At 62.5% G+C, this 54816-nt stretch carries 60 protein-coding genes and 1 tRNA gene (2 of these 61 cut by a window edge); 24 read left to right on the forward strand and 37 right to left on the reverse strand.

The features are described 5' to 3' along the window. Positions 1–113: the end of a hypothetical protein gene (locus NKH33_RS07900; RefSeq protein WP_352918817.1), read on the forward strand. 478 nt of this gene lie to the left of the window's left edge; the window shows 113 of its 591 coding nt (coding positions 479–591); its start codon lies off the left edge, out of view; it ends in the stop codon at positions 111–113. A gap of 3 nt (positions 114–116) precedes the next feature. Here the strand turns inward: NKH33_RS07900 and NKH33_RS07905 are convergent, their stop codons facing one another. Further along, positions 117–1220 carry an NAD(P)/FAD-dependent oxidoreductase gene (locus tag NKH33_RS07905; RefSeq protein WP_352820079.1) on the reverse strand — a complete coding sequence of 368 codons (1104 nt, stop codon included), beginning with the start codon at positions 1218–1220 and terminating at the stop codon, positions 117–119. A gap of 97 nt (positions 1221–1317) precedes the next feature. Between NKH33_RS07905 and NKH33_RS07910 the strand changes: the two genes are divergently transcribed. Then, positions 1318–2565, forward strand: coding sequence for a cytochrome P450 (locus NKH33_RS07910; protein ID WP_352918819.1), 1248 nt, complete (start codon positions 1318–1320; stop codon positions 2563–2565). Positions 2566–2725: 160 nt separating this feature from the next. On the opposite strand, the gene NKH33_RS07915 is transcribed toward NKH33_RS07910, so the two are convergent. After that, positions 2726–3640 (reverse strand): LysR family transcriptional regulator, encoded by a 915-nt coding sequence (locus tag NKH33_RS07915; RefSeq protein WP_352682001.1) that lies wholly within the window; start codon positions 3638–3640, stop codon positions 2726–2728. A gap of 109 nt (positions 3641–3749) precedes the next feature. Here NKH33_RS07915 and NKH33_RS07920 point away from each other — a divergent pair, with 109 nt between their 5' ends. Both NKH33_RS07920 and NKH33_RS07925 read left to right on the forward strand, forming a co-directional pair. Beyond that, positions 3750–4490, forward strand: coding sequence for an LVIVD repeat-containing protein (locus tag NKH33_RS07920; RefSeq protein ID WP_352918821.1), 741 nt, complete (start codon positions 3750–3752; stop codon positions 4488–4490). Between the two features lie 11 nt (positions 4491–4501). Beyond that, positions 4502–5206, forward strand: a complete 705-nt coding sequence (locus NKH33_RS07925) for an LVIVD repeat-containing protein (RefSeq protein WP_352918823.1) — start codon at positions 4502–4504, stop codon at positions 5204–5206. A 156-nt stretch (positions 5207–5362) separates the two neighbouring features. Here the strand turns inward: NKH33_RS07925 and NKH33_RS07930 are convergent, their stop codons facing one another. From NKH33_RS07930 to NKH33_RS07950, 5 genes are all read right to left on the reverse strand, one after another. Continuing rightward, complete coding sequence (locus tag NKH33_RS07930; RefSeq protein WP_352769997.1) at positions 5363–5713, reverse strand: cupin domain-containing protein; 351 nt, start codon at positions 5711–5713, stop codon at positions 5363–5365. Between the two features lie 5 nt (positions 5714–5718). Further along, the gene (locus NKH33_RS07935; RefSeq protein WP_023674650.1) at positions 5719–6999 is read right to left on the reverse strand and encodes an O-acetylhomoserine aminocarboxypropyltransferase; all 1281 of its coding nucleotides are present in this window, start codon (positions 6997–6999) and stop codon (positions 5719–5721) included. 152 nt (positions 7000–7151) lie between these two features. After that, positions 7152–7673 (reverse strand): CoA-binding protein, encoded by a 522-nt coding sequence (locus NKH33_RS07940; protein ID WP_352918825.1) that lies wholly within the window; start codon positions 7671–7673, stop codon positions 7152–7154. 76 nt (positions 7674–7749) lie between these two features. Continuing rightward, complete coding sequence (locus NKH33_RS07945; protein ID WP_352471976.1) at positions 7750–8172, reverse strand: VOC family protein; 423 nt, start codon at positions 8170–8172, stop codon at positions 7750–7752. A gap of 9 nt (positions 8173–8181) precedes the next feature. Continuing rightward, entirely contained in the window at positions 8182–9003 is an 822-nt protein-coding gene (locus NKH33_RS07950) for an enoyl-CoA hydratase (protein WP_352501540.1), read from the reverse strand. Positions 9004–9159: 156 nt separating this feature from the next. On the opposite strand from NKH33_RS07950, the gene NKH33_RS07955 reads away from it, so the two are divergent. From NKH33_RS07955 to NKH33_RS07970, 4 genes are all read left to right on the forward strand, one after another. Further along, positions 9160–9624: a PaaI family thioesterase gene (locus NKH33_RS07955; RefSeq protein ID WP_352918826.1), complete on the forward strand. Its 465-nt coding sequence runs from the start codon at positions 9160–9162 to the stop codon at positions 9622–9624. Between the two features lie 214 nt (positions 9625–9838). Then, the gene (gene rplM, locus NKH33_RS07960; RefSeq protein WP_023674645.1) at positions 9839–10303 is read left to right on the forward strand and encodes a 50S ribosomal protein L13; all 465 of its coding nucleotides are present in this window, start codon (positions 9839–9841) and stop codon (positions 10301–10303) included. Position 10304: 1 nt separating this feature from the next. Further along, positions 10305–10787 carry a 30S ribosomal protein S9 gene (gene rpsI, locus NKH33_RS07965; RefSeq protein ID WP_023674644.1) on the forward strand — a complete coding sequence of 161 codons (483 nt, stop codon included), beginning with the start codon at positions 10305–10307 and terminating at the stop codon, positions 10785–10787. Between the two features lie 224 nt (positions 10788–11011). Beyond that, positions 11012–11542, forward strand: coding sequence for a hypothetical protein (locus NKH33_RS07970; RefSeq protein ID WP_352918828.1), 531 nt, complete (start codon positions 11012–11014; stop codon positions 11540–11542). Between the two features lie 87 nt (positions 11543–11629). On the opposite strand, the gene NKH33_RS07975 is transcribed toward NKH33_RS07970, so the two are convergent. After that, positions 11630–12538 carry a LysR family transcriptional regulator gene (locus NKH33_RS07975; RefSeq protein ID WP_352614137.1) on the reverse strand — a complete coding sequence of 303 codons (909 nt, stop codon included), beginning with the start codon at positions 12536–12538 and terminating at the stop codon, positions 11630–11632. A 94-nt stretch (positions 12539–12632) separates the two neighbouring features. Between NKH33_RS07975 and NKH33_RS07980 the strand changes: the two genes are divergently transcribed. Then, a complete protein-coding gene (locus NKH33_RS07980) occupies positions 12633–13511 on the forward strand; it encodes an aldo/keto reductase family oxidoreductase (RefSeq protein ID WP_352918830.1) in 879 nt (292 codons plus the stop codon). 353 nt (positions 13512–13864) lie between these two features. On the opposite strand, the gene NKH33_RS07985 is transcribed toward NKH33_RS07980, so the two are convergent. Continuing rightward, positions 13865–14923: a glycerophosphodiester phosphodiesterase family protein gene (locus NKH33_RS07985; RefSeq protein WP_352745892.1), complete on the reverse strand. Its 1059-nt coding sequence runs from the start codon at positions 14921–14923 to the stop codon at positions 13865–13867. Positions 14924–15227: 304 nt separating this feature from the next. On the opposite strand from NKH33_RS07985, the gene speB reads away from it, so the two are divergent. The 3 genes from speB to NKH33_RS08000 are packed head-to-tail and all read left to right on the forward strand — an operon-like array spanning position 15228 to position 18031. After that, positions 15228–16235, forward strand: coding sequence for an agmatinase (speB, locus tag NKH33_RS07990; protein ID WP_352471982.1), 1008 nt, complete (start codon positions 15228–15230; stop codon positions 16233–16235). A gap of 29 nt (positions 16236–16264) precedes the next feature. Continuing rightward, on the forward strand, positions 16265–17191 hold the full coding sequence (gene argC / locus NKH33_RS07995; RefSeq protein ID WP_352501535.1) for an N-acetyl-gamma-glutamyl-phosphate reductase: 927 nt from the start codon (positions 16265–16267) through the stop codon (positions 17189–17191). Further along, entirely contained in the window at positions 17192–18031 is an 840-nt protein-coding gene (locus NKH33_RS08000; RefSeq protein ID WP_352918832.1) for an aminoglycoside phosphotransferase family protein, read from the forward strand. It abuts the gene before it with no gap. Here NKH33_RS08000 and NKH33_RS08005 read toward each other — a convergent pair. Then, positions 18021–19115 (reverse strand): COX15/CtaA family protein, encoded by a 1095-nt coding sequence (locus NKH33_RS08005; protein WP_352918834.1) that lies wholly within the window; start codon positions 19113–19115, stop codon positions 18021–18023. The two genes, NKH33_RS08000 and NKH33_RS08005, sit on opposite strands and share 11 nt — an antisense overlap. Positions 19116–19266: 151 nt before the next feature. On the opposite strand from NKH33_RS08005, the gene NKH33_RS08010 reads away from it, so the two are divergent. Further along, on the forward strand, positions 19267–19494 hold the full coding sequence (locus NKH33_RS08010) for a DUF2842 domain-containing protein (RefSeq protein WP_023674629.1): 228 nt from the start codon (positions 19267–19269) through the stop codon (positions 19492–19494). Here NKH33_RS08010 and NKH33_RS08015 read toward each other — a convergent pair. Beyond that, on the reverse strand, positions 19491–20549 hold the full coding sequence (locus NKH33_RS08015; protein ID WP_352501533.1) for a polysaccharide deacetylase family protein: 1059 nt from the start codon (positions 20547–20549) through the stop codon (positions 19491–19493). The two genes, NKH33_RS08010 and NKH33_RS08015, sit on opposite strands and share 4 nt — an antisense overlap. A 90-nt stretch (positions 20550–20639) precedes the next feature. Here NKH33_RS08015 and NKH33_RS08020 point away from each other — a divergent pair, with 90 nt between their 5' ends. Beyond that, complete coding sequence (locus tag NKH33_RS08020; protein WP_352918836.1) at positions 20640–21869, forward strand: GNAT family N-acetyltransferase; 1230 nt, start codon at positions 20640–20642, stop codon at positions 21867–21869. 23 nt (positions 21870–21892) lie between these two features. On the opposite strand, the gene NKH33_RS08025 is transcribed toward NKH33_RS08020, so the two are convergent. Next, positions 21893–24142: a GumC family protein gene (locus NKH33_RS08025; RefSeq protein WP_352918838.1), complete on the reverse strand. Its 2250-nt coding sequence runs from the start codon at positions 24140–24142 to the stop codon at positions 21893–21895. Positions 24143–24397: 255 nt separating this feature from the next. On the opposite strand from NKH33_RS08025, the gene NKH33_RS08030 reads away from it, so the two are divergent. The 7 genes from NKH33_RS08030 to NKH33_RS08060 all read left to right on the forward strand — a co-directional run bounded on the left by NKH33_RS08030 (position 24398) and on the right by NKH33_RS08060 (position 30493). Next, positions 24398–24961, forward strand: coding sequence for a polysaccharide biosynthesis/export family protein (locus NKH33_RS08030; protein WP_023674625.1), 564 nt, complete (start codon positions 24398–24400; stop codon positions 24959–24961). 12 nt (positions 24962–24973) lie between these two features. After that, positions 24974–26098 (forward strand): glycosyltransferase family 4 protein, encoded by a 1125-nt coding sequence (locus tag NKH33_RS08035; RefSeq protein ID WP_352501530.1) that lies wholly within the window; start codon positions 24974–24976, stop codon positions 26096–26098. Positions 26099–26214: 116 nt separating this feature from the next. Then, a complete protein-coding gene (locus tag NKH33_RS08040) occupies positions 26215–27750 on the forward strand; it encodes an undecaprenyl-phosphate glucose phosphotransferase (RefSeq protein WP_352449322.1) in 1536 nt (511 codons plus the stop codon). Beyond that, positions 27747–29036: an O-antigen ligase family protein gene (locus tag NKH33_RS08045; protein ID WP_352918840.1), complete on the forward strand. Its 1290-nt coding sequence runs from the start codon at positions 27747–27749 to the stop codon at positions 29034–29036. The genes NKH33_RS08040 and NKH33_RS08045 overlap by 4 nt, the downstream gene beginning before the upstream one ends. Positions 29037–29072: 36 nt before the next feature. Continuing rightward, positions 29073–29149: transfer RNA gene (locus NKH33_RS08050), tRNA-Pro, on the forward strand. 768 nt (positions 29150–29917) lie between these two features. Continuing rightward, entirely contained in the window at positions 29918–30151 is a 234-nt protein-coding gene (locus NKH33_RS08055) for a hypothetical protein (protein ID WP_352471996.1), read from the forward strand. A 147-nt stretch (positions 30152–30298) separates the two neighbouring features. Then, positions 30299–30493, forward strand: coding sequence for a hypothetical protein (locus tag NKH33_RS08060; protein WP_023674517.1), 195 nt, complete (start codon positions 30299–30301; stop codon positions 30491–30493). A gap of 36 nt (positions 30494–30529) precedes the next feature. On the opposite strand, the gene NKH33_RS08065 is transcribed toward NKH33_RS08060, so the two are convergent. Beyond that, complete coding sequence (locus tag NKH33_RS08065; protein WP_352471997.1) at positions 30530–30988, reverse strand: YbaK/EbsC family protein; 459 nt, start codon at positions 30986–30988, stop codon at positions 30530–30532. Between the two features lie 119 nt (positions 30989–31107). Further along, positions 31108–31386: a helix-turn-helix domain-containing protein gene (locus tag NKH33_RS08070; protein ID WP_352918842.1), complete on the reverse strand. Its 279-nt coding sequence runs from the start codon at positions 31384–31386 to the stop codon at positions 31108–31110. A 317-nt stretch (positions 31387–31703) separates the two neighbouring features. On the opposite strand from NKH33_RS08070, the gene NKH33_RS08075 reads away from it, so the two are divergent. Beyond that, positions 31704–31895, forward strand: a complete 192-nt coding sequence (locus tag NKH33_RS08075) for a hypothetical protein (protein WP_023674514.1) — start codon at positions 31704–31706, stop codon at positions 31893–31895. Between the two features lie 126 nt (positions 31896–32021). On the opposite strand, the gene NKH33_RS08080 is transcribed toward NKH33_RS08075, so the two are convergent. From NKH33_RS08080 to NKH33_RS08110, 7 genes are all read right to left on the reverse strand, one after another. Beyond that, on the reverse strand, positions 32022–32363 hold the full coding sequence (locus tag NKH33_RS08080; RefSeq protein ID WP_352501526.1) for a hypothetical protein: 342 nt from the start codon (positions 32361–32363) through the stop codon (positions 32022–32024). Between the two features lie 74 nt (positions 32364–32437). Further along, complete coding sequence (locus NKH33_RS08085) at positions 32438–32980, reverse strand: MerR family transcriptional regulator (RefSeq protein ID WP_352682035.1); 543 nt, start codon at positions 32978–32980, stop codon at positions 32438–32440. Between the two features lie 245 nt (positions 32981–33225). After that, the gene (locus tag NKH33_RS08090) at positions 33226–33549 is read right to left on the reverse strand and encodes an integration host factor subunit alpha (protein ID WP_023717292.1); all 324 of its coding nucleotides are present in this window, start codon (positions 33547–33549) and stop codon (positions 33226–33228) included. 104 nt (positions 33550–33653) lie between these two features. Further along, positions 33654–34625: a beta-ketoacyl-ACP synthase III gene (locus NKH33_RS08095; RefSeq protein WP_023674509.1), complete on the reverse strand. Its 972-nt coding sequence runs from the start codon at positions 34623–34625 to the stop codon at positions 33654–33656. A gap of 9 nt (positions 34626–34634) precedes the next feature. Beyond that, positions 34635–35705, reverse strand: coding sequence for a phosphate acyltransferase PlsX (gene plsX, locus NKH33_RS08100; protein ID WP_352472001.1), 1071 nt, complete (start codon positions 35703–35705; stop codon positions 34635–34637). A 123-nt stretch (positions 35706–35828) separates the two neighbouring features. Further along, complete coding sequence (locus NKH33_RS08105) at positions 35829–36377, reverse strand: YceD family protein (protein ID WP_352918844.1); 549 nt, start codon at positions 36375–36377, stop codon at positions 35829–35831. Between the two features lie 40 nt (positions 36378–36417). Next, positions 36418–36957: a ubiquinol-cytochrome C chaperone family protein gene (locus tag NKH33_RS08110; protein WP_352501523.1), complete on the reverse strand. Its 540-nt coding sequence runs from the start codon at positions 36955–36957 to the stop codon at positions 36418–36420. A gap of 114 nt (positions 36958–37071) precedes the next feature. Between NKH33_RS08110 and NKH33_RS08115 the strand changes: the two genes are divergently transcribed. Next, complete coding sequence (locus tag NKH33_RS08115) at positions 37072–37605, forward strand: outer membrane protein assembly factor BamE (protein WP_352472003.1); 534 nt, start codon at positions 37072–37074, stop codon at positions 37603–37605. Between the two features lie 123 nt (positions 37606–37728). Here the strand turns inward: NKH33_RS08115 and NKH33_RS08120 are convergent, their stop codons facing one another. Both NKH33_RS08120 and NKH33_RS08125 read right to left on the reverse strand, forming a co-directional pair. Further along, on the reverse strand, positions 37729–39870 hold the full coding sequence (locus NKH33_RS08120; RefSeq protein WP_352918846.1) for a sodium-translocating pyrophosphatase: 2142 nt from the start codon (positions 39868–39870) through the stop codon (positions 37729–37731). Between the two features lie 251 nt (positions 39871–40121). Further along, positions 40122–40622 carry a DUF2165 family protein gene (locus tag NKH33_RS08125; protein ID WP_352472005.1) on the reverse strand — a complete coding sequence of 167 codons (501 nt, stop codon included), beginning with the start codon at positions 40620–40622 and terminating at the stop codon, positions 40122–40124. Positions 40623–40701: 79 nt separating this feature from the next. On the opposite strand from NKH33_RS08125, the gene NKH33_RS08130 reads away from it, so the two are divergent. Further along, positions 40702–40935: a hypothetical protein gene (locus tag NKH33_RS08130; protein ID WP_023674502.1), complete on the forward strand. Its 234-nt coding sequence runs from the start codon at positions 40702–40704 to the stop codon at positions 40933–40935. A gap of 27 nt (positions 40936–40962) precedes the next feature. Here NKH33_RS08130 and NKH33_RS08135 read toward each other — a convergent pair whose 3' ends face one another. From NKH33_RS08135 to NKH33_RS08200, 14 genes are all read right to left on the reverse strand, one after another. After that, positions 40963–41712 carry an ABC transporter permease gene (locus tag NKH33_RS08135; RefSeq protein WP_352501521.1) on the reverse strand — a complete coding sequence of 250 codons (750 nt, stop codon included), beginning with the start codon at positions 41710–41712 and terminating at the stop codon, positions 40963–40965. Next, positions 41709–42647, reverse strand: a complete 939-nt coding sequence (locus NKH33_RS08140; RefSeq protein ID WP_352918848.1) for an ABC transporter ATP-binding protein — start codon at positions 42645–42647, stop codon at positions 41709–41711. Before NKH33_RS08140 ends, NKH33_RS08135 begins: the two co-directional genes overlap by 4 nt. After that, positions 42644–43819 (reverse strand): ABC transporter permease, encoded by a 1176-nt coding sequence (locus NKH33_RS08145; RefSeq protein ID WP_352501519.1) that lies wholly within the window; start codon positions 43817–43819, stop codon positions 42644–42646. Before NKH33_RS08145 ends, NKH33_RS08140 begins: the two co-directional genes overlap by 4 nt. A 43-nt stretch (positions 43820–43862) precedes the next feature. Next, the gene (gene osmF, locus NKH33_RS08150; protein WP_352918850.1) at positions 43863–44774 is read right to left on the reverse strand and encodes a glycine betaine ABC transporter substrate-binding protein OsmF; all 912 of its coding nucleotides are present in this window, start codon (positions 44772–44774) and stop codon (positions 43863–43865) included. Positions 44775–44933: 159 nt separating this feature from the next. Continuing rightward, a complete protein-coding gene (locus NKH33_RS08155) occupies positions 44934–46151 on the reverse strand; it encodes an MFS transporter (RefSeq protein WP_352918852.1) in 1218 nt (405 codons plus the stop codon). Further along, positions 46148–46648: a transcription antitermination factor NusB gene (gene nusB / locus NKH33_RS08160; protein ID WP_023674496.1), complete on the reverse strand. Its 501-nt coding sequence runs from the start codon at positions 46646–46648 to the stop codon at positions 46148–46150. Before nusB ends, NKH33_RS08155 begins: the two co-directional genes overlap by 4 nt. Next, on the reverse strand, positions 46645–47139 hold the full coding sequence (gene ribH / locus NKH33_RS08165) for a 6,7-dimethyl-8-ribityllumazine synthase (RefSeq protein WP_352501516.1): 495 nt from the start codon (positions 47137–47139) through the stop codon (positions 46645–46647). Before ribH ends, nusB begins: the two co-directional genes overlap by 4 nt. Before the next feature lie 130 nt (positions 47140–47269). Then, positions 47270–47887, reverse strand: a complete 618-nt coding sequence (locus tag NKH33_RS08170; protein WP_352501515.1) for a riboflavin synthase — start codon at positions 47885–47887, stop codon at positions 47270–47272. A gap of 30 nt (positions 47888–47917) precedes the next feature. Next, a complete protein-coding gene (gene ribD, locus NKH33_RS08175) occupies positions 47918–49048 on the reverse strand; it encodes a bifunctional diaminohydroxyphosphoribosylaminopyrimidine deaminase/5-amino-6-(5-phosphoribosylamino)uracil reductase RibD (protein ID WP_352501514.1) in 1131 nt (376 codons plus the stop codon). 2 nt (positions 49049–49050) lie between these two features. After that, positions 49051–49560, reverse strand: a complete 510-nt coding sequence (gene nrdR, locus NKH33_RS08180) for a transcriptional regulator NrdR (RefSeq protein ID WP_352501513.1) — start codon at positions 49558–49560, stop codon at positions 49051–49053. A gap of 153 nt (positions 49561–49713) precedes the next feature. Further along, the gene (locus tag NKH33_RS08185; RefSeq protein WP_352918902.1) at positions 49714–50298 is read right to left on the reverse strand and encodes a hypothetical protein; all 585 of its coding nucleotides are present in this window, start codon (positions 50296–50298) and stop codon (positions 49714–49716) included. 70 nt (positions 50299–50368) lie between these two features. Then, positions 50369–51682 carry a serine hydroxymethyltransferase gene (glyA, locus tag NKH33_RS08190; protein ID WP_352449301.1) on the reverse strand — a complete coding sequence of 438 codons (1314 nt, stop codon included), beginning with the start codon at positions 51680–51682 and terminating at the stop codon, positions 50369–50371. Between the two features lie 116 nt (positions 51683–51798). Next, complete coding sequence (locus NKH33_RS08195) at positions 51799–53445, reverse strand: Na+/H+ antiporter (RefSeq protein WP_352472014.1); 1647 nt, start codon at positions 53443–53445, stop codon at positions 51799–51801. A 125-nt stretch (positions 53446–53570) separates the two neighbouring features. Beyond that, positions 53571–54816 carry the 3' portion of a L,D-transpeptidase family protein gene (locus tag NKH33_RS08200; protein ID WP_023674488.1) on the reverse strand. Its footprint extends 8 nt past the window's final position, so only the last 1246 of its 1254 coding nucleotides appear in the window; its start codon lies off the right edge, out of view; the stop codon is at positions 53571–53573.

Raw genomic sequence — 54816 nt, forward strand, 5'->3', positions numbered from 1 at the left:
GGCGCATCATCGACATTCCGGCGTCTTATCAGACAGTGGCCCGCCGCGTGGTGGTCAGGGAGGGCTCATCCAGCTGGCGCCGCGTGCATATTCCGAGGCATTGCCAGTATTAGCGCTCAGGCCACCTCCGCCCTGAGCCATTTCTTCAGGCCGCCGACATCGCCACTGCCGACGCAGGCCGCAACCCTTCTGCCGACCGCCGCGCCGAACTTGTAGCCGTGGCCGGAGCAGGCCGAGACGATCAGGCATCTGCCTTTCCGGTGGGCCAGGAACTTCTCGTCGGCGGTGAATGTGTAGGCGCAGGTGACCACTTCGGTGACCTTGTACTCCTCGATACGAGCGATCGGCGGCGAAAACAGGTTGCGGATCGCCTCACCCTCGCCCGGTACCGGCTGACGGTTCCAGTCTGCATCGCTGGTCGGCACCCTGTGCAGGCCCGAGCCGAATTTCATGCCGGCGCCGCCTGTCGGCGGGATGGCGTAGCCGTCGACAGTGCCGCCAATGTCGAGGACAACCGGCGCTGCCTGCCAGGCTGCCTGCAGATCCGCCGGCGGTTCGACATAGGCGAGCGCGGTGCGCCAGGTTTTCAGCTCGCCGTCCAGCTCCGGGAACAGTTTCAGCACCCAGGCGCCGGCAGCGACGACGATCCGGTCGGCCTGCATCGTTTCGCCGCCTGCCAGCACGATATGCCCGGCCTCGGCGTCGATCTCGACCACCTTGCTGTTCTCGTAGACATTGGCGCCGTTCGCGCGCAGCCACCTGGCGAGGCCGGCGGCGATCTTGCGGCAGTGCAGCGCGCCGCCGTCCGGCGAAAAATACGCATAGCGGAATGAACCAGGCTGCAGGAACGGCCAGCGTTCGACCGCGGCATCCGGCTCGAACAATTCGAACGGGTAGTTCCCGGCTTCCATGCCTTCTCGGTATTCCTCGGCCTCATCTCCCGGCTGGCGCGAAATGCAGATGAAGCCGCGCGGATCGAGATGGCTTTCGCCGAGATCGGCCCACATCTCATCCCAGGCTTCATAGGCTTCGGTGATCAGCCGGCCGTAGCCCGTTCCGGCCCGGTAGGCGCGGCGGATGATGCGATGATGGTCGCCCGACGCGGCAAGCGGATTGGGGATCGGTCCCTGCTCGACGATCGAGACGAGGTGCCCGGCCCTGACCAGTGACCACGCCGTGGATAGCCCGGCAATGCCTGCACCGACCACGATCACATTCATGAAAACCGTCCTTCCGCAACCGCTTCGGCGGCTCACCTCACTGGAGGGCCAACATACGGTCTGGCACCAGACTGGCAAGCCGCGCTAATGATCTGGCATGACCGAATTGAAGCCGCCCTACCTTGCTTTTGATCCAGCCACGCGTCGCCTGCGGCTCGATCCGCACGAGCCGGCTTTTTTCCAGAACCCTTACGAAGCCTACGCCTTCCTGCATGGCGCATCGAACGCCTTCTTCTGGGAGGAGTTTGGTTTCTGGTGCTTTGGCGGCTTCGACGACGTCAACCGGCTGCTGCGCGATCGCCGCTTCGGCCGGCAGAACCCGGCGGGCATTCCGGACAGCCGAGGCATCGGTCAGGACCGCACGCACCTCAGCGCGTTCGACGGCATCGAGGCCAATTCGATGCTGGAGCTGGAGCCGCCTGTCCACACACGGCTCAGAACGCTGGTCAACCGCGCCTTCGTCTCGCGCCAGGTCGAGCGGCTCAGGCCACGTGTCGAGGCGCTGGCCAACGAACTGATCGACCGTTTCGAACCAGGAGGAGTCGACCTGCTGCCGGCATTCGCAGCTCCCTTGCCGATTACCATCATTGCGGAAATGCTCGGCGTGCCGGTCGACATGGGGCCGCAGCTGCTCGACTGGTCGCATCGGATGGTCGCCATGTACATGCATGGCCGCACCCGCGAGACGGAGGACACGGCCAATCGCGCCGCGCGCGACTTTTCCGATTTTCTGCGCGGCTACGTCGCCGAGCGGCGAAAGAGGCCGGGCGAGGATCTTCTGTCGCTGCTGATTGCGGCACAGGAGGACGGCCAGAAACTGTCGGAGGACGAACTGGTATCCTCGGCCATCCTTTTGCTCAATGCCGGCCATGAAGCAACTGTCCACCAGACCGGCAATGCGGTGCGCTCGATCCTTGCGCAAGGCGGCGACCCGCGCCGCTTCTTCGCCTCACCGGAAGCAACAGCCGCGACGGTCGAAGAGTGCCTGCGCTTCGACGCGCCGCTACACATGTTCACGCGCTACGCCTATCAGGAGGTCGAGGCCGAGCCGGGGATCATCGTCCAGCCGGGCGAAACGATCGGTCTGCTGCTCGGCATGGCCAATCGCGACCCTACTGCGTTTGCCGAGCCCCTCGCCTTCAGGCCGGACCGCGCCGACCAGAAGAACGTATCGTTCGGCGCCGGCATCCATTTCTGCATCGGCGCGCCGCTCGCCCGGCTCGAACTGCAGGTGTCGCTGAAAACCTTGTTCGACCGGCTACCGCAGCTGCATCTTGCCGAACAGCCGCGCTTCCGCGACACCTATCATTTCCACGGGCTGGAAACGCTTGCCGTCAGAATCTGAGGACGGCTTCCGACGACAGGCTTCGAAGCCGGCTCCGGCGAATTCCGGTCAAATAGGTAACATCTCAAGGCCGCGAGTGCCAAATAATCGCTGATTGAACGATGAAGCTACCGGAAGCAGGACCTCACACTAAAAATCCTGGATGCCTATAGAAATTCGGTCATGAAGCTTGAAGAGAGACGGGATTTGAATCTTTTTGCGTCGTCTCGCGGACGATGTCGAGGAAGGCCTTCAGCACCGGCGAGGGTTGTTCATGCCGGTAGATGATTGAAGTGTCGATAGACAAGGTTCGTCCCTGGATAGGGCGATAAACGACGCCGCTCCGGCGCAAATTTTGCAGACAGGCGGGCAGCAGCGAGACGCCCAGCCCGACGGATACAAGTCCGATGATTGTCTGCTTCGGCGTTGCTTCTCGAACGATCCTCGGGCTGAACCCGGATGAACGGCACAACCCGACGATCTCGTCATAGAGGGATGGATTGATGCTGCGCGGGAACTGAATCAACGCTTCGGAGGCCAAGTCGGCTAGCGCGACCTCTGCTTCCGAGGCCAGCCGATGCGTTTCCGGCAAGGCCACGATCAGGGGTTCGACCAGTATGCTTTCGACCTTCAATGCGTTGTGAACGACGGGAGGATGAACAAAACCGATATCGAGCTGGCGTTCGGCCACAGCCCTGACTTGATTGGGAATGCGCAGGTCGGTCAGGCTCAACTCGACCTCGGGATAGCGCTTGGTGAAGCGTTGGACGACAGACGGCACCACGCTGTAGATAGCCGCGTCGATGAATCCGACAGCAAGATGGCCGGTTTCGCCACGATCGGCTTTGCGAGCAAGCTCCACCGCCTGCTCTGTCTGCTGAAGCACGGCCCTAACCTCATCAAGGAACACACGCCCCGCCGCAGTCAGTTCGACCTTGCGCTTGGTGCGCTCCAGCAAGCGCACACCCATCGCCTGTTCCAGTTGCTGGATCTGCTTTGTCAGGGGCGGCTGTGAGATATGCAAGCGCGCTGCCGCGCGCCCGAAATGCAGCTCTTCGGCGACGGCCATGAAGGACTGCATCAGCTTGTGGTTCATCTTCAGCCTTTAATTTCCCAAACAGAATTATCCATGGCTCAAACGATATTGGACGGAAAGTATCGGAATCTGCAAAATCCGGAAAGCTGCAAAATCCGGGAGACGCGCTTTGAAAAATTCCGAGATTTCACGCCGCCAGATGCTGAAAGTGCCGCTCATCGGCGCGACGATCGCCGCGACATCTCAATCCGGTCTTGTCTGCGAGGCCCTTGCCCAACCCGTTCCAGCTTCGTCGCCAGCGCCCCCTGGCGCTTTCGCCCACAATGTCGAAGCTGTGGGCTATACCGATCTCGATCATCGCCCAGCCTTCAAAATGGCGATCAGGCAGGTTGGCGAACGTTGGTATCTCTACACTGGGCACTTCTGGCACTCCGGCTGGAGCATCGTGGACGTGACCGACCCGGCCAAGCCCGAGACGGTCAAGTTCGTGCCCTATCTCGGCACGAATACTTGGACTCTACAAATAGATTTGTCCGGCGACACGATGGTGACCGCCCTCGAAAAGCCCTTTGCTAATTTCGGCGGTGACCCCGACGCACCGTTCGGCGAAGGCGTTCTGATCTGGGATATCGCGGACCCCATCAATCCGAAACAACTCAGTCACTACCGCACCGGCGGAAACGGCACGCATCGCAACCTCTATCCGGTGGACGTTATGTCCACCTTGCCGCCGGCATGCCGGGTTACAGGGGCAACATCTACGTCATCCTCGATATTTCGGATCGCTCGAATCCGCGCGAAGCCGGACGCTGGTGGGTGCCGGGCCAGCACGAGGCCGGCGGCGAGAGCTTTGCGGCTGCGAAGCCCGCCGCCGACCAGGAGACCGCCGATCGCTACCGGTTGCGACTGAAGCCGCAATGCATGTGCGGCGCCTTCTGCGCCAGCACGGGCGAGGATGTCTCGCTGCACGGCCCGCCTTATGTCACTGGCGATCTTGTCTATTTGCCTTATGGTGCGGCGGGAATCGTTGTGCTCGATATTAGCGATGTCTCCCAGCCGAGGCAGGTCGGCGGCCTGAGCTTCAGCCCTCCGTTTCACTCGCGCTTCGGTGTGCATAGCGTGCTGCCGATTCCAGAGCGCGGCATTGCCTTCGCCAATTCGGAGAACGTCACCTATGGACTTGGTCCGATGCATCACGCTTCGATCGTCGATATTTCCGATTCCAGTGAACCCTTTCTGCTGTCGCTGTTGCCCGAACCAGTGCCACCCGAAGGCGCTCCCTATTCGGATTTCACAACTCGTGGCGGCTGGCGCGGACCGCACAACATCAACCACCACCAGCATCATCCCGATGTCCAGAAACAAGGCGATCTGTTCTATATCGCGCACTTCAACGCCGGGCTCAGGGTCTATGACGTCTCGAATCCTCGGCTTCCGCGCGAGGTCGGCTACTTCATCCCGCCGGAGCCAGTCCGACGCTACGGCCCTATGCCGGAAGACAAGCTGGTTGTTCAGACCGAGGACGTGGTCGTGGACCGGCGCGGCTTCATTTACATAACTGACAAGAACCAGGGGCTCTGGATTCTCCGCTACACCGGCCCGCGGCCGGAAACGGATCGAACGTGACGGTCACATTCACCCTGAATGAAGCCTTGGTCGGAGCGCGGAAGCGGAGGCAGTCAGGATTTGCCGGGAGTTTCATGGCACCGCGACATGATGAGCCGATACGGATTTTCCGACACGGACATCGACCGCTTTTGTAAAGTCCGGCGCCATGCGAAATCAAAGCTTGATTACATACTCCTTGCGCGTCGTTTCAAGCACTTCCCAGCTTCCTCTAAAGCCCGGCCTCAGCACGAAGCTGTCGCCTGCCCTGACGGTGCGCGCATCGCCGCCGTCTTCAGCGATCACCGAAACCCCTGACAGGATGTGGCAGAACTCCCACTCATCATATTCGATGCGCCATTTGCCTGGCGTCGCTTCCCAGACGCCGGCATAGAGGCCGCCGTGCTGTTCCTCGACATTCCAGGTGCGGAATTTCGGATCGCCCGACATCAGGCGATCCGGCGCTGGTGCGCCAAGTTCCGGTTCGACGGCGTCGACGCCGACGGAAAGAAATTTCGGCGTGGCCATGGCGATCAAACCTTGGCGAGAGCCTGTTCCAGATCGGCGACGATGTCGTTGACGTCCTCGATGCCGACCGAAAGCCTGACCGTGTCAGGCCCTGCCCCGGCGTTGATCTTCTGCTCGTCGGAAAGCTGGCGATGCGTGGTCGATGCCGGGTGGATGACCAGCGACTTGGTGTCGCCGACATTGGCCAGATGCGAGAACAGTTCGAGCGCCTCGACGAACTTGATGCCCGCCGCATAGCCGCCCTTCAGCCCGAATGTGAACACCGCGCCGGCGCCAAGCGGCGAGTACTTCTTCTGCAACGCGTTGTTCTTGTCGCTGGGCAGGCCGGGATAGGAAACCCAGGCGACCTTGGGATGGTTGGAAAGCCATCCGGCGACCGCCGCCGCATTGTCGCAGTGGCGCTGCATCCTGAGCGGCAAGGTTTCCAGACCGGTCAGGATAAGGAATGCGTTGAACGGCGAAATCGCCGCGCCGATGTCGCGCAGGCCGAGCACGCGAGCAGCGATGGCGAAGGCGAAATTGCCGAAGGTCTCGTGCAGGACGAGGCCGCCATATTCGGGGCGCGGCTCCGACAGCATCGGATACTTGCCCGACTTCGACCAGTCGAACGTGCCGCCGTCGACAATGGCGCCGCCGATCGAATTGCCGTGACCGCCGATGAACTTGGTCAGCGAATGCACGACGATGTCGGCGCCATGCTCGATCGGCCGCAGCAGATAGGGCGAGGCCAGCGTGTTGTCGACGATCAGCGGCAGGCCGTGCTTGCGGGCGATGTCGCCGATCTTCTCGATGTCGACGAAGACGCCGCCGGGATTGGCCAGGCTCTCGATGAAGATCGCCTTGGTCCTGTCGTCGATCTGGCTCTCGAAGGTCGAGATATCGTTGGTGTCGGCCCAGCGCACCTGCCAACCGAAATTCTTGAAGGCGTGGCCGAATTGGTTGATCGAGCCGCCGTAAAGCTTTGTCGCTGAAACGAAATTGTCGCCGGGCTGCATCAGATTGTGGAAGACCAGCACCTGCGCGGCATGGCCGGAGGCGACCGCAAGGCCTGCCGTGCCGCCTTCGAGTGCCGCGATGCGCTCTTCCAGCACCGCCTGGGTCGGGTTCATGATGCGGGTGTAGATGTTGCCGAACGCCTTCAGCCCGAACAGCGAGGCGGCATGATCGGCATCGTCGAAGACGAAGGAGGTGGTCTGGTAGATCGGCGTCGCTCGCGCGCCGGTCGCCGGATCCGGCTTGGCGCCGGCATGGACGGCGAGCGTGTTGAAACCGGGCGTGCGGGCCATCGAAAAACCTCCCTCAATGGTGAATGGTGAATGGTGAATGGTGAATGGTGAATGGCAAAGTCGGCCAGCCCCACCCTGATTGCAAGCGGCTCATATGCCGCCTTGCCCGCCTTCCAGAAAAATCTTTCTATTCACCATTCACTATTCATTACCTACTTCTGGCGAACGCCGAAACTCTGGAATCCCGGCCGCATCAGCGGCTTCTTCGACGACAAAACGCCGGAATTGACGCCGGTCCAGCCGATCTCGCCGGACAGCTTGCCATATTCGATCTTGGGGCAACGGTTCATCACCACCTTGATGCCGGCGGCTTCGGCGCGTGCGGCCGCCTCGTCATGGCGTATGCCAAGCTGCATCCAGATGACCTTCGGCAGCGGATCGAGCCGCAGCACCTCGTCGACGATGCCCGGCACGGCAGCGGAAGCGCGAAACACGTCGACCATGTCGACGGGTCCCGGAACGTCGGCGAGCCTGGCATAGGTCATCTGGCCGAGGATCTCCTTGCCGGCCTGGCCGGGATTGATCGGGAACACCGAAAACCCCTTGCCGAGCAGATATTTCAGCACGAAATAGCTCGGCCGCACGTCATTGGCCGACGCGCCAACCATGGCGATGGTCTTCACCGAATTGAGGATGCCGGCGATATAGGCGTTGTCGTAGGCGTCGTGGTTCATGCCTCGTCATACAGCGCTTCAGAGTGAGGTGCCAACAGCCGAGCAAGTGGCTTGCAATGGGCCAGGGAGAACGTCGTCAGGCCGGCAGCGAAATCGATCCGTCTTCCGCGATCGGAAAAGCCGGATTGTGCGCGACTTCCCAGACATGCCCGTCGGCATCGGCGAAATAGCCGTACCAGCCGCCCCAGAAGGCGCGCCCGGCCGGCTTGACGATCTTGCCGCCAGCCTTCTCAGCCGCCGCAAGCACTTCGTCGACCTCGGCGTCAGAACGGGTGTTGTAGGCGAGGTAGACGGCCGACGGCGCCTTCGAGAAGCTGACGCCCGAATCCTCTTCGGCGCTTGGGCGCGGAAACAAGCCAAGAATGGCGCCGCCCATCTGGAAGAAGGCAACGCCGTCGGTGATCCCGGCATGGCGGGTCAGGCCCATCGCCTCATAGAAGCGCGTCGCACGGTCGAGATCGTCGGTGGCGATGGTGACGATGGAGATGCGCGGTTCCATATCCGCCTCCTACTCCTCCGGCCATTCCGGCTTGCGCTTGCCGATGAAGGCGCCAATGCCCTCTTCCGCATCGCGCGCCAGCATGTTCTCGACCATGACGCGCCCGGTGTAATCATAGGCCTCGGCCAGCCCCATTTCTGCCTGTTCGTAGAAGGCTTCCTTGCCGATCTTGACGACCAGAGAGGATTTGGACGCAATGGTTTGCGCGTATTTGGTGACAATCTGATTCAGATATTCGCGCGGCACGACGCGGTTGACCAAGCCGAATTCCTTGGCGGTTGCCGCATCGATCGTCTCGCCGGTCAAAAGCATCTCCATGGCGTGCTTGCGCGAAACGTTGCGCGACAGCGCCACCATCGGCGTCGAGCAGAACAGTCCGATATTGACGCCAGGCGTGCAGAAGGTCGCCTCGTGCGAGGCGATGGCGAGATCGCAGCTGGCGACCAACTGCAATCCGGCCGCCGTCGCCAGACCGTCGACTTCGGCGATCACCGGCTTAGGATGGCGAACGATCGCCTGCATCAGCGCGGCGCAGGCGGAAAACGTCTTTTCGAAGAAGCCCCTGCCGCGATCGGCATCGGCGCGGTGCGCGCTCAACTCCTTGAGGTCGTGCCCGGCGCAGAACACTTTGCCGGTCGCCCCAAGGACGATGACGCGGACGGATTTGTCGGCCTTGGCGCGGTCGAGTTCCGCCGTCAGCGCCGCCATCACTGCAAGCGAAAGAGCGTTGGCCGGCGGATTGGCGAGCGTCAGGCGCAGCACACCGTTGTCCAGCCTGGAGACGACCGGCCCTTCGGCAACGGCAGGCTTGATGGCGACGATTTCGGCCATGATCATTCCTCTGCGATTCCGGATCGATAATGGACTAATCTAGTATGCCGCCTCGCTTCGTCCAACTCCCTCGTCCGCTTCTGCCATAATGAATGGGGTGTTGCCAGAAACGCCACGTCGCGTTCATACATGCAGGGCGCAAACCGGGAGACTGAAATGCCCGCCCACAGCAATCTCAAGCCGGTGCTGACGGCTGCCAAAATCAACGCGCTGATGGCGACCATTTTCCCGCAGCTCAACGACCAGTTCACCTTCTACGAGGCGTTGGAGGTGTTTCCAGGCGGCTGTGTCGTGCGGCTCAACGCCGACGAGCGCCATTTGCGTCCCGGCGGCACCGTGTCGGGTTCGGCGCTGTTCACGCTGGCCGACATAGGCGGCTATGTCTGCGTGCTCTCGCATGCCGGACCGGATGCGCTTTCGGTCACCACCAGTCTCAACATCAATTTCGTCCGCAAGGCCGAGGCCGGGCCGATCGACGGCCATTGCCGCATCCTCAAGCTCGGCAAGAGCCTGATGGTGTTCGATATCGACATCGTCGCCGGCCCGGAGGGTCACACGGTAGCGCACGCAACGGGCACCTATTCGATCCCGCCAAAGCGGATTGACGGTGTGGTAAAATAATACCGTTCATCCAAGGCATTGTTTTTGCTGGATTTTGATAGCTCGCCGACATTTCACGCGCCTTGACGCAGTCGCCGTCCTCTCCTATAAGCCCTCACGGAACAGCGGCCCGCAAAGGCCGCCGTTTTGTTATTGGCGGCGGGCAAGCGCCTTTCGCCAATCCAAGCAACAAGAAACGCCTTCTTTTGAAGGTCCGAACCGAAAGCAACAATCCATGGCAACCTTTTCGCAGAAGCCTGCGGATGTGGTGAAGAAGTGGGTGCTGATCGACGCCGAGGGTCTCGTCGTCGGCCGTCTCGCCACTGTCATCGCCAATCATCTTCGCGGCAAACACAAGCCCACCTTCACCCCGCACGTCGACGACGGCGACAACGTCATCGTCATCAATGCCGACAAGGTGGTGTTCACCGGCAAGAAGTTCACCGACAAGGTCTATTACTGGCACACCGGCCACCCCGGCGGCGTCAAGGAGCGCACCGCGCGCCAGCTGCTCGAGGGTCGTTTCCCCGAACGTGTCGTCGAGAAGGCCGTCGAACGCATGATCCCGCGTGGCCCGCTCGGCCGTCGCCAGATGAAGAACCTCCGCGTCTATGCAGGCACGGAACATCCGCATGTCGCCCAGCAGCCCGTCGTCCTCGACGTGGCCAAGCTGAACGCCAAGAACAAGAAGGTTTCGTAAGATGGCTGAGCTTTCCTCGCTCGCAGAACTCGGAGCTGCCACCGGCAATACCAACACCCAGCCGGCCGCACCCGTCCACGTCCAGAAACTCGATAAGTCGGGCCGCGCCTACGCCACCGGCAAGCGCAAGAACGCCATCGCCCGCGTCTGGGTGAAGCCCGGCTCCGGCAAGATCGTCGTAAACGACAAGGTGTTCGCCGAATATTTCGCGCGTCCGGTGCTGCAGATGATCCTCAACCAGCCGATTATCGCCGCCAATCGCGCCGGCCAGTACGACATCGTTGCCACCGTCATCGGCGGCGGCCTTTCCGGCCAGGCGGGTGCCGTGCGCCACGGCATCTCCAAGGCGCTGACCTATTACGAGCCGGCGCTGCGCGCCGTGCTCAAGAAGGGCGGCTTCCTGACCCGCGACAGCCGCGTCGTCGAGCGCAAGAAGTACGGCAAGGCGAAGGCCCGCCGCTCCTTCCAGTTCTCGAAGCGTTAAACAGAGACCTGTTTTCTATCGATTTTTTCAGAGGGGCTGCGTATTCGCAGCCCCCTTTTCTTTGTCGACATAGCAATCCCGCATCTCCAGGTGACCCAACGTAATATTAGTAGTATCTTAATTACAGGCGCGTTCCAGATCCCAGGGCAGCAGCCAACTCCACAGAGCGGGAGCTGTGCACGTTGCGACGCGCCGGTAACCCGACGCTCGCGAAGGAGGAGGCAATGCGCATCCATTCCAGCAGTGCGTTTCTGGCAGCTGTCGCCGCCACTTGGGCATTCGCCGCGCCTGCGGCCGACAAAAGCGACGAGCAGCTGATCGATAATGCGATTACAGCGGCACCGGCGGCTGTCGGCAAAAACGCCGCCGTCGTGAATTGGGAGATGAAAACGTTGAGGAAGGGCACCAACGGTTTCACTTGCATCCCGGACGACCCGAGCACTCCCGCCGACGACCCAATGTGCACGGATGAGAACGGGATGGCGTGGATGCACGCGATCATGTCCAAGAAGGAGCCGCCTGCAGGGAAAGTTGCTTTCGCCTACATGCTAAAAGGAGGCGATGCGGCCAGCAATACCGACCCCTTTGCAACCAAGCCGCCGGAGGGGGCCGAATGGCTGCATGATGGTCCGCACGTGATGGTCATGAACGCACCAGACATGATGGCCTTGTATCCCCACGAGCCGAACCCCACACAACCATACGTCATGTTCCCCGACACGCCCTACGCGCACCTGATGATTCCAGTCAAATAGATCAAGCAAGACCTGCCGCGAAGCGTAGTGGCGGGTCACCTGAGGGAAGGGAGCCGCGCTTATTTTCGGGCCCGGCTCTCCCGGGTGTCAGGGCTGGCCGGCGGACGCCTTGATGAAGTCAATGAACGCCCGCAACGGCGCCGGCACGAGGCGCCGTCCGGGATAGTAAAGGAACGGCCCGGAGAAGCTCTGCCACCAGGGTTCAAGCAGCGGTTCGAGCGCTCCGCTCTCGAAGTGAGGACGTAGCCAATCCTCGAACAGGCTGATGATGCCGGTGCCGGCGATGGCTGCATCGACTTTGAGGTCAGTCGCCCCGCCCAGGGTCACGAGAAGCGGCCCCGTCGGGTCGACCCGCACCACCTCGCCGTCGCGCTCGAATTCCCACGGCGGCATCGCACGGCTGGCAAAGCGGCCGCGCAGGCAGGCGTGGCCGAGCAGGTCGCGCGGGTGTTGCGGCCGGCCATGACGATCCAGGTAGGCCGGGCTGGCGGCGGTGGCGAAGCGCTGCACGCGCGGTCCGATCGGCACAGCGATCATGTCCTGCTCCAGCCGCTCCTCATAGCGAATGCCGGCGTCGCACCCCGCCGCCAGCACATCGACGAAGCTCTCCTCCGAGATCACCTCCAACCGGATGCCTGGATAGGCGGCGAGAAAAGGCGGAACGATGCTGGGCAGTACCAGCCGCGCCGCGCTGACCGGCACATTGAGGCGCAACGTACCTGCCGGCCTGTCGCGAAAGCCGTTCACTACGTCGAGAGCCGACTCCACCTCGGTCAAGGCAGGACCGAGCCGCGCCAGCAGGCCTTCGCCGGCTTCCGTCAGGACAACGCTGCGGGTCGTCCGGTTGAGCAGCCTGACACCGAGCTGCGTCTCCAGGCGCCGCACCGCCTCGCTCAAGCCGGACGCACTGCCGCCGCTGGCGCGTGCCGCATCCCGAAAGCCTTTGGCGCGCGCTACGGCCACGAAGGCGTTCAGGTCCCCGAGATCAATCTGCATTGTTCGTCATTCCGCACAGCCCGTGCGAATTGTAGCCAATTATCATGAGATCGGACAGCGTCTATCTGTGCACCGTTCCTGAAGGAGAAAGACCATGTCCAGCGTCAACCATTCCGGCACATTCATCCTCGGCGACCGTAAGGTGAGACGGCTCGGCTACGGCGCCATGCAGCTCGCAGGGCCAGGCGTCTTCGGCCCACCAAAGGACCACGACGCGGCATTGGCCGTACTGCGCGAAGCCGTTGCACAAGGCGTCAACCACATCGACACCAGCGACTTCTATGGCCCGCAGGTGACCAACCTGTTGATCCGCGAAGCGCTCGCACCCTATCCCGACGACCTCGTTATTGTCACCAAGATCGGTGCCCGACGCGGCACGGATGGCTCGTGGCTGCCGGCTTTCTCGGCAGAAGAGCTGACACAGGCGGTGCACGACAATCTGCACAATCTCGGACTCGACGTGCTGGAGGTGGTCAACCTTCGGGTCATGTTCGACGCGCATGGCCCCGCCGAAGGGTCGATCGAGGCGCCGCTTGCGACGCTTGCCGAGCTCCAGCGACAGGGCCTCGTGCGCCACATCGGGCTGAGCAACGTCACCGCCGCACAGATCGCCGAAGGCCGCCGGATTTGCAGGATCGTCTGCGTGCAGAACCAGTACAATCTGGCGCATCGGGGCGATGATGCCTTGATCGACGATCTGGCCCGCGACGGCACCGCCTATGTGCCGTTCTTCCCACTTGGCGGCTTCAACCCGTTGCAGTCGTCGACCTTGTCCAAGGTCGCGGCACGCCTTGGCGCCACGCCCATGCAGGTCGCGCTCGCCTGGCTGCTTCGCCGCGCGCCCAACATTCTTCTGATTCCCGGCACGTCTTCCGTCGCGCATCTCAGGGAGAACCTCGCCGCTGCCGACCTCGAACTGTCGGACGATGTCATCAAGGAGCTGGATGGTGTGGCAATGGCGGCCTGCGGGTAGATTGCGGAAGGCAGTGATGAGCCAATCTCCCCCAAGTGGGTTCCCTTGCGGGGGAGATTGCCGGCAGGACAGCGAAGGCGCGACCTTGCAGGCGGAACCGCCGAGGCGCTGAAGGATCGTCGCATTTTTCTGCTACTACGCCACATTTTGTTCTTGCTTTGTGCCGGCAGCTATGCTACTAATCTGGGTATGGTGCTAATTGGCTCCAGCGACCCGCCCACGGAGGCGGGTTTTCTGTTTCTGGGTTCCTTCGAAAGTTTGGCGCTGCCGGCCTGGGGTCGGCGGGACAGCGCCCTTCTGCCCTGCCGGGCATCGTCACCACAAGAGGGAGATCCAATTCTCGCCGCGCCGGTCTAGTTGATGCTGGCCGTGTTGGCCGGCTCGGCCGGGCGCTTCTCACCGGCATAGGGCACGCGAAAACCGTTCGCCGCCAGCCAACTGATGGCGGCCTTCGGTTCGTCGGTCTGGATGATGGTGGCGCCGCGCTCGACCCAGAAGCCATAAGTCTCGCGCGGCAGGCTGGCCGCAACCGCCAGCTCGTCGCCGCGACCGCCGGCGAGGAAGCCTCCCGGCTTGTTGACGATGGCATAGGTGTCGGCCCAGATGTGCCAGTCGCCCCTCACCGCCAGCGCGCGCATGCGCGGGCTGAACAGCGGGCCGCCGGTCTCGGTCAGTGTCTCTGATCCCATGCGCCAGTTGATCATCTCGACCGCGCGCATCGGGAAGGCCCGGCCCACTTTCTCGGCAAACATGGCGTCGCGAACCGCGTCATCGGCGATAATCGGCATGAACTGGAAGCCGCTGCCGATCGCGTCCATGGCGGCCTTGACACTGGCAATCCGCTCCGCATTCCACAGGTTCTCCTTGACGATCACCTGTTCGGCCATGCCGAGGTCGCGCGCAACCGCGACCATGCCGACGAGGCTTTCGGTGTCGAGCTTGTTGTCGAGATTGATGAGGATCCTGTCCCTGGTCGTCATCAACATCTCGCGCAACGTCGAGACCGTCTCGCCCGTAACGGCGCCGGTGCCTTCGATCACCAAACGGCACGTCTTGAGTTCGGCCATCGTGCGGTTGACCACCTCACCCTTGCAATTCGTCGTGCGGTCGAGCCAACTGTCATGCATGACGACGAACTGTCCGTCCTTCGAGCGCCTTATATCGACCTCGACGATTTCGGCGCCCATTGCGATCGACGCCTCGGCGGCGGCGATCGAATTTTCGGGATAGAGCGTCTTGCCGGATTGCATGCCGCCGGCGCGGTGCGCGGCCACTATCACATGGTCGCGCCATTGGTTGGCGTGCTCGAAGCGGTCGAGAATCTGCCTGGCGCGCGTTTCGCCTGCCGATGCCTGGCCAAGGGAGAGCGCCAGCGCCGCGGAAAGTAGAAGGCTCAGCCAAATCGTTCGCATGAGACAGGTCGTTCGCACGAGAATCGCTCCGTACCGGGATCGCACCCCGGTTAAGCGATGCCCGTGACAGGCAGGTGAACGAAGCCGGCTTGCAAAATGCCGGAAAATCAGGTCAGCGCCGGCCGAAGCAGTCTTCGGCGGCTACTTTCGGTTGCTTGCCAGGCAATCTCCTGGCGAGCCTGCCGGGTTCGCCTGGCGAGCAAGGATTTGTGACCGGATCGAATGGCCATGATCCTCCGCAGGGGTCGCAATTCTGAGAATTATGTCCAATAAGGGTGCGCGTCGACGCACAGGAGATCGCTTCATGCCGCCAAGGACCATCGATCATGCCTTCACCACCCGCTCCAGGACGGGTGCGTCGTTCGAGCCGACCTATGCCGGCGCCCTGTCGTTCATGCGGCGCAAATATTCGAAGGACGTGAAGGACGCCGATGCGGTGGTGTGGGGCATTCCCTTCGACGCTGCGGTCACCAATCGGCCGGGCGCCCGTTTCGGACCGCAGGCAATCCGCCGCGCCTCGGCCATCCTCGACAACGACCCGCAATATCCGTTTTCGCGCGATCTGTTCGAACAGCTTGCCGTGGTCGATTATGGCGACTGCCTGCTCGACAGCGGCAATCACCAGAAGACGCCTGCCACGATCGAACGCGAAGCGGCCAAGATCCTGAAATCCGGCGCCTTTCTGCTGTCACTCGGTGGCGATCACTTCGTCACCTGGCCGCTGCTCAAGGCGCATGCCGCCATCCATGGCCCGCTGGCTCTGGTGCAGTTCGACGCACACCAGGACACCTGGCCCGACGACGGCAAGCGCATCGATCACGGCTCCTTCGTCGGCCGTGCAGTCAAGGAGGGCATCATCGACCCCGACCGGTCGATCCAGATCGGCATCCGCACCCATGCGCCCGACACGTTCGGTATCAAGATCCTGTACGGCCATGAAGTGGAGGAAATGCGTGCGTCCGACATCGCCTATGCCATCGTCGACCGTACGGGCGGCAAGAAGACCTATGTCACTTTCGACATCGATTGCCTGGACCCGGCTTTTGCGCCCGGCACCGGAACGCCGGTCGCGGGAGGCCCGTCTTCGGCAAAGATCCTGTCGGTGCTGCGCCAGATCAACCAGCTCGATATCGTCGGCGCCGACGTCGTCGAGGTTGCGCCAGCCTATGATCACGCCGATATAACGGCGATTGCCGGCTCGATGGTGGCCATGCACTATCTCGGGCTGCTGGCGGAACGAAAGGCCCGGCTCGAGGAAATGAACCAAGGCAATCACAGCGTTGCCGGATTGAATCAGGCGAGCGGCATATAGCTTTGAGATAACAGGAATTTTGGCACGCAATGAAACCGAAAATCTTCATCGACGGCGAGCACGGCACCACCGGTCTGCAGATAAGGGCGCTGCTTGCCGAGCGCGGCGACCTGGAAATCATCTCCATCCCGACCGAGCGCCGCAAGGAAACGGCAGCGCGCGCCGAGTTCCTCAATGCCGCCGATGTCGCGATTCTCTGCCTACCGGACGCGGCCGCCAAGGAAAGCGTTTCGCTGATCGCCAATGACACCACCAAAGTGATCGACGCCTCGACGGCGCATCGTGTCGCCGATGGGTGGGAATATGGTTTCGCCGAAATGGACAAGGACCAGGCGAAGAAGATCGCTTCGGCGAAGCGCGTCGCCAATCCTGGCTGCTGGCCGCAAGGACCAATCGCGACGCTGCGGCCGCTGGTTGCGGCGGGGCTGCTGCCGGCCGATTTTCCGGTCACCGTCAACGGCATTTCCGGCTATTCCGGCGGCGGCCGGCCTATGATCGAGGATTATGTCGCCAAGGGCGAGGATGCGCCGGAATTCCTGCCCTACGGACTGACGCTGCAGCACAAGCACGTGCCGGAACTCAGGACCTATGCCAGGCTTTCGCACGATCCGATCATGCAGCCGGCAGTCGGCAATTTCGCGCAAGGCATGATCACGGTGGTGCCGCTGCAACTCGGCGGCCTCGACCATGTGCCGACCGGCGCCGAGCTTCACGCGGCGATCGCCGATCATTTCGCTTCCATCGATGGCGGCGTGGTCGAGGTGGCGCCGTATCTGCATCAGGAACGCATGCCCGACATCGATCCGGAGATCTACAACGGCACCAACCGGATGAAGCTCTATGTCTTTGCCAATGATAACAGGGCGCAGGCGCTGCTGCTTGCCGTCTACGACAATCTCGGCAAGGGCGCCTCGGGCGCTGCCGTGCAGAACATGGATCTGATGCTCGGCCTCTGAATGGATGCGCCAGCATTTCCGAAGCGCTGGAAGGTCGGCGCGCCCGAACTCATCGCCGAAACGTTCAGCAGCCGCATCTGGAAGGTTGATCGCGAAGACGGCTCACCGGCAATCGTCAAGGATCTAAAGCCTTTCGACGATGTCGAGGACGAGTTGCGCAGCGAGCATTTCCTCGCCTGGCGACGCGGCGAAGGCGCGGTGCGGCTGCTGGGTCGCGATGGCCACCGGATGCTGCTCGAGTATGCCGGCGAAACCTCGCTGTCACAGATGATTGCGGATCAGGGCGACAATGCCGCCACCGCGATCGCGGCGGAGGTAATGGCCAAGCTGTTCTCGCCGTCGAAGCACCCTGCCCCGCCGGACCTTCAGCCGTTGCGGATCCGGTTTTCCAGCCTGTTCAAAAAGGCGAAGGCCGATCGCGCCGCCGGCGAAAAGAGCCTGTATGTCGAAGCCGCCGAAATCGCGGAACGGCTGTTGTCCAATCCGCACGACGTGCGGCCGCTGCATGGCGACCTGCATCACGACAACATCATGCACGGTCCGCGCGGCTGGCTGGCGATCGATCCAAAGGGCGTTCTCGGCGACCCCGGCTTCGATGCCGCCAATGTGTTCTACAACCCACTCGACCGAGACGATCTTTGCCTCGATCCGCGGCGGATCGCGCATATGGCGCATGTCTTTGCAGCAACGCTCGGCCAGTCGCCGCCCGCGATACTGGACCACGCCATCGCCTATGGCTGCCTGTCGGCTGCATGGCACCATGAAGATCGCAATGCGGTCGACGAAAACCGCGAACTGGCGATTGCCGCGGCAATCCGGCGGGTGCGGCTCAGCCTCTGAGAGCGATCTCGTGGGGCAGCGGGTAAGCGCCCTTGGTACCGCGCCAATGCGCGGCGGCGAAGCCCAGCAGAAACAGCGCGAATGCCTGATGCGTCAGGGCCATGTGCAGAGGCACCTGCATCAATAGCGTGCCGATGCCGATCGACGCCTGCACCACGACAATCAGGAACAGCAGCGTCGCGCGTCGGGCATGCGTCGTGCCCGGCAGGCGCTGGCGTGTCGCAATCATGTGCCAGAGCGCGACCGCGAAGATCGTGTAGGCGCCGACCCGGTGGACGAATTGCACCGTCTTCGGGTTTTCGAAGAAATTGCGCCATGCCGGCTCCAGCAGCAGCAGGTCGCCGGGAACCAGCTTGCCGTCCATCAGCGGCCAGGTGTTGTAGCTCAAGCCGGCGTCTAGCCCTGCGACCAGCCCGCCGAGATAGATCTGGACCAGCGCCAGCAGCACCAGGAAGCCGGCCAGACGTTGCGTCGAGCTGTCGGCGGCAGGTTCCGAGTGCGGCGCCAGCCCACGCGCGACCACCATGGTCGCCGTGAAGATCAGCGCCGCCAGCGTCAGATGCGTCGCCAGCCGATATTGGCTGACCGAAACCCGGTCAACCAACCCGGACGCCACCATCCACCAGCCTATCGCGCCCTGCAGGGCGCCGAGAAGGAGGATGCCCGACAACTTCGTGCCGAGGCCCCGCTCGATGCGGCGCGTCGCCCAGAAGAGCAGCAGCGGCAGGGCGAAGACCACGCCGACACTACGCGCCAGGATGCGGTGCACCCATTCCCACCAGAAGATCGACTTGAACGCCTCGATGCTCATGCCGTTGTTGAGTTCGGCATATTGCGGGGTCTGCTGGTAGCGCAGGAACTCCTCCTGCCACTCGGCATCATTGAGCGGCGGGATGACGCCGTGTATCGGCTGCCATTCGGTGATCGACAGGCCGGAATTGGTGAGCCTTGTAGCGCCGCCGACCAGTACCAGCGCAAACAGCACCAGGAGCACGACATAGAGCCAACCGCGTACCAGCGCGCGGTTGCGAAGGTCGCGATCGCGGGCGGCGAAAGGCGCGGCATCGGATATGGCAGCAGCCATGGATTTGTCCCGGCGGTTGAAGTCGCGGATTGGTGAACCATCGCAACCCGGCTTGCAAGACCGGACAGCGCGGCACGCCGTCGCGCCGTTTCTGGCGGGTTGCGCGTATTGGCTGTTCGGCCTAAGCGATAGCGATCAACGAGATCGCGCCATGCCCATTCGCCTGAAAAAGCTGATCGGAAGCTTCCTGCTGGTAGTGCTGGTCATAGTCTATGCGCTGGTCGCCTCGATTGTGGCGGTCGCCCAATTGTCGCAGTCCGGGCCGCTGGCGCACTTCATCTTCTTCCTGCTCAGCGGGCTTTTGTGGGTGCTGCCGGCGATGGGCATCATCAAATGGCTGATCCTGGAGCCGCGGCCGAAGGGGCGAGGCAACAGTTAGATCGTCACCACCGTCTTGCCGGCATTGGCCAGCGGCGTCGTCACGCCCGACAACATTGTTCGGATGTGGGCGACGCTCTGGTAGCGGCCATTGACCGAAATGCGCGGCAGGGCGTGCAGGAAGCCGGCATGCTCGGCGCGGAGTATGCCGTGGCGGGTCGTCACCGCCGAGGCGTAGCCGGCATCGCGAACTAGGCCTACTTCGCGGCGGCCGACGGCACTGGCATAACCGTAGGGATAGGCGAAATGGCGCGGCTCCTCGCCGAGTTTGGCCTGCAATATGCGCTTGACATCGCCGATCTCATGTCGCGCATCGCTCTCGGAAAGCCGCTTCAGATTGCAGTGATTGACGCTATGTGCGCCGATCGTCACCAGCGGGTGCCCGGCCATGGTGCGGATCTCGTCCCAGTTCATCAGCGTGCTCGGGCGCGGACCACCCAACTCGATGCCGTTCGAGCGCGCCAGATCCCGCAACACCGCACGCTGGTCCTGCTCGCGCACCTTCAGCGTCAGATGAGCGTGCAGGCGCGCATTGGCCTGGACCTTTTTTCCCGGACTCGAGCAGTCGATTGTCACCGGGCCATCCGGCGTCGTCAGCGTCAGGCGATCGCGCGCATTGACGATGTCCTCGACCACGTCCCACCACAAATCGGCAGCGCCGTCGATCAGCCCCGGCGCGACGTAGATGGTGATCGGCGCGCCGTGCTTCTCCAGCACCGGCAGCGCCTCGGTCATGTTGTCTCGATAGGCGTCGTCGGCGGTGATCGTCGCAAACTGGCCGTCCTTGTCGCTGGCCTTGATGCGCTCGATCGCCTCGTCAAGCGTGACGAAACTGTAGCCGTTCGCCTTCATGTCGGCGATCACGATATCGAGAAACCCGGGCGCGATGTTCAAGTGGCGGTTGACGCCGTTCGGCTTTTCCGGTGTCGCGGTAACCCGATGCAGCATCAGGATGGCGCCAAGGCCGCCGATAAACGGCTTGGCCAGCGGCGCGAGACCGGAATAGCGGGCGAGATTGAGCGCCAGTTTGCGGATTGCCTCGCCCCCGTCGATCATTCATTCACCTTTTGCGCCTAAGCTCATCAAGCATGGAATGCGCCTGCGCGGGACCCCCAATCGCGACGAATACGCCCTAAGGATTGAGGTATGGTTGACGCCACCGCGTCATTTGACGGCAATCGGCTGGCAAGCAGCGAGGCGTCGCCGTGTGCCTTGCCGGCCGGCAAAGCCGGCCTGTCAACCTCGGTCGCCGATAGTGCGGCGTTGGCGGCGTACGCAGAATTCTGCCATTCGGCGCTTTTTGCCCCTGCGCAAAGCGCCGGCTGGATCCTGAACTGGGCCGCACATACCGGCGCCGACGTTGTCGTTGCGACGCTGCGCGCCGAGGACAGGCCGGTTTTCTCACTGGCGCTGGAGGTCACTCGCAGTGGAGCGTTCCGCGTCGCCCGGTTCATGGGCGGCCGCCATGCAAACGGCAATTTTGCCGCCGCCGACTCGCAATGGCTGGCGAATGCCGATAGCGCGGCGATCCGTTCTATGCTGGCTGCGATTGCCAAGGCGCGGCGCGACATCGATCTTGTTGCGCTGGAGCGGCTGCTGCCCGATCTCGACGGCGTTGCCAACCCGCTCTCCGCCTTGCCGCATTTTTCGAGCCCCAATCTGTCGCTGGCCGCCGGTCTTGTGGGAGGATTTGACGCACTGCTCACCCGCGTGAGCGGCAAGCGCAGGCGCAAGAAGCATCGCTCGCAGGCGCGCAAGTTCGAGGCCGTTGGCAGCTATCGTCGCATCGAGGCGAGAACTTCGGACGAGGTGCACACGCTGCTCGATGCCTTTTTCGAGATGAAGGAATTCCGCTTCCGCAAGATGGGCATCGCCAATGTTTTCGGTGAGGCGGAGGTGCGCGCTTTTTTCCGCTCGCTGTTTGCCGACGCGCTTCAAGAGGAAGATCCGTCCTTCGTCCTGCATGGGCTGGAAGTCGCCGGCAAACTTCGTGCAGTCACCGGGTCGAGCCGCTCGGGCAAGCGGCTGATCTGCGAATTCGGGGCGATTGCCGAGGACGACCTCGCACATACCAGCCCGGGCGACTTCCTGTTCTTCGAGAACATCCAGGAAGCCTGCGAGGCGGGTTTCGAAATCTATGATTTCTCGGTCGGCGACGAACCCTACAAGCGATTGTGGTGCGATGTCGAAACGCAGCATTTCGAGGTGCTGGTTCCGCTGACGCCGAAAGGTCGTGCGCTGGCGCTTGCGCTCAGGCAGGGCGCAAGCCTGAAGGCATTCATCAAGCACAGCCCAATGGTCTGGAAGCTGACCAAGCTGCTGCGCCGCAAAGCCGTGGGGCGGACAGCACCGGCCGCAGGCGAAGACGACAGCTGATTTCGATTTGAGAGAAAACTGCCTCAGGCGGCCGAGCGCCGTCCCGGCATTGGGCCCGGCGCCACATGGCCGATGGGCGTGACCAGCGTCAGGTCGGGATAGCCACTCTCGATGAGCGCGACCGCGGCCTGCGTCACCTCGTCGTCCGGTTCAAGCATGGAGAGCAAGACCTCGGTCCCCTCGCCCACCAGGCGGCTGATGCCTTGCGCGTCAGCCGGTCCGCATTCGACCACGACCAAATCATAGGCGGTGGTCAGCGACTGCATGATGATCGGCAGCCGGTCGGCGGCGCGCATGGCGCGGACCGGATCGGCTGTGCCGACGGGAATAACGTGGCAGTCCGAATAGAGATCGGGGTGGATCACATCGCTGAACTGCGCTTGCGAGGCGAGCAGATCGGTGATGCCCGGAAACAGCCCGCTGTCCAGCATCGGCCGCGAGGCAGCACCCGAAGCGGTGAGATCAAGCAGCAGCACGCGTAGCCCGGCGTCGGAGACTGCGCGCGCCACCAGCACTGCCGAGGCAGCCGCCTCGTCGCCTTCCGGCGAGACGAATATGGCGCGGGCGGCACCGGTGGCGATCAGTTTTTCCGCGGCCTTGTCGATGTCGACCTCGCCGAGGATAGAACGTGCCGGTTCAATGTCTCCAGCGGCCATTTCAGAGTACTCCGGTTCGATTTTCTCGGCAGCCGCTTCCGCCACCGCGACGGGTTCCGGCTCCACTTTGCTTTCAATGATATTGTCGTCGTCGGCCTCATCGATCTCAACGACTGCCGGTTCGGACCGGCCAACCGATGGGTCGGGCTCGGCCATCACGCGTTCGGCCTGGACAGCCGGCATCGCAACCTGCTCGATGCGCTCGAAATGGGCACCGGCGGCCGGACGCATGGCGCGGCCGGAAAACAGTTCCTGCAGCAGCGTGACGATCGCCATGATGAGCAACGAGCCGACAAAGGCCGCACTGACAATCGGACCAATCTTGGGGAAATAAGGTTCGGCCGGCACCTGGGCCTCCGAAAATACGCGAGCGTCGACGGGCAGATAGTTGCGATCCTTGCGTGCGGCCGCCTGGAGATAGCTGGATGAATAGAGATCGAGCTGCTGACGCTTGGTCGCGGCATCACGCTGCAGCGCATCGAGTTCCACCTGCTCTTCGCCGGCGCGGGCGGACGCCGCCTTCAGCGTGTTGACGTCTGCCACGAGTTGAGCCTCTCGCGCCTTCGCCGTCTCGGCCTGCGCCATCAGGCCTTTCATGATCTTTTCCGCTTCGTTGCGGATCTGGCGGTCGAGATCCGCGAGCTGCGACTTCAGCGCGCGGATGCGCGGATGGTTGTCGAGCAAAGTGGTGGAAAGGTCGGCGATGTTGTTCTTGAGTTCGACTTGCCGCTCGCGCAGGCGCTGGATCAGTTCGGAAGACAACACCTCCGGAACGGCATCCAGCGAGCCGCCATTGCGCAACGCCCTGCGCACGCTGTCAGCGGTCGCTTCCGCCGAAGCGCGATTGGCGCGCACGCGTGACAGTTCGCTCGACAATTCGGACAGCTGCTGGGTGGCAAGCACCGAATTGTTGCCGCCCATCAAAAGATCGGACTGCGCACGGAATGCGGCAACCTTGGCTTCCGCCTCCTTTACCCGGTTCTGCAGATCCGCGATTTCCGGCGCCAGAAAGTCGGTGGCGGCGGAATTCGATTCGAGCTTGGCATTGCCCTTGGAGGCGATATAGGCGTTTGCAATGGCGTTCGGGATCGCGGCGGCAAGCTTTGGATCCTCTGACGAGAACTCGATTGCGATCGCGCGGGTTTTTTCAACGCCATAGACGTTGAGCTTCTCATGCATTGCGTCCAGCACGCGCTCTTCCAGCGGAATCTCGAACGGATCGCTTTTCAAGCCAACAAGGACAAGGGCGCGGCTCAGCGCCGACATCTTCAGCGCCTCGTCGAATTCGGGCAATTTCTGCAGGTCGAGCTTCGCCGCCACCTGCTTGAGGATGTCGGGGGACGAGATGATCTGGACCTCGGTGGCCACAGCTTCTTCGTCGGGAATCGACCGCTCGTTGCCGTTGGCCCCGGCTGGCCGCGTGAACTCCGATTCTCGAGGCCCGATCTCCAGCTTGGCTGCCGCCTTGTATTCGGGCGTTGCAAGCCAGGCGAGCGCAAAGGCCAGGCCGGTTACAACCAATGCGACGAGAAGGATGCGCAGCCAGTTTCGCGCCAGGCTGGCGAAAAGCTGCCTGAGATCGACGTCGACATCTGCGGCCGCGGATTGAACGGACATGCATCCCTGCTCCGGTACTGAGTCAGCATGCACCGTAAACAACTATGGTAACTCAGCCGTTAATATCGCGGTAAGAACCTGTCAGGCTCTATTAACAAGCCGCAAACAAGAGGCTGAAAACCATCTGCATTCGTCGATCCGGCCCGCATCGGCCGCGCGCCTTTACCGGCCATTAACCCTAACAGGATGATAACCGAGCTCGATCGTTAAGGTTTGCCGCAGAGTCGCCGGCTATTCAAAGGTACGTGTCCGCTCATGAAAAGCACTGCTCCCCTTTTCCGCGCGCTGCTTGCCGTATCGATGCTTTCGGGCTGCTCCAGCTACCGGCCGACGCCGGCCGCATTCCATGAAGTTCTCGACCAGCCCTATCGCCTCGGCGCTGGCGACCGCGTCCGCGTAACCGTGTTCGAGCAGGAAGGACTGACCAATACCTACAGCGTCGACCAGTCCGGCTATCTCTCGCTGCCGCTCGTCGGCAACGTGCCGGCGCGCGGCCACACCGCCCAACAGCTTGAAAGCGAGATCGCCGAGAAACTGCGCCAGGGTTATTTGCGGGATCCCGATGTTTCGGTAGAAATCGATCGCTACCGGCCGATCTTCGTCATGGGTGAAGTGGGTGCGGCGGGGCAGTATTCCTACGTTCCAGGCCTGACCGTGCAGAAAGCCGTCGCCATCGCCGGCGGGTTCACGCCACGCGCCAACCAGGAAAGCGTCGACATTACCCGCGACATCAACGGCAAGGTGATAACCGGACGCGTGGTGACCTCCGACCCGCTGCTGCCCGGCGATACAGTCTATGTTCGCGAACGCCTGTTTTGATGTGCTGACAAAGTGGCGGACACACTCAGGATCGTCCACTGCTTTCGCTCACCGGTCGGAGGCATCTTCCGGCATGTGCGCGACCTGACCGAGGCTCAGGTCGCCGCCGGCCATGCCGTCGGCATCGTCTGCGATTCGACGACGGGCGGCGATTTCGAGGAACGGCTGTTCGAACAGATGAAAGGCAGCCTGGCACTCGGCATTCACCGCACCCCGATGCAGCGGCATGTCGGGCCAGGCGATCTCGCCTCGGCCCGGCGCACCTACAGGATCATAAAAGAATTGCGGCCGGACGTGCTGCACGGGCATGGCGCCAAAGGTGGCGCCTATGCCCGTCTGTTCGGCTCATTGTTGCGGGTATCCAGGTCGCGCGTAGCCCGGCTTTATTCGCCGCATGGCGGCTCGCTTCACTATGACGAGACCACCGCCATGGGGAAGTTGTTCTTCGCGCTCGAGCGCTTCATGGCTCGCTTCACCGATTGCCTGCTGTTTGTTTCCGATTATGAGCGGCGGACTTATCGCAGGAAGGTCGGCGAGCCACCCATTCCGAACGCTCTCGTCCACAACGGCCTGCGCGCCGCCGAGTTCGAGCCGGTGCGGACCGAGCACAATGCGGTTGACCTCCTCTATATCGGCATGATGCGAGACCTCAAAGGCCCGGACATCTTCATCGATGCGCTGGGGCTAGCCGCGACACGGCTCGGCCGCCCATTGAAAGCGCTGATGGTCGGCGACGGCGACGACCTGCCGCGCTATCGCGCCCAGGTAGATCAGCTCGGCCTCGAGGTCAGCTTCCTGGCGCCGATGCCGGCCAGGCTCGCCTTCAGGCTGGCCGAACTGGTCGTCGTTCCCTCGCGCGCGGAAGCCATGCCCTATATAGTTCTGGAAGCGCTCGCCGCCGGCAAGCCGATCATCGCGACGGCGGTCGGCGGCATACCGGAAATCTTCGACACCGGCTCGCCTGTCCTGATCCGGCCCGACCCGCGCGAACTTGGCGACAAGATAAGCGCCGCATTGGCCGATCTCGACACCTACAAAGGCCTGATGCCCGGCCTCGCCGACCTCAAGGCACGCTTCGGCGCCGATGTAATGGCCGCCGAAATCGAAAAGGCCTATTTCGCCGCGCTCAAAAAATAGAACAACGGGTTTCCACCGGGCTGCTCCTGGTGAAAGCGTCTCCAAAGCCATCCGTTGTTTCAAGGGTTTCTTAGCTCTCTTTTGCTATTCACCTGAGGGAAACCTGCGGACGCCCCATGAACGAAATCGACCCAGCGCGCCGTTTTTCGCTAGACGCGGTGCGCAAATTCGACGCCCCTGCCGAGAACAATACGGCCGGCGGCATGAACGATGTTGCCCGCCAGGTCGCCTCGCAATACCGGCGCGATACGATGTCGCCGATCATGGTGAGCGGCGTCCTGCGCATGGTGGAATTCGCGCTGCTGTTGGTGTCAGGTCTTGCCGTCTATTTCTATTATGTCGGCTTTTTCAACTATCTTGCCTGGCAATACTCACTGACGATCGCCGCCACTTCGTTCCTCGCGGTCGTTCTGTTCGACGTCACCGACCGCTACCAGATCGTCGCGCTGATGCGGCCGATCGCCAATTTCGGCCGTCTCCTGCTGGTCTGGGCCGGAACATTCGCCTTGATGGCGCTCACCGCCTTCACCATGAAAATGTCGGAAGACTATTCGCGCCTGCTCTTCGGCACGTGGTTCGTCGTCGGTTTCGTGCTGATCCTGGGTCTCCGCCTGGTGATGTCGAAGCTGATCCGGCGCTGGGCGCGCGACGGGCGGATGGAGCGCCGCGCCGTCATCGTGGGCGGCGGCAAGGCGGCGGAGGTATTGATCCGCTCGGTCGAAAGGCAGCCCTACAACGACATCCGCATCTGCGGCATCTTCGACGACCGTGGCGACAAGCGGTCACCGCCGGTTGTCGCCGGCTATCCCAAGCTCGGTACAATTTCCGAACTCATCGAATTTGCCCGCATCGCGCGCATCGACATGCTGATCGTATCGCTGCCGCTGACCGCCGAATCGCGCGTGCTGCAGTTATTGAAGAAGCTGTGGGTGCTGCCGGTCGACATCCGGCTATCGGCGCATTCGAACGCGCTGCAGTTCAGGCCGCGCGCCTATTCCTACATCGGCTCGGTGCCGATGCTCGATATTTTCGACAAGCCGATCAACGACTGGGATTCGGTCGCCAAGCGCGCCTTCGACATTGTCTTTTCGATCATCGGCATCATCGTGTTCTCGCCGGTGATGCTGGCGACCGCAATCGCGATCAAACTCGACAGCAAGGGGCCGGTGCTGTTCCATCAGAAGCGGCACGGCTTCAACAACGAGATCATCGACGTCTACAAGTTCCGTTCGATGTATACCGACAAGGCGGACCCGACGGCCAAACAGACCGTGACCAAGAACGATCCGCGCGTCACCCGCGTCGGCCGCTTCATCCGCAAGACCTCGATCGACGAACTGCCGCAGTTTTTCAATTCGCTGTTCGGTTCGCTGTCGCTGGTCGGGCCGCGCCCGCACGCCATTGCCGCGCAGTCGCACAACCTCCTCTACAATGAAGTGGTCGACGGCTATTTCGCTCGCCACAAGGTCAAACCCGGTGTGACCGGCTGGGCGCAGATCAATGGCTGGCGCGGCGAGATGGACACCAACGAGAAGATTCGCATGCGGACGGAATACGACCTCTATTATATCGAGAACTGGTCGCTCTTGTTCGACCTCAAAATCCTGTTCCTGACGCCGATCCGACTGCTCAATACGGAAAACGCGTATTGAGCGCGACGGCCTATGAATTGCCCGCGACGGCGGTCAACGCCAAGCTGATTGCATTGGTTGCTTCGGGGGCGGTTTTCCTCGGTGTTTTCCTGTCGGGCTTCGTCATCGATGAACCGGCGCCATACGACCTCTATATGGTCGGGCTGATCGTGGTGTGGCCCTTGTTCGGCCTGCGCATACAACGCGCGGCGGTGCCGCTGCTGGTGCTGCTGGTGATCATGAACATCGGCGGCATGATCTCGATGACGCAGATGTCGGACCTCGCCGGCACGCCGCTCTATCTCGCCGTCTCGCTGTTCCTGGCCTTAACCGCGGTTTTTTTCGCTTCGGTAACGGCGGTCCGGCCCAGTCTCTACCGGGTGATCTTCGTCGCCTATGTGGTGTCGGCGGTGCTGACTTCGCTGGTCGGCATAGCCGGCTATTTCCATGCCTTTCCAGGAGCCGAGATCTTCACCAAATACGACCGTGCCGCCGGCGCCTTCCAGGACCCGAACGTGTTCGGTCCGTTCCTGGTGCTGCCCGGCATCTACCTGCTCTACCTGCTGCTTACCGGCTCGGTCGCACGCATGCCGCTATTGGCGGTGCCGTTGCTGATCATCACCGCCGGCATCTTCTTTTCCTTTTCGCGCGGCGCCTGGGGCATGTTCGCCGTTTCGGCGATCCTTTTGACCGGTGCCTTGTTCCTGCAGAGCGCCAGCGGCAAGTTCAGGCTGCGCGTCGTCGTCATGACCATCGCCGCCGTCGGACTGCTGGTCATCGCAATGATCGTCATCCTGCAACTGCCAGGAGTCGCCGAAATGTTCTCGAACCGCGCACAGCTCGAACAAAGCTACGACACCGCCCGGCTCGGCCGCTTCGCCCGCTATACGATCGGCTTTCAGATGGCACTGGAGCATCCGTTCGGCATCGGCCCGCTCGTCTTCGGCAAGATCTTCGGCGAGGACACGCACGACATCTGGCTGAAGATGCTGATGGATTACGGCTGGCTCGGCTTCGTGTCGTTCCTGACGCTGACGTGCTGGACGATCGCCGCCGGCTTCCGCATTCTGCTGCGCGACCGGCCGTGGCAGCCTTATCTTCTATGCGCCTACGTCGCCTTCATCGGCAATATCGGGCTCGGCACCTTCATCGACATCGACCACTGGCGCCATGTCTACCTGCTGCTCGGCTTGATCTGGGGTGCCATCGCGCTCGAATACCGCCACCAGTGGCAGCTGCGGGCGACGCAGCGACCGGCAATCCCCGTCGCGGTTGCTTCAGGCAAGACAGCAACCGAATTCGGTTGACCGGACCCGGTCTATCACGATACATCGCGACCGGTCCGGAGTGTAGCGCAGCCCGGTAGCGCACTTGACTGGGGGTCAAGGGGTCGTCGGTTCGAATCCGGCCACTCCGACCATTAAAATCCAAAGGCTTAGCCAGTTTTCCCCCAAACTGGCTGTACAGACAATAGCCGCACTGCAGCCAGCGCAACATACGCAGGCGCGTGATCTCATCGAGGAATCGATCACGCATCACTCGTGCGCGAGGCACGGAGGCTGGCGTCTAGCCAGAAGCCCACCGAGAAACCGCGCGGTAATGGCTAGGTAAGCTTTGCTGCGTACGCCAACCTTTATCGTGAGAAAAGGTCCCGCCGCACATGCCAGAACGGCGGGACTCGATCAGGCGCCTTGCATCAGGCAGGGGTGACTCGGGGGTTGGGCATGCCCGGTGCGCGCGGATCGTACTGAACCCTAGGCGCATCAGCTGCAATGCGTCCACCAACCGTCGGTTGGAAAGAACTAATTCAATCCCGACGGCTGGCCTGGCCTGAACAGGCGCGCGCTCAAGGCTCAGTTTCTTCCCGGGGAGGAGCTTTTTGGTCAGGACAATCAGGATAGGGCAATTCTTCACACGGAGAGGGCCTGTCGCCAACGCTGCGATAATGTTCCGCGAGTTTTGCGAAACCGTAGGCGAAGGCGAAAAGAAGCGCGAGGACAACCGCTATTCGGACGGCCATACCGTATTGTAGCAGGATCCTCCCATTGGAGCGCGCGGCGTTTTGGTACGTTTGAATGTTGAGTTCGAAAAAGGTTGGCTCTAGTTGAATTGCCGTCGTCCGCAGTTGTAAGGGCGAGCGGACGCTACGAAGATGCCACGCGCTTTCGCCCTTTTCGGGAGAGATGCAATGTCGCTTCAAGGAGTTGCCTGTCCTGCCGAGCTGACCATGTTGACCAAGGCACTTGATGCCCGATGCCGTGAACTAGGCCTCGCTGATGGAGATCCAGGCAGAGAAGTGCTCGGCCGCAGAGTGATGGATTTATTTGAAAGTGGTCAGCTCAGCGCCGAAGATTTGAGACTGGCTCTGAGCGGCGAGATCTTTAACGCCAAAAATCCTCCGGCCGGAGCCAGTGGGCCTTGATACGGCAAGCGGCTATCCGCGCAGCCATTTGAATCACTGGCCCAGCGTCGGCTTCCGTGTGCGCAGGAGCGCGTGTGAACAAATGTGATTTTGCGGTCGGTGCCAGACGGGCTAACTTTACCCATCGAACGAAAGAGGAGAATGATCATGAAGACATTCCTCGCAATAGCCGCGGCACTGACCATGTCCATATCAGCTGCCTCTGCGGATTGCCCCGCGCATTCCAAGGTTCAGGCATCGGTCGACACGCAGACGAAGACAGCAAGCGTCGAGAAGGCCGATATGTCGACTGTCACGGACGCTCAGACGATCAAGAAAGAAGAGCCACAGAAGACCGAGTAGCGGTAACGCTCAGCGGATTCCACGCCGGATAAATCGCTACTGGCACACATCCACCCACTCGGCGTCGACGAGTTCGGCCAGGCGTTGCGGGCTGAGCCGCACGGCGGCATTCGTCGCGCCTGCCGCCGGGACGACCTCGTCAAAGGCGCGCAGCGAGATGTCGCAGTAGACCGGGAGCGGCGCCGGTAGGCCGAACGGGCACACCCCACCGACGGGATGGTTGGTCGCGGCGAGCACCTGGTCGGCGTCCAGCATTCGCGCCTTGCCACCAAACCGGTCCTTGAATTTGCGATTGTCCAGCCTGGAGATCCCGCTGGCCACGATCAGCATCGTCTGGTCGCCGGCGCGCAAGCAGATCGTCTTGGCAATCTGCGCCGGCGCTACGCCATGCGCTTCGGCGGCCAGAGCCACCGTCGCCGAGCTTGCCTCCGTGACGATGACGTCAATGTCGGCCGCGTGTGCGGCGAAGAAGGCGCGAACGGATTCGAGGCTCATCTCCAGCAATTTCCGTCTGGCGTCGCCGTGGCGGCCGGCAAGTCCACTACGTGGCCGAAAAAACGAAGCCCGCCAGGGCGACCCATGGCGAGCTCGTGGAATAAAAGCATGACACGTCGCTACGACACGGATCGGCTTTTGGCAGGCAACACGGCTTCGTCAAACAGAGCGCTTTCCGGAAGTTGAAGCGCGGAGGCAATACGCCGACGTTTCGAGGGATCGGCATCCTTGCCGCTTTCAACGTCGGCAATCTCATAGGCTGCCAGCCCGCACGCCAGGGACAGCTCTTCGATGCTGTATCCACGGGCTTCCCGGGCGGTTCGGACGGCACTGCGTTCAGGCGTAACCGCGCTCGCCGCCAGTTCGGAATAAGGTTCGCGTTTTGCTATTTGGGGCATTGGCAACTCCGTGGGATGAAAGAGTTAGATCAAATCATGTTGTTGCCTGAGACGATCGGGAGAATGCCCGCTCGCCGGTGATTTGCCAAGCATCAAAGATAGCGTCACGGCATCGTGAACCGACGCCGGAATGGATGGCGGATGCCGGCGAGCTGACATCTGGCCGGATCCTCAGCAGACACAGTTCGGAAACAAAATTCTACAGGCCGGAGAAACTGCCGAAAAACTCCAAGGCGATAGTCCCAACCGCAGCGCTCGAGTCACCGACCTGAATCAGTGACGCTCAAATTCCGCCTGCGCAAAAAGGAAACGATGTCATGAAGAAGCCTCTTCTCTCCGCCCTTGGACTTGCAATCGCACTTGCCCTCTCGATGCCGATCATCGGCGCAAGCAGCGCGAATGCGACGACAATGCACACCACCGTCAAGAAGCATCACCGCCATCACTACCATCACCGCGTCCACCACTACCGCCACCATCACAAGAAGGTTGTCGCGAAGAAGTACTGAAAACACCTTCGGGCGAACAACCCGCAATCAGGCGTTCTGGTGCTTGATCAAGGGCGGCGCGCTTACCGGGTTTGCCGTGTCGGCGAAAAATGGCGGCGGTCCGCTGACCACCGCCATTTGCCTACCTTAACGTGCCGACCTTGAACGCGCTCGCGGCGCGTTTTGCTGTCGGCCGCCGAGGAACAGACTGGCGACGAGCCCGACCAGAACCAGCCCGACAGCGGCCGCCGTCGCCGGGTGATCTCGGGCGGTCTTCTCGATCGCCCGGCCTTGCCTTCTGATTGCCGGCAAGGCGTTGCCGAGCCGCTCAGTGATATCCGAATAGTAATCCGACGCGGTATCGCGCCCGTCTTCGTAAAAGGCGCCGCCCTGCTTCAACACGGCTTTCTTCAAGGTGGCCAGTTCCCTGGCCAAGGCCGCGACCTGCTTGTTGAGATCGGTGTCGGAGATGCTCGAAAGCGATGCCATGACGTGCTTCCTTCATCTGCAGAAGGAAGCCTAACGCATGACCCTGAAGACCGTTCCGGTCAACCCGGCGGGCTCTAGCGAACCTGATCGAGCAGGCGCTTGCATTCCAGGAGGTCGAACAGCGCCTCCTGCAGCAACGCGCGATTGTCACGGGAAAGTTTTGACGTGTCCGGCGGAACCGGACCTTCCTCGTCGGTCTTGCCCATACCGAAAAAACGACGGCTGGGTTTCACCCTCGGCTGGCCAACCAGCATTTCGTCGTCCGGGCCGCGCGGCTGCGCCGCTTGCGTCAGCGGTACCGTGTCGGCCTGTCGGCGCTGCGAGATCGCCTCGACCGCCGCCATGTCGCCACTGCCGACGGCGATCAGAAACTGGTTGCCGTTCTCGCGCAACAGCTTCTGCACGCCCTTGATCGTATAGCCCTGGTCGTAGAGCATATGACGAATACCCTTGATCAGTTCGACGTCCTGCGGACGGTAGTAGCGGCGACCGCCGCCGCGCTTCATCGGCTTGATCTGGTTGAAACGCGTCTCCCAGAAGCGCAGCACGTGCTGCGGCAAATCCAGATCCTCCGCGACCTCGCTGATGGTGCGGAAAGCATCAGGGCTCTTGTCCATGGACGAATCCTCACGCTAGAGCATGATCGCGAAAGGCGGGAACCGGGTTCGGGCGACATCACGCTTAACAAAGAGAGCAGCTTTCCGTCCCGGCGGAACGGATCACACCCAAATACCGATCCGGCCTACCGAATCGCATCTTATTTCAGCGGTTTATGAAACAATATTCAAGCCCGGCGCAAAAGCAGGGTTCATTTTTCAACCGAAGCCTGGAGCATGATTCTTGGCAAAGGGGGATTGGGCGGCTACTTGCTGCCCTTGGCTTTGCTGTTTTGATGGGAGCGCAGGATACGGTTCTTCAGTACGTTCGACGACTTGAAGGTCATCACCCGGCGCGGCAGGATCGGCACTTCCTCACCGGTCTTGGGATTGCGCCCGATGCGCTCGTTCTTGGAGCGGACGTGGAAAGTCGCGAAGGACGACAGCTTCACCGTCTCGCCGCGAACGATCGCCTCGCAGATCTCATTCAGCACCGCCTCGACAAGCTCGGCCGATTCAGTACGTGACAGCCCAACCTTGCGGTAAACGGCTTCGGCGAGGTCGGCGCGCGTAAGTGTCTTTCCCCCCATACGAACCGTCCCATCAGCTCAAAAACATAAATCGATACAAGCAACGGCAGAACCTAAGTAATTGATCCGTCAAGGTCAAGGACCCGAACCCGATAGTTCGGCACTTACCAGCGGAGCAGGACGGCACCCCAGGTGAAGCCGCCGCCCATCGCCTCGAGCAGTACCAGGTCACCCTTTTTGATGCGACCGTCGGCGACGGCTGCGGACAGTGCCAGCGGCACGGAAGCCGCCGAGGTATTACCGTGCAAATCGACGGTCACCACCACCTTCCGCTCCTCTATCCCAAGCTTTTTGGCCGAAGCGTCAATAATTCGTTTATTGGCTTGATGCGGCACGAACCAGTCGAGATCGGCGGCGCCGATGCCGGCCTGTGCGAACGTCGCCTCGATGACGTCGGTGATCATGCCGACCGCATGCTTGAACACTTCGCGGCCTTCCATCCTGAGGTGCCCGACCGTTCCGGTGGTCGACGGCCCACCGTCGACAAAAAGCTTGTCCTTGTGGATGCCGTCGGAGCGCAGGCTGGCCGCCAGAACGCCTCGGTCGGCGATGCCGCCTGCCCCCGTGCCTGCTTCCAGCACCATCGCGCCGGCGCCGTCGCCGAACAAAACGCAGGTCGAGCGGTCGTTCCAGTCGAGAATACGCGAAAATGTTTCCGAGCCGATCACCAGTACCCGTCTGGCCAAGCCGCCGCGGATATAGAGGTCGGCGGTCGTCACTGCATAGACGAAGCCGGAGCAGACCGCCTGCAGGTCGAAGGCAAAACCGTGGTGCATGCCGAGCCGGTTCTGGATCTCGACCGCGGTCGCGGGAAAGGTGTTGTTGGGCGTCGAGGTCGCCAGCACGATCAGGTCGATATCGTCAGCCGTCAGGCCGGCGCTGTCGAGGGCTGCGCGCGCTGCCGCCTCGCCCAGCGAGGCCGTCGTCTCATCGTCGGCCGCAATGTGGCGCTGGCGAATGCCGGTGCGCTGGACGATCCACTCGTCCGACGTCTCGACCATGCCTTCGAAATCGGCATTCTTCATAATGCGGCGGGGCAGCGCGGCGCCCGTGCCGCGCACGACTGATCTGATCAATGCTCTTTCCTATTCCTTTGCGTCGATGACGACGTCGGATTTCCGGATTGTCTGGGCATTCGGATTGCGGGCATGGAACAGGTCGAGATCGGCTTCGATGCGGTCAAGCAGATTGTTGCGCACCATGTCGTAGCCAAGCTCGATCGCCGCCGCGAAGCCATCCGAATCAGCCCCGCCATGGCTCTTCACCACGATGCCGTTCAATCCGAGGAAGACGCCGCCATTGGAGCGGCCGACATCCATCTTCTCGCGCAGGCGATCGAAGGCGGTCTTGGCGAAGATATAGCCGATCCTGGCCATCAGCGTCCGGTTCATCGCCGCGCGCAGATAGCCGGCGATCTGCCTAACGGTGCCTTCCGCCGTCTTCAGCGCGATGTTGCCGGCAAATCCCTCGGTAACGACGACGTCGACACTGCCCTTGCCGATGTCGTCACCCTCGACAAAGCCATGGTAGTTCATCGAGGCCATGTTGGCCTCGCGCAACATACGACCCGCCTCCTTGACCTCTTCCTGACCCTTGATCTCCTCGACGCCGACATTGAGCAGCCCGACGCTCGGCCGTTCGATGCCGAAAACCGAGCGCGCCATGCCGGTGCCCAGAATGGCAAAGTCAACCAGTTGATGCGCATCCGCGCCAATGGTGGCGCCGACGTCCAGCACCACGCTCTCGCCGCGCAATGTCGGCCAGAGCGCCGCGATTGCCGGGCGATCGATGGTCGCCATGGTGCGAAGGCAGAATCTGGACATTGCCATCAGCGCGCCGGTATTGCCGGCCGAGATGCAGGCGTCGGCAGTGCCTGCCTTGACCGCCTCGACGGCCTTCCACATCGATGACTTCCAGCGGCCATGGCGCAGCGCCTGGCTCGGCTTGTCGTCCATCCGCACTGCGATCTCGCAGTGCACGAACTCACTCACTTCCGCCAGCTTGGGGAATTTGGCGAGTTCGGGCCGTACCACTTCTTCGCGCCCATAAATGACGAAGCGTATATCCGGACGGCGGGTGGCGACAGTCATGAGCGCCGGGATGACCACGCTTGGCCCGTGATCGCCGCCCATGGCATCGATGGAAATCCTGATCACGCGGTGTTCATCTCACGGTTGATTGGCCAGCGGGCTTGCCAAGGTGCGGGGCTCGCGAAGGTTCGGCGAAAATAACGGTTTTGGGCTGCCGCACAACCAACTTTTCTCAAATTGGGTCAGCCATCAGGATTTTCCCAACAGTGATCTGAGCTTTTGCTGGAATTCATTCTCCACAGGCTCGGCATCGCCGGCGGCCTCCAGCGATACACCCGGCTTGCGCGGATATGGATCGATCGCCAAGCCAAAGAACTGCTCGGCAAGCGCCCCGACGTCGATCGCATCGCCGGAAAAGGTTTCCGGGCTGTCGGGGCCTTCGGCGTCGAGCAGGATCTCACCGCCGCCGTCGAAACCTTGCCGCCCGAGCTTGGATTGCTCCGGCAGGAACAGCGCTTCGACCGGCTCGTCGATATGCGCCTCGACCGGGTCGAGGGTGACGATGCAGGCCTGCGTTATATCGGCCTCGACATGGCCGCTGACTTTCACCCCGTTGCGTTTCCAGGGCTCGACCAGGAGTTCGGCGCGATAGTTCTCGACCGAAAGCAGCTCGTGCTCGACGGCCAGCAGGGCGCGCTGCCCAGCGTCGGCATCGATCACCACCGGCAGCCCCTTTTGCGGCAGCCGGGCGACATTTGCCAGGAGTGACACTGGGCTGTGGGTATCAGGGTGTTTCATCTTCGCCTCCACTTCGCCACCTTCATCGGCCTGCCGTCGCTCAAGCGTTGGCCACGGGAAATGACACCGTTCCGGAAACGATCGATTCGGTCGGCTGTTCCGCGAGTTGCCTTGACGCATCGGCGGCATAGAGTGCCAGTTGCGACGCTTGCGGCCAGGCGCCGGCATCCGGCCTGACATTGCGGGCAAGGGCGACGGCGAGTGCATCATGGTCATTTCTTTGCAGCGCATCATCATAGGCGGCGGTACGGCCATAGAACATTTTCGCCAGTTTCCGCATTCGCTTCGGCACGCCGACGTCGCCAATGCCCAATTCACGCAACGAATGTTCGACATCCATGAAGAACTCGTCGATCAGCACCTGCGCAACCTCTGCCGCAGCACCGCCCTCGCCGCGCAACCGGTGCTGGAACAGGAACATGTGCAACGACAGCATCTCGAAGCGGCCGAGCGGCGTGTCCGGTACGTTCCAGGCGGAATAAAACACCGTTTGCCGCGCCGCCGCCACGATTTGTGCGTAAAGCGCCTCGGTGATGGCGCGGTTGGCATGTCGTTCGCGGCCAAAGAGGCGCTGGAACATTTGAGGGTGGTCTCCCGGGACCGTTTGTTGAAGTGGCCTTGTTGCATCGGCAAGCAAGCTGGTTTACCGGTTTTGCGGCCCAGCGCAAGTTGCGGCCAGCTTATGGAGTTGTAGTTGCGCGCGCTGAAATTCAAGTCGACTTTCCTGCCCAAGCCCGGCGGTGCGGTTTCGCTGCTGGTGATCGCTGCGGCACTTTCCGCCTGCAATTCGTCCAAGATGATCGGCGATCTCAATCCGAGCGAGACGCTGACGCAAGGCTACGTCATAGACCAGCAGGCGATCGACCTGGTGCCGGTCGGCTCAAGCCGCGAACAGGTGCTGCTGGCGCTCGGCACTCCCTCGACGAAGGCGACCTTCGATAACGAGGCCTTTTATTACATTTCGCAGACGCGCAAGCGCTATGTCGCCTTCGACAAGCCGCGGCTGGTCGACCAGCATGTGCTGGCGGTCTATTTTGGCGATGACGGGCGCGTCACCCAGATCGCCAATTACGGCTTGAAAGACGGCAAGGTGTTCGACTTCATCTCGCGCACCACGCCGACCGGCGGCAAGGACCAGAACTTCCTCAGCCAGATCATCAGTGGCGCCAGCAAGCTGGCGCCTGGTATTCCCGGCGCCAGCGGCGGCAGCACGCTCGGCGGCAGCTGATCCACCCGAGGGTGTCGGCTTCCTTCCGTTCCTTTCGCTTCCCTGTAAGCGGCATATCTCAGGCAATGAAGAACCCGCGGGAGCGATCCCGCGGGTTTTGTTTTAAGGCCATAGCGACCGAGCTTAGCCGTGCGCGAGAACGGCCAGCAACAGCAGCGCGACGATGTTGGTGATCTTGATCGCCGGGTTGACCGCTGGGCCGGCAGTATCCTTGTAGGGATCGCCCACCGTGTCGCCGGTCACCGAAGCCTTGTGCGCTTCGGAGCCCTTGATGTGCTTGAGGCCGTCCTTGTCGACGAAACCATCTTCGAACGACTTCTTGGCGTTGTCCCAGGCGCCGCCGCCGGAGGTCATCGAGATGGCGACGAACAGGCCGTTGACGATGACGCCGAGCAGCGAGGCGCCAAGCGCGGCAAAGGCGGATGCCTTCGAACCGGAGATCAGGAGGACGCCGAAATAGACCACCAGCGGCGCCAGCACCGGCAGCAATGACGGAACGATCATCTCCCGGATCGCTGCCTTGGTCAGAAGGTCGACGGCGCGCGCATAGTTCGGCTTCGAGGTGCCTGCCATGATGCCCGGATCCTCCCGGAACTGCTTGCGCACCTCCTGGACGATAGCACCCGCGGCGCGGCCGACGGCGGTCATGGCGATGCCGCCGAACAGATACGGGATCAGGCCACCGAAGATCAGGCCGGCGACGACGTAAGGATTGGAGAGGTCGAAGGAGACGTCGCCCATGCCCTGGAAGTAGGGGTATTTGTCGCCATTGGCGGCAAAGAACTTCAGGTCGTTAGAGTAGGCCGCGAACAGCACCAGCGCGCCGAGGCCGGCCGAACCGATGGCGTAGCCCTTGGTTACTGCCTTGGTGGTGTTGCCGACAGCGTCGAGCGCGTCGGTTGACTGGCGCACTTCCTTGGGTAGGCCGGCCATTTCGGCAATGCCGCCGGCATTGTCGGTGACCGGGCCGAAGGCATCGAGCGCGACGATCATGCCGGCGAGGCCAAGCATCGTCGTCACCGCGATCGCCGTGCCGTAGAGGCCGGCGAGCTGGTATGTCGAGATGATGCCGCCGACGATGACGATCGCCGGCAACGCCGTCGCTTCCAGCGAGACCGCGAGGCCCTGGATGACATTGGTGCCGTGACCGGTGACCGAGGCCTGGGCGATGGAGTTCACCGGACGCTTGTTGGTGCCGGTATAATATTCGGTGATCACCACGATGAGGCCGGTCACCGTAAGGCCGACAAGGCCGCAGATGAACAGGTTCGTGCCGGTGATGGTCATGCCGGCGACGGTGCCGATCTCACCCCAGCCGATGCATGCCGAGGTGGCCACGGCAAGGCCGACAATTGATAGCAGGCCGGTGACGATCAGGCCCTTGTAGAGCGCGCCCATGATCGAGCCGCTGGAACCGAGCTTGACGAAGAAAGTGCCGACGATCGAGGTGAGAATGCAGGCGCCGCAGATGGCCAGCGGATAGAGCATGGCCGCGCCGAGAACGTCGGTGCCACCGAAGAAGATGGCGGCGAGGACCATGGTGGCGACCACGGTCACCGCATAGGTCTCGAACAGGTCGGCGGCCATGCCGGCGCAATCGCCGACATTGTCGCCGACGTTGTCGGCAATGGTGGCCGGATTGCGTGGATCGTCCTCGGGAATGCCGGCTTCAACCTTGCCGACAAGATCGCCGCCGACGTCGGCGCCCTTGGTGAAGATGCCGCCGCCGAGACGGGCGAAGATCGAGATCAGCGAGGCGCCGAAGCCGAGCGAAACAAGCGAGTCGATGACGACGCGATCGTTTGGCTGCAGACCCATGAACTGGGTCAGGATCAGGTAGTAGATCGAGACGCCGAGCAGGGCCAGGCCAGCAACCAGCATGCCAGTGATGGCGCCCGACTTGAAGGCGATCTCGAGGCCGGCAGCGAGGCTGTTGGAAGCCGCCTGCGCGGTACGCACATTAGCGCGCACCGAGACGTGCATGCCGATGAAGCCAGCGGCACCCGATAGAACGGCGCCGATCAGGAAGCCGATGGCGGCGGTGATCGAAAGCAGCCACCAGGCAAGCAGCAGGACCACGACGCCGACGATGGCGATGGTGGTGTACTGGCGCGCCAGATAAGCCTGAGCGCCTTCGCGGATGGCCGCGGAAATTTCCTGCATGCGTGCATTGCCCTGATCGGCCGCGAGGACCGAACGTGTCGCCCAGATGGCGTAAAGGACTGAAAGCAGACCGCAGGCGATGACAGCTGAAATTATGGTCATTGCCGAATTTTCCTCGATTGGTGGCCCAAAAGAACCCCTCCCCGGGCCGTTGAGACAGGGGACGAATTTTCCGCAACCGGAATCCGTCCCTTCGCAGCGGCTTATGCGAAACAGGGCTCGGAACGTCAAGATATTGTTCCGTTCCTGTCCGGCTTTCGCCCAAAAGATCCCGGGTTTCGCCCAAAAGGCTGGACGGCAGCGCCTGTCGACACTGCCATCCGGTTAGATCGGTTGAAATCGGCGAACAGTGGTCAGGCTTTACGCGGGTCGCCGTCCGGCTGGACGACGAAGACCAGCACCAGCAGCATGGTGATGTAGAATTTGAACGCCGCCTCCTGACCATTCCAAGTCGAAGACTGCCACATGGCGAACCACTCGCCGCCAACGACCATGAAGCCGAAATACCAAACGAGGAAGCCCATTGTGGCGGCAATGATGGCGAACTTCTTGGCATCGTTGAAAGCCTGTCCGCTGGCGTTGCGCGCCTGCCAGAGTTGCCAGGCGGCGATTAGGTAAAGCAGGCAGGTCAGCGCCTCGCCAATGATGATCAGCCAGTAGCCAGCCGTCCACAGCGACGGGTTGGTGATCGAGCGGTACATCAGTGCATTGCCGGGAAAGGTCGTGTCCATGCTCAGCACATGCTGGACAAAGGCGAAGTTTGAGCCGTAATCGGTGATGTTGCCGAAGGCGACGAGGAAGGCGAAAGCCGCCAGACACAAACACATGACGATCTTGGAGAAACGCGCGGTCATGGCAAGAACTCCTGCTGAAAGATCGGGGCATCGCACTCATCAATCGCCGAGTCCCGAAGATCGCGCAACGGGTGGGCCAGTGATCATCGTGCTCACAGCCATCGCGAGACATTATGCCGGCAAGCAAGACATTGCCGAGACTGTCGAAGCCCTCGATCTCGACAGTGATTGCGCGGTGGGCGACTTGGTCTCTGTGGTTAGAGCCGACACACAGCACGATTTCGCCATCATCCGCCGCCGCTGGATCACCGGCGAGACTGGCACAACGCTGGAACTGACGCTCGATCATCCGACGCGGTCGACCGGCCACTGAAAAAAGAGCGAACTTCGCCCCGAGACGCTACTCGGGCTCGCGTCCCATGCGCCGGGCGGTGTAGCGCTCGACCGCCGACAGCCCGTCATAGATCAGCACGGCAAGGGCGGCGACGATCAGGCCACCCTGCAGGATGAAGGCGAGGTTGTTCGACAGCAGGCCTGCGATGATCACCTCGCCCAGTGTCCTCGCCGCTACCGTCGAGCCGATGGTCGCGGTGGCGAGGCTGATCACCACCGACAGCCGGATACCACCGAGAATGATCGGCGCGCTGAGCGGCAGCTCGACCTTGACCAGTCTTTGCCAGCCGGTCATGCCGGCGCCACGCGCCGCCTCGACTACGTTGGCCGGCAGCGTCGTCAGGCCGGTCAGCGCATTCTCGAAGATCGGCAGCAGTCCGTAGAGAAACAGCGCAATCAGCGTCGGCTTTTCGCCGAAGCCGACGGCCGGCACGGCAAGCGCCAGCACCGCCACCGGCGGAAAGGTCTGGCCGATATTGACCAGGCTGCGCGACAGCGGCAGGAATTCGGCGCCGGCTGGCCTGGTGACCAGAATGGCGAGCGCGACCGCAACGACCGTCGCGGCAACGGTCGCGATCAGCACGGTCCGCAGATGCAGCAGCGTCAACGTCAAAAGGCTGCCCTGATTGTAGATTACCGGCGCGTTGTTCTCTGTCAGCGGCTTCAGCAGCGGTTCGAACCAGCCGGGATTGGTGACGAAGGCAATAAGCACCACCACCAGGGCAAGCCTGAGCAGCAAGGGAGGCCAGGCTTTCATGCAGGCCTCGCCGCGCGCTTAACCAGCCCGTCCACAGTGACGCGGCCAAGCGGCTTGCCGTCGGCATCTTTCACCGGAAGTGCCGGGCGGCCCGACCACAGGAGTTCGGCGAGCGCGTCGCGTTGGCTGGCGTCACCGGGGATCGCCTCGCCTTCGGCCGTGCCTTTTTCCACCGCGTCGCGCACCCGGCCAAGCGACAACAGCCGGAACGGTTTTTCACTGGCGCCAACCAGGGTCTCGACAAACGCGCTGGCCGGTTTCGCCAGTATCTCGGCCGGCGCGGCATATTGCACTACTTTGCCGCCATCCATCACCGCGATCTTGTCGCCCATGTGAACGGCCTCTTCCATGTCATGGGTGACGAGGATGATGGTGGTGCCGAAGCGTTTCTGGATCGCCAGCAGATCCTCCTGCGCCTTGTTGCGGATGATCGGATCGAGCGCGCCGAAGGGCTCATCCATCAACAGCACGTTGGGTTCCGCGGCAAGCGCCCGGGCGACGCCGACGCGCTGCTGCTGACCGCCGGAAAGCTCATGCGGATAGCGTGGCCCGTAGGCTTGCGGGTCGAGCTGGTATAGCGTCATCAGCTCGTCGACGCGGGCCTTGATGCGGTTGGCGTCCCAGCCGAGCAATACCGGCACAGTGGCGATGTTCTGCGCCACCGTGCGATGCGGAAACAGCCCGTGGCCCTGGATGGCATAGCCTATGCTGCGGCGCAGCTCATAATCCGGCACCGAGCGGTTGTCGACGCCGTCGAGCTTGATCACGCCCGATGTCGGCTCGACCAGCCGGTTGATCATGCGAAGCAGCGTCGTCTTGCCGGAGCCGGAGGTGCCGACGATGACGGCGATGCTGCGCGGCTCGATTACTATCGACACGTCGTCGACGACTGTCGTCTCGCCGTAGCGCTTGGTGATGCCTTCGATCTCGATCATGCCGTCTCAACCCTGCGCTTGCTTGCGCTCATTTCGATCACTGCATCGAGGATGATGGCAGCGGCGAAGGCCAGCACCACCGTCGGAACAGCACCGAGCAGCACCAGGTCCATCGCCGTCTGGCCGACCCCTTGGAATACGAACACGCCAAAGCCGCCGCCGCCGATCAACGCGGCAATCGTGGCGAGGCCGATATTCTGCACCAGCACGATGCGGATGCCGGTGAGGATCACCGGGAAGGCCAGCGGAAACTCGACGCCGAACAGCCGCTGGCGGTCGGTCATGCCCATGCCGCGCGCTGCGTCGTTGGCGGCACGCGGCACACCGGCAAGGCCGACCACGGTGTTGGCCACTACCGGCAACAGTGAATAGAGGAACAAAGCGACGAAAGCCGGCGCTGTGCCGATGCCGCGAATGCCGAGCGCGGCAGCACCCGGCACATGCGAAGCGACCCAGCCGAGTGGTGCGATCAAGAGGCCGAACAGCGCGATCGAAGGAATGGTCTGGATGATGTTCAGCACGTTGAGCACGCCGGCCCGCAATTTCTCGACGCGATGGCAGAGGATGCCGAGCGGCAGGCCGATAATCACCGCAGCCGCCAGCGAACCCAGCGCCAGCGTCACGTGCTTGGAGCCTTCCGCCCAAAAACTATCAGCGCGATTGAAATATTCCTTGAGGATCGACAGGCTGTTCCAGCTTCCCGAGACGAGCAGCAGCCCGATCGCCGCGGCGGCGACAACAAGCACGCCGATGCGTGCCTGCGGCGACAGGTTCAGCCGCGTAAGCACGTCGGCGAGCAGAAGCGTGAAGGCGAAGATAAGCAGCCAAAAGCCCGAAGCCGGCGAGATACGGGCGAAGGTGTTGCCGGCGGGTGTCAGGAAACTGCCGGCGACGCCGATCAGCAGCGCCAGCGCTGCAAGCGCAACCACACTGGCGGCGAGGCGCAGAGCAAGCGGCGTTTTCAGCAGCGCAATGAGCGCCGCTGCGACGACAATCGCCATCAACAGCGGACCGACCGTCGCAGGCAAAGATTCGAGGATCGAGCGCGCCTCGCCGGGTACGATGCGATTGGCGCGGAAGGTGGCGAATGGCGCCGCAAAAGCCGCATAGGCCGATATCGCCGCGATGACCACGCCGAGCTTGTCGAACCGGATGCGCACGCCCTCCCCCATCGGCCGATCCGGCGCACCTCGAAAGCGGAGCGCCGGAATCGCCTTACTTCAGGAAGCCGTTCTTTTTCAAAAAGTCCTCGGCGACGCCCTTGACCGGCTCGCCGCCAACCTGCACGCGACCATTCAACTCCTGCAACGTGACGAGATCGAGCTTGGCGAACACCGGCTTCAGCAGCGTCTTGATCTCCGGATGCTCCTTCAGCACCGCCTCGCGGATGATCGGCGCCGGCTGGTAGACCGGCTGCACACCCTTGTCGTCCTCAAGCACGGCGAGGCCGGAGGGCGCGATGCCGCCGTCGGTGCCATAGACCATGGCGGCGTTGGCGCCGTTGGTCTGGTTGGCTGCGGCTGCAATTGTCGCCGCCGTGTCGCCGCCCGACAGCGTGATCAACTGGTCCGGCTTCAGCGTGAAGCCATAGGTCTTCTGGAAAGCGGGCAGCGCGGCCGCCGAATTGACGAACTCGGCGGAGGCCGCCAGCACCACCTTGCCGCCGCCCGAGACATATTTGCCGAAGTCGGAAAGGGTGACGAGCTTATTGGTATCGGCGACCTCCTTGCGCAGGGCGATCGCCCAGGTGTTGTTCGCCGGTGACGGTGACAGCCAGACGATCTTGTTGGCGTCGTAGTCGAGCTTCTTGGCAGTCTCGTAGGCCTTGGCGGCGTCTTTCCACACCGGATCGTCGGCCTTCTCGAAGAAGAAGGCGGCGTTGCCGGTGTATTCCGGATAGATGTCTATCTCGCCGGCTGTAATCGCCTTGCGCACCACAGGTGTGCCGCCGAGTTGGATGCGGTCGGTGGTCTGGATATTGTTGGCGTTCAGCACCAGTTGGATGATATTGCCGAGCACGCCGCCCTCGGTGTCGATCTTCGACGACACCACCACCTGGGCACTCGCCGAGGCCAACGCAACTCCGAGCGCCAGTACAGCGCCGGCCAGAACCTTGATTGAAAACATCTCACAAATCCCTTGCTGTGAACCGGAATACGGCTGCCGCATATGAGCATGGCTTCGATGCCCCGTCGGGGTACACGGTTTCATAAGAAAGGGGATGGGCGCAATAATTTTGTTCGGATGCGAGTTACTCCGCTGTTGCCTCGTCCCGACAGCGTGACGTCAGCTGGCCGCGCGCAAGCCCGTCATCTTCAACACGCCCAGTGCCACGAAGCACAGCACGACGACCGGGAAAATCATCCAGTTCAACATCTCCCAGCCCCAGGCATTGTAGACCGCCCCCGACATCAGCGAGGCGAAGGCGACGGAGCCGAACAGGACGAAATCGTGAAACCCCTGGACCTTGCCTTTTTCGGATGACTGGTAGCTGTCGGCCACCATGGCGGTGGCACCGATGAAGCTGAAGTTCCAGCCAAGGCCGAGCAGGATCAGCGCCGTCCAGAACTGCCACAGTGCCAACCCTGACAGCGCCACTATGGCGCAGCCAATCAGCAGCACCAGGCCGATGGCCAGGATCCGCTCAGCGCCGAAGCGATAGATCAGCGACCCCGTGAAGAAGCTCGGCGCGAACATCGCCATCACATGCCAGGAAATGCCTAGCGTGGCGTCGTCGGTCGAAAGGCCGCAGCCGACCATGGCCAGCGGCGCGCCCGTCATGACGAAGCTCATCAGCGCGTAGCTGCCGACGGCGCAAAACAGCGCTGCGACGAAGCGCGGCCTGGTGACGATTTCCGAGAGCGGCCGGGCGTCGCTGTCGGCGATTTCCACCTTGTCGGTTGCCTTGGCCGGGATGCGCAACAAAGAGAGAATGGCGGCGCCGACCGCCGCCAGCACCAGGATGGACGCAAACGAGCCGGCAAACTTCACCGGCGAGAACAGGTCGCCGGTGAAGATGACGATCTGCGGTCCAAGGATGGCGGTGACGATGCCGCCGGCCAGCACAAAGGAGATGGCGCGCGCCTTGAATTCAGGCGGCGCATTGTCGGCGGCGGCAAACCGGAACTGCTGGACGAAGGCGCCCCCGATGCCGATCACGGCCAAGCCGAAAGCGAATAGCCAGAAGCTGGCATGAAACAGCGCCAGCGTGGCGACCAGCCCGCCAAGCGCCGTGACCGCTGTGCCGGTCATGAAGCCGTCGCGCTGGCCGAGCCGGCGGATGATCGCCGCGGCCGGCAAGGAACCGAGCGCCACGCCGACATTGAAACCGGTGATCGGCGCGGTTGCCAGCGACTTGTCAGCATCGAGCAGGTACTGCCCCACCAATCCGCCCATGGAAATGGCGATGGGTGCGGCCGAGCCGATGATCGCCTGCGAGGCTGCGAGGATGAAGGCGGTGCGACGCGCTTCCTTGCCCGCCCCAACAGCGACGATAGCAGTCATGAGGCGTCCTTACCGCGGCCCTCGCCACGCACCCGGCGCGACACGCGATCAAGCACCGCATTGACCAGTTTCGGCTCGTCTTCCTCGTAAAATGCCTTGGCGATGTCGACATATTCGGAGACGATAACCGCCACCGGCACGTCCTCGCGCTGCATCAGCTCGTAGACGCCGGCGCGCAATATGGCGCGCAATGTGGAATCGAGCCTCGACAGAGGCCAGTCCTCGGTCAGCGCCTGTCGGATGACTGGATCGATGGTCTTCTGGTGCTCGACAACGCCGGCAAGAATGGCGCGAAACCATTGCGCATCGGCTTCGCGATAGAGCGCGCCATCGACCTCCTTGCCGAGCCTGAACGCCTCGTACTCGGCGGTGATCTCGAAGACGCCGCTGCCGGCGACATCCATCTGGTAGAGCGCCTGCACGGCGGCCAGACGGGCAGCACCGCGCTTGTTGGCGTGGCGCACCGTGGGCTGGCCGGGCGAAGCGGGTTCGCTCACGAGGGCGCTCCCAGCTGTTCCTTTAGAGCGATCATGGTCAGCGCCGCACGCGCCGCAAAGCCGCCCTTGTCGCCTTCCGAACGCCTGGCCCGTGTCCAGGCCTGTTCGTCGTTTTCGGTGGTCAGGATGCCGTTGCCGATGCAGACCGCATCCTGCACGGACAGGTCCATCAGGGCACGGCTGGATTCATTGGCGACGATATCGAAATGATAGGTGTCGCCGCGGACCACCGTGCCGAGGGCGACGAAGCCGTCATAGTTCGTCCCGCCTTCGGAGGCACCGTCGAGCGCGAAGGAAATCACCGCCGGGATTTCGAGCGAGCCCGGAACGGTGACGACATCGTATGTCGCGCCCGCTTCCTCGAGGGCCTTTGTCGCGCCTTCGAGCAACGCGTCGGCAAGGTCGTCGTGAAAGCGCGCCTCGATGACAAGAACGTGGGCCTTCTTCTTCGGACGGATGAACGCTTTGCCGTGTTGGGATGTGCCTGCCATCGATGTCTCCGGGGATCGCCGGTGACTTAGGCCGAAGCCGGTTTGATCGCAAGCGGAAGATTGCGGAAGGAACTTTCAAGGCCAACTCGGCGGCGGTCGCACCAGGGAATGGGCTTTATGGACGAGCGCCTCAAAGCCCCTCTTTAGCCGCCTCCACCAGTCGCGCCGCATAGCGGGCCATGGTGTCGATCTCGAGATTGACGCGATCGCCGACCTGGCGTTCGCCCCAGGTGGTGACCGTCAGTGAGTGGTGGATCAACAGCACGTCGAAGCGGCTGCCTTCGACCTTGTTGACGGTCAGCGAAGTGCCGTCGAGTGCGACGGAGCCCTTGGGCGCGATGAATTTGGCCAGCTCTCGCGGTGCATCCAGGGTGAAGCGAACGGCGTCGCCTTCCTCCTTGCGCCCTACGATCTCGGCCATGCCGTCTACATGGCCTGAAACGATATGGCCGCCAAGCTCGTCGCCGATCTTCAGCGCCCGCTCCAGGTTGATGCGCGTGCCGGATTTCCAGCCCATCGCGGTCGTCAGCCTGAGTGCTTCTTCCCAGGCCTCGACCTCGAACCAGCGTGCGTTGGCGCCGTCTTCCGGCAATCCCGTCACCGTCAGGCAGACGCCGCCGCAGGAAATCGAGGCACCGATGGCAATGGTCTGCGGATCGTAAGCGGTGTCGATACGCAAACCGACGCCTTCCCTGAGCGGCTTCACGGCAGCAACGGTGCCGACATCGGTGACGATTCCAGTGAACATTAGTTTGGCCCCGTGAACATCAGGTCGGTCCTAGATGTCTCTTATCCATTCCGCATATGTATCTTCGCCGAAACGCATGTTGCGCAATTTGCGAAATCCCGGCGGGATATTGTTGGCATCGATCGGCGATACAATGCCGCCCTCGCCGATCGCGTCCGGCCCCTGAAACAGCACGATACGATCGACCAGTTGTTCGTCGAGGAACGCCTTGGCCACCCTCGCGCCGCCCTCGACCAGGACGCTTGCCATGCCGAGCGCCGCCAGATCCTCGAACAGTTCCGGCAGCGCGATATCGCCTTCATAGGTCTCAGTACCGATGAAGCGAACGCCGGCACGTTCGAGCGCGGCGCGCCGGTGCGGATCGGCCTCGGCGCAGGCAGCGACATAGAGCGGCACACGGTCGACGCCGGCGACCAGTTTCGAAGTCTCGGGTAGCCTGATCTGACGGTCGAGTACGATGCGCGCCGGCGAACGGCTCTCCAGTCCCGGAAGCCGAACCGTCAGCGCCGGATCGTCCTCCAGTGCCGTGCCGATGCCGATCAATATGCCATCGGCTTCGGCGCGCATCAGATAGACTTCGCGTCGGGCGATATCGCCGGTGATGGAGAGCTGTCCCTCGCCTTTCACGCCGATCTTGTTGTCGCTCGAAAGCGCAAGTTTCAGGATCACTTCCGGGCGTTTTTTCAGAGATCGAATTAAATAGCCGGCCATCTGCTCCGCAGCCTCGGCCGCCAACACTTTTTCCACCACTTCGACGCCGGCGGCACGCAAGATTGCATAGCCCTTGCCGGAAACACGCGGGTCAGGATCGCTGGCAGCGCCGACCACACGCGCCACGCCGGCACTGACCAGCGCATTGGCGCAAGGCGGCGTGCGGCCGTGATGGGCGCAGGGCTCCAGCGTTACATAGGCGGTGGCGCCGCGCGCCAGTTCGCCGGCCTCTGCCAAAGCCTCGGTCTCGGCATGCGGCCGGCCGCCGACGGCGGTGACGCCGCTGCCGACGATCATCGGCCCGTCGCCGTCATCGCGCACGATCAGCGTGCCGACGGAAGGGTTGGTCGAGGTCCGCCCGGCATTCTTGCGCGACAGCCTGAGGGCTGCCGCCATATAGCGGCGATCGAGGACCTCTTGTTCAGCCGTGCGGCGTCCGGACCCTGCCATGCTCAGCTGGCGTCCTCTTCGCTCTTCAGCTCTTCGCCCCTGAGCTCGTCGGCTTTGAGCTCGTCGCCTTTGAGTTCGCCCAACACGTCGTGGAAATCCTTGGCCTCGCGGAAATTGCGGTAGACGGAGGCAAAGCGCACATAGGCGACATCATCGAGCGACTTAAGCGCCTCCATGACCAGCCGGCCGACTTCCCCCGAGGCCACCTCGGTCTCGCCCGAGCTTTCGAGCTGGCGCACGATGCCGGTCACCGCCCGATCGATACGTTCCGGGTCGACATTGCGCTTGCGTACCGCGATCTCGACAGAGCGCAGCAACTTGTCGCGGTCGAACGGCACCTTGCGTCCAGACTTCTTCACCACGACGAGATCGCGCAATTGGACGCGCTCGAAAGTGGTGAAGCGGCCGCCGCAATCCGGGCAGACGCGCCGCCTGCGGATCGCTGCACCGTCTTCGGCAGGGCGCGAATCCTTCACCTGCGTATCTTCGGACTGACAGTAGGGACAGCGCATGGAGAGCCTTCGGTTCGCGATTCTCGTAGTGCGAACGGCTTAGAGGTTTTTGCCACGATGGCAAAGTATGGCCGATGACCGATCGCGTCTCAGAGATAGCGAGGCACGAGGAAAATTGCGAGAGCGGCAATTAGTTGGACGGCAATACGCCAATCAGGGAGCGACGTCGCCGGTCGGGAAGCCGCAGGACGTGCCGAGATAGCGATAGGCCTTGGTGAAGCCGTCCATCGATATCGTCGCGACCGGCTTGTCGGCGAAGCTGACATCGAGGGCGCTGGTACGGCGCATGGCACGCAGTATGGCAACCGTGGTCTCGGGTTTGTTGTCCATCATCCACTGTCCGTCGGCGATAATATGAAAGCCAGCCTTGATCTTGTCGTTGACGTCGCGGAACACCGCCGGGATGTTGTCCCCCTTGGGCAAGTCACTGTTTCTCACGGCGATGATGAGGCTCGGATAACCATCGGGTGGCAATACGTCGCCATTCGAGATGGCCAGCGTGAGGGTGCCACTGGTGCCGTTAGCGTCGAAAAAGACCGTCGAGGCGGCGCAGGTCTTGCGCACGTCCTCACCGGTGTTGACCTCGTCCACCGTGGTGGACCACCTGCCAAAAGTCTCTGTCTTGGGTGCTGCCGGCGTCGGCTCGGTCTGCGCCAAGGCCGCGCCGAGTAGCTGAGAGGTGGCTAAGGTGAGCAAGGCAGCGCCAACACTGGTGAAACGGAAAATTCGCATCATCATCAAGCGTCTCCGAGATGCAGCCGTGGCCAGTTGATCGGCGCCGTCACAGTTGGGGGGCTGACGCCCTGCGTCAACCAAGATACGGGTAAAGCGGAAAACGATCCGTCAATGCCGCCACCTTGGCCTTCACGGTTGCCTCGACGGCCGCGTTGCCTTCGTCGGAATTGGCGACCTTCAGTCCATCCAGCACTTCGGCGATCAGCTTGCCGATCTCGCGGAACTCGGCCTGACCGAAGCCGCGCGTGGTGCCGGCCGGCGTGCCGAGCCGAACGCCCGATGTCACGAAAGGCTTTTCCGGATCGAAGGGGATGCCGTTCTTGTTGCAGGTGATGTTGGCGCGGCCAAGGGCAGCCTCGGCGCGCTTGCCGGTTGCGTTCTTGGGACGCAGGTCGACCAACATCAGATGGTTGTCGGTGCCGCCGGAGACGATGTCGAGACCGGTTTCCTGCAGACTGGAGGCCAGCGCCTTGGCATTGGCGACGACGCTCTCCGCATAGATCTTGAAGCTCGGCTTCAGCGCCTCGCCCAGAGCCACCGCCTTGGCGGCGATCACATGCATCAGCGGTCCACCCTGCAGGCCGGGGAAGACGGCCGAATTCATCTTCTTGGCAATATCCTCGTCGTTGCAAAGGATCATGCCGCCGCGCGGCCCGCGCAGCGATTTGTGCGTCGTGGTGGTGACCACATGGGCATGCGGCAGCGGCGACGGATGCATGCCGCCGGCGACCAGGCCGGCGATGTGGGCCATGTCGACCATCAGATAGGCACCGATCGAATCGGCGATCTCGCGAAAACGCTTCCAGTCCCAGACACGTGAATAGGCTGTGCCGCCGGCCAGGATCAATTTCGGCCTGGTCTCATGGGCGGTCTTCTCGATCGCATCCATGTCGAGCAGATGATCGTCCCGGCGTACGCCATAGGAGACGACCTTGAACCATTTGCCGCTCATATTGACCGGCGAGCCATGTGTCAGGTGTCCGCCGGAATTGAGGTCGAGGCCCATGAAGGTGTCGCCGGGCTGCAGCAACGCCAGGAACACCGCCTGGTTCATCTGGCTACCGGAATTCGGCTGGACGTTGGCGAAGTTGCAGCCGAACAGCTTTTTCGCGCGTTCGATGGCCAGTTCCTCGGCGACATCGACGAATTGGCAGCCGCCATAGTAGCGCTTGCCCGGATAGCCCTCGGCATATTTGTTGGTCATGATCGACCCCTGTGCCTCGAGCACGGCACGCGAGACGATATTTTCCGAGGCAATCAGCTCGATCTCGTGGCGCTGGCGGCCGAGTTCGTTGCGGATTGCGCCGAAAATCTCGGGGTCGGCATCGGCAAGCGTGGTTTCGAAAAAGGATTCGAATTTGTTCGACACTGCCGCTGCTGTTGCCATGGGCTGAAATCCTCAAGGTTCGGGGTCTGTCGCGCCATTAACACAGTTGCTTTCGGCCCGCCACGTTTGCAGCGCGAAATTTGCTGGCCGGATTGCGCCAGAGAGACTGGCAGCCTCTATTTCCTTGCCTGCCGGCCCTTCAGCAGGGCCTCGGTGAGCGTGATCTCGGTGAACAGCGCCTGCATCGTATGGTCGTTAATCTGGCCGCTGCGAAACATTGCGCGAACCGCTGCGCGTTCGGCCTCAATGCCCGCCAGCCTCAATTCGAGCTCCAGCCGTCCGGCCTCGCGGGCCTCGGCGCGCGCCTCGTCGGCCTCGTCGGAGGCAGCGATGCGGCGACGGTAGCCGGCGACGATGCTGTCGGCGGCGGCAAGCCGGGCGCCGGGTATTTCCCCTTCATCGCCGTCGGTCGCGCCGGCCATGCTCTCGATGCGGGCGATGGCGGCGTTGGCCGCGCCCACGCGCGCAAGACGCTCCTCGGCAGCGCCAGGATCCTCGCCCGGCTCGACCAGCCCCCGTGCCACCTTGGGCAAGGCAAGGCTGGCTATGAGCAATGAGCAGATGATGACGCCTGCGGCGAGGAAGATCACCACGTCGCGCGCCGGAAAGGGCGAACCATTCGGCATGGTGAGCGGCAGCGACAGGATGCCGGCCAGCGTGATGGCGCCGCGCACGCCGGCAACAGAGCCGGCGATCCGGACGCGCAGCCCGAACGGCTCGGCCTTCTGCTCGCGTAATCGCGCCGAGACGCGCGTCGCGATGTCGCCGACCCAGATCCACAGGAAGCGCAGCCCGATCAGGCATAGTGTCAGCGCGACCACCGTGGCGATTGGCTGGATGACCGGATAGCGGCTGCCGAGCTCAGGCGGCACGTTGCCGATGATTTCGGGAAGCTGCAACCCGAGCAGGATGAACAGCGCGCCGTTGAAGACGAAGGATAGCGTCGTCCACAGCGATACGGTCTGTATGCGCGCCGAGACGCCGAGAAAGCGGAAAATCCCGGAGCCGCCGGTGAGCACTCCGGCCGTGACCGCCCCCAGAATGCCCGAGGCGCCGACATTCTCGGCGCCGAGATAGGCGATGAACGGCAGCAGGACCATGACCAGCACCTGCGCCTCGGACGGCACGCCGCCGATACGGTTCAGCAATTGCAGCACCTTGGCGGCGACGAACAAGGCAGCCACGCCGGCCAGGATGCCGGCAGCGACGGCATAGAGGAAAGTCACGGATGCCGCGACGAAGGAGAAGCTGCCGGTCAAGGCAGCTGCCACCGCAAAGCGGAACATCACGAGGCCCGACGCATCGTTGAGCAGCGCCTCGCCCTCCAGGATGTGCATCAGCCGGGCCGGGACCAGGCTCTTGTCGACGATCGAGGAGACGGCCACCGCATCGGTGGGCGACAGCACCGCAGCAAGTGCGAAAGCGACGACGAGCGGGATGCTCGGGACAAGCCAGTGCAAAGCGTAGCCGAAGCCGACAATGGTGAAGAAGACCAGCCCGATGGCGAGGTCGAGGATCGGCCCGCGCAGCGCGATCAGTTCGCGCTTGGGCGCACCATAGGCGTCGCTGAACAGCAGCGGTGGGATGAACACTAGCAGGAACAGCTCGGGATCGATCTCGACATGCATGCCGCGCACCGGCCAGGCGAGCGCTGCACCGATGGCGATCTGCAGTACCGGCAGCGGCACCCGCACCAGCCGGACCAGCGCGCCCGAAACGGCGACGAAGATGAGCACGACCAGAATGAACATTGCGACATGCATGATGCGATTTCCGACTACAGCGCCGCGTCCTTTTTCCGGCAATCGGCCCAGCAAAGCTTTCCGCGAAAGACTCGGCAACGAAAAAGGCCGCCTTCCGGCGGCCTTTTGCAAATGAACTCAGCTGCTTAGAGCGCGGATGTGATCTGCAGCTCGTTGGCTCCGTCGAGGCCGTAAATGTCGTCACGGAACTGGACCACGCCCGGCCCTGTCGACCAGGCCGAGACGTAGAGAAAATAAACCGGCACCGGATTGGTGACCTGCACCGGCGTGTTCTCCCCGGTCTTGATCGCCGCCTCGAAATGCTGGCGATCCCAGCCCGGTGTGTCGCGCAGAATCCAGGTGACGAGGTCGCGCACGTTCTGAACCCGCACGCAGCCAGAGGAATCGAAGCGCATCAGCTTGCCGAACAGGCTCTGCTGCGGCGTGTCGTGCATGTAGACGCCGTCCGGGCTGGGAAAATTGATCTTGACTGAGGCCATCGCGTTGCCGGAACCGGGATCCTGGCGGAAGCGGTATTTGGCGGCATCATCGGTCGACCAGTCGACCGTCATTGGGTCGACCTCGCTGCCGTCCGGCGCAAACAGGCGGATATGGCTGTCCTTGAGATAGTTGGGGTCCTTCCGCATCAGCGGAATGATATCCTTGCGCACGATCGAGACCGGCGCGTTCCAGTACGGATTGACGATGATTTCGTTGATCTTGGAATTGACGATCGGCGTCTGGCGATCGATCTTGCCGACGATTGCGGTGTGGCGCAGCACAACGCGGTCGTTCTCGACAGCCTCGATCTGCGCCGCCGGGATGTCGACCAGAACATAGCGGTTGCCAAGCGTGCCGGCCCGCTCACGCAGCCGTTGCAGATTGGTCTGGAGCTGACCAAGCCGAACCGGCGCCGACACGTTCATTGCCGCGAAAGTATATTTGCCCGTGGTTCCGTCGGCCGGCAAGCCGTGACGCAACTGGAAGCGCTTGAGCGCCGAGTCGACGTACGAATCGAACGCTTCCGAGAGCCCGGCGCTCTGCGCCAGATCGCCCGATATCATCAAGCGCCTGCGCAGCGGCACCACATCGGGATCCTCGACGCCAAGCTGCAGCTTCTTGGTGTCTGGAACCTGTTCCCAGCCGCCTTGCGCGACGATATTCTGATACTGCATGATCGCCTGCTCGGTGAAGGACACCGTCTGCAGGCTGAAGATCGGCAGCGTCGAGGCAACCTTGCCGCCTTCGCTGGCACGCGCATCGAATTGGTCGTCCCAATTGCCGCGCGCCGAGGATTTCAGGATATCCCCGATCACATCCTGTGCACTGGCGCGGCCGGCGACCATTGCGGCTGCGAGCGCGGAGGCTCCTGAAAGGAAGAAACGGCGGCTG

The organism is Mesorhizobium sp. M1182 (assembly GCF_040318335.1).
In the GTDB taxonomy this organism is placed as follows: Bacteria; Pseudomonadota; Alphaproteobacteria; order Rhizobiales; family Rhizobiaceae; genus Mesorhizobium.

Excerpts from the sequence above, each read along its gene's own strand:
- NKH33_RS08015 (WP_352501533.1), bottom strand. The coding sequence starts at position 20,549 with ATGATCGACGGGGGCGAGGCAATCCGCAAACTGGCGCTCAATCTCGCC.
- NKH33_RS08040 (WP_352449322.1), top strand. The coding sequence starts at position 26,215 with ATGAACGAAATCGACCCAGCGCGCCGTTTTTCGCTAGACGCGGTGCGC.
- NKH33_RS08105 (WP_352918844.1), bottom strand. The coding sequence starts at position 36,377 with ATGAAACACCCTGATACCCACAGCCCAGTGTCACTCCTGGCAAATGTC.
- rpsI (WP_023674644.1), top strand. The coding sequence starts at position 10,305 with ATGGCTGAGCTTTCCTCGCTCGCAGAACTCGGAGCTGCCACCGGCAAT.
- NKH33_RS08125 (WP_352472005.1), bottom strand. The coding sequence starts at position 40,622 with ATGACCGCGCGTTTCTCCAAGATCGTCATGTGTTTGTGTCTGGCGGCT.
- NKH33_RS07955 (WP_352918826.1), top strand. The coding sequence starts at position 9,160 with ATGCCCGCCCACAGCAATCTCAAGCCGGTGCTGACGGCTGCCAAAATC.
- NKH33_RS07940 (WP_352918825.1), bottom strand. The coding sequence starts at position 7,673 with ATGAACCACGACGCCTACGACAACGCCTATATCGCCGGCATCCTCAAT.
- NKH33_RS08065 (WP_352471997.1), bottom strand. The coding sequence starts at position 30,988 with ATGAGCCTCGAATCCGTTCGCGCCTTCTTCGCCGCACACGCGGCCGAC.
- NKH33_RS08195 (WP_352472014.1), bottom strand. The coding sequence starts at position 53,445 with ATGCATGTCGCAATGTTCATTCTGGTCGTGCTCATCTTCGTCGCCGTT.
- NKH33_RS07925 (WP_352918823.1), top strand. The coding sequence starts at position 4,502 with ATGTGCGGCGCCTTCTGCGCCAGCACGGGCGAGGATGTCTCGCTGCAC.
- NKH33_RS07970 (WP_352918828.1), top strand. The coding sequence starts at position 11,012 with ATGCGCATCCATTCCAGCAGTGCGTTTCTGGCAGCTGTCGCCGCCACT.
- NKH33_RS08070 (WP_352918842.1), bottom strand. The coding sequence starts at position 31,386 with ATGCCCCAAATAGCAAAACGCGAACCTTATTCCGAACTGGCGGCGAGC.
- NKH33_RS08145 (WP_352501519.1), bottom strand. The coding sequence starts at position 43,819 with ATGGGGGAGGGCGTGCGCATCCGGTTCGACAAGCTCGGCGTGGTCATC.
- rplM (WP_023674645.1), top strand. The coding sequence starts at position 9,839 with ATGGCAACCTTTTCGCAGAAGCCTGCGGATGTGGTGAAGAAGTGGGTG.
- NKH33_RS08090 (WP_023717292.1), bottom strand. The coding sequence starts at position 33,549 with ATGGGGGGAAAGACACTTACGCGCGCCGACCTCGCCGAAGCCGTTTAC.
- NKH33_RS08060 (WP_023674517.1), top strand. The coding sequence starts at position 30,299 with ATGAAGACATTCCTCGCAATAGCCGCGGCACTGACCATGTCCATATCA.
- NKH33_RS08110 (WP_352501523.1), bottom strand. The coding sequence starts at position 36,957 with ATGTTCCAGCGCCTCTTTGGCCGCGAACGACATGCCAACCGCGCCATC.
- NKH33_RS07975 (WP_352614137.1), bottom strand. The coding sequence starts at position 12,538 with ATGCAGATTGATCTCGGGGACCTGAACGCCTTCGTGGCCGTAGCGCGC.
- NKH33_RS08120 (WP_352918846.1), bottom strand. The coding sequence starts at position 39,870 with ATGACCATAATTTCAGCTGTCATCGCCTGCGGTCTGCTTTCAGTCCTT.
- NKH33_RS08055 (WP_352471996.1), top strand. The coding sequence starts at position 29,918 with ATGTCGCTTCAAGGAGTTGCCTGTCCTGCCGAGCTGACCATGTTGACC.
- NKH33_RS08135 (WP_352501521.1), bottom strand. The coding sequence starts at position 41,712 with ATGAAAGCCTGGCCTCCCTTGCTGCTCAGGCTTGCCCTGGTGGTGGTG.
- NKH33_RS07915 (WP_352682001.1), bottom strand. The coding sequence starts at position 3,640 with ATGAACCACAAGCTGATGCAGTCCTTCATGGCCGTCGCCGAAGAGCTG.
- NKH33_RS07905 (WP_352820079.1), bottom strand. The coding sequence starts at position 1,220 with ATGAATGTGATCGTGGTCGGTGCAGGCATTGCCGGGCTATCCACGGCG.
- NKH33_RS08005 (WP_352918834.1), bottom strand. The coding sequence starts at position 19,115 with ATGGCTGCTGCCATATCCGATGCCGCGCCTTTCGCCGCCCGCGATCGC.
- NKH33_RS07930 (WP_352769997.1), bottom strand. The coding sequence starts at position 5,713 with ATGGCCACGCCGAAATTTCTTTCCGTCGGCGTCGACGCCGTCGAACCG.
- NKH33_RS07985 (WP_352745892.1), bottom strand. The coding sequence starts at position 14,923 with ATGCGAACGATTTGGCTGAGCCTTCTACTTTCCGCGGCGCTGGCGCTC.
- ribD (WP_352501514.1), bottom strand. The coding sequence starts at position 49,048 with ATGGCAGGGTCCGGACGCCGCACGGCTGAACAAGAGGTCCTCGATCGC.
- NKH33_RS08155 (WP_352918852.1), bottom strand. The coding sequence starts at position 46,151 with ATGACTGCTATCGTCGCTGTTGGGGCGGGCAAGGAAGCGCGTCGCACC.
- NKH33_RS07910 (WP_352918819.1), top strand. The coding sequence starts at position 1,318 with ATGACCGAATTGAAGCCGCCCTACCTTGCTTTTGATCCAGCCACGCGT.
- NKH33_RS07945 (WP_352471976.1), bottom strand. The coding sequence starts at position 8,172 with ATGGAACCGCGCATCTCCATCGTCACCATCGCCACCGACGATCTCGAC.
- NKH33_RS08170 (WP_352501515.1), bottom strand. The coding sequence starts at position 47,887 with ATGTTCACTGGAATCGTCACCGATGTCGGCACCGTTGCTGCCGTGAAG.
- NKH33_RS08030 (WP_023674625.1), top strand. The coding sequence starts at position 24,398 with ATGAAAAGCACTGCTCCCCTTTTCCGCGCGCTGCTTGCCGTATCGATG.
- argC (WP_352501535.1), top strand. The coding sequence starts at position 16,265 with ATGAAACCGAAAATCTTCATCGACGGCGAGCACGGCACCACCGGTCTG.
- ribH (WP_352501516.1), bottom strand. The coding sequence starts at position 47,139 with ATGGCAGGCACATCCCAACACGGCAAAGCGTTCATCCGTCCGAAGAAG.
- glyA (WP_352449301.1), bottom strand. The coding sequence starts at position 51,682 with ATGGCAACAGCAGCGGCAGTGTCGAACAAATTCGAATCCTTTTTCGAA.
- NKH33_RS08010 (WP_023674629.1), top strand. The coding sequence starts at position 19,267 with ATGCCCATTCGCCTGAAAAAGCTGATCGGAAGCTTCCTGCTGGTAGTG.
- NKH33_RS07935 (WP_023674650.1), bottom strand. The coding sequence starts at position 6,999 with ATGGCCCGCACGCCCGGTTTCAACACGCTCGCCGTCCATGCCGGCGCC.
- NKH33_RS08075 (WP_023674514.1), top strand. The coding sequence starts at position 31,704 with ATGAAGAAGCCTCTTCTCTCCGCCCTTGGACTTGCAATCGCACTTGCC.
- NKH33_RS08080 (WP_352501526.1), bottom strand. The coding sequence starts at position 32,363 with ATGGCATCGCTTTCGAGCATCTCCGACACCGATCTCAACAAGCAGGTC.
- NKH33_RS08025 (WP_352918838.1), bottom strand. The coding sequence starts at position 24,142 with ATGTCCGTTCAATCCGCGGCCGCAGATGTCGACGTCGATCTCAGGCAG.
- NKH33_RS07950 (WP_352501540.1), bottom strand. The coding sequence starts at position 9,003 with ATGGCCGAAATCGTCGCCATCAAGCCTGCCGTTGCCGAAGGGCCGGTC.
- NKH33_RS08020 (WP_352918836.1), top strand. The coding sequence starts at position 20,640 with ATGGTTGACGCCACCGCGTCATTTGACGGCAATCGGCTGGCAAGCAGC.
- NKH33_RS08185 (WP_352918902.1), bottom strand. The coding sequence starts at position 50,298 with ATGATGATGCGAATTTTCCGTTTCACCAGTGTTGGCGCTGCCTTGCTC.
- NKH33_RS08000 (WP_352918832.1), top strand. The coding sequence starts at position 17,192 with ATGGATGCGCCAGCATTTCCGAAGCGCTGGAAGGTCGGCGCGCCCGAA.
- NKH33_RS08085 (WP_352682035.1), bottom strand. The coding sequence starts at position 32,980 with ATGGACAAGAGCCCTGATGCTTTCCGCACCATCAGCGAGGTCGCGGAG.
- NKH33_RS07980 (WP_352918830.1), top strand. The coding sequence starts at position 12,633 with ATGTCCAGCGTCAACCATTCCGGCACATTCATCCTCGGCGACCGTAAG.
- nrdR (WP_352501513.1), bottom strand. The coding sequence starts at position 49,560 with ATGCGCTGTCCCTACTGTCAGTCCGAAGATACGCAGGTGAAGGATTCG.
- NKH33_RS08140 (WP_352918848.1), bottom strand. The coding sequence starts at position 42,647 with ATGATCGAGATCGAAGGCATCACCAAGCGCTACGGCGAGACGACAGTC.
- speB (WP_352471982.1), top strand. The coding sequence starts at position 15,228 with ATGCCGCCAAGGACCATCGATCATGCCTTCACCACCCGCTCCAGGACG.
- osmF (WP_352918850.1), bottom strand. The coding sequence starts at position 44,774 with ATGTTTTCAATCAAGGTTCTGGCCGGCGCTGTACTGGCGCTCGGAGTT.